Annotated in this window: 40 protein-coding genes, 2 tRNA genes and 1 other annotated feature (1 of these 43 running past the window's edge); of the genes, 12 read left to right on the top strand and 30 right to left on the bottom strand. The window is 67.3% G+C overall.

Features of this window, described 5'->3' with window-relative positions:
* Window positions 1–576: 576 nt before the first annotated feature.
* The 23 genes from NET02_RS13640 to NET02_RS13530 all read right to left on the bottom strand — a co-directional run bounded on the left by NET02_RS13640 (window position 577) and on the right by NET02_RS13530 (window position 19,572).
* On the bottom strand, window positions 577–789 hold the full coding sequence (locus tag NET02_RS13640; protein WP_284057978.1) for a CcmD family protein: 213 nt from the start codon (window positions 787–789) through the stop codon (window positions 577–579).
* 21 nt (window positions 790–810) lie between these two features.
* Window positions 811–1,515, bottom strand: a complete 705-nt coding sequence (ccmC, locus tag NET02_RS13635) for a heme ABC transporter permease CcmC (RefSeq protein WP_284057977.1) — start codon at window positions 1,513–1,515, stop codon at window positions 811–813.
* Between the two features lie 37 nt (window positions 1,516–1,552).
* Window positions 1,553–2,221, bottom strand: coding sequence for a heme exporter protein CcmB (locus NET02_RS13630; RefSeq protein ID WP_284057976.1), 669 nt, complete (start codon window positions 2,219–2,221; stop codon window positions 1,553–1,555).
* Window positions 2,218–2,892, bottom strand: coding sequence for a heme ABC exporter ATP-binding protein CcmA (ccmA, locus tag NET02_RS13625; RefSeq protein WP_284057975.1), 675 nt, complete (start codon window positions 2,890–2,892; stop codon window positions 2,218–2,220). The genes NET02_RS13630 and ccmA overlap by 4 nt, the downstream gene beginning before the upstream one ends.
* Window positions 2,893–2,984: 92 nt before the next feature.
* A complete protein-coding gene (locus NET02_RS13620) occupies window positions 2,985–3,359 on the bottom strand; it encodes a hypothetical protein (RefSeq protein ID WP_284057974.1) in 375 nt (124 codons plus the stop codon).
* Window positions 3,360–3,369: 10 nt separating this feature from the next.
* Window positions 3,370–3,783, bottom strand: coding sequence for a cytochrome c-type biogenesis protein (locus tag NET02_RS13615; protein WP_430981083.1), 414 nt, complete (start codon window positions 3,781–3,783; stop codon window positions 3,370–3,372).
* Window positions 3,784–3,922: 139 nt separating this feature from the next.
* A complete protein-coding gene (locus NET02_RS13610) occupies window positions 3,923–5,911 on the bottom strand; it encodes a heme lyase CcmF/NrfE family subunit (protein WP_284057973.1) in 1,989 nt (662 codons plus the stop codon).
* Window positions 5,912–5,928: 17 nt separating this feature from the next.
* Window positions 5,929–6,372 carry a cytochrome c maturation protein CcmE gene (locus tag NET02_RS13605; RefSeq protein WP_284057972.1) on the bottom strand — a complete coding sequence of 148 codons (444 nt, stop codon included), beginning with the start codon at window positions 6,370–6,372 and terminating at the stop codon, window positions 5,929–5,931.
* Window positions 6,373–6,399: 27 nt separating this feature from the next.
* Window positions 6,400–6,870 (bottom strand): hypothetical protein, encoded by a 471-nt coding sequence (locus tag NET02_RS13600; RefSeq protein WP_284057971.1) that lies wholly within the window; start codon window positions 6,868–6,870, stop codon window positions 6,400–6,402.
* A gap of 119 nt (window positions 6,871–6,989) precedes the next feature.
* Entirely contained in the window at window positions 6,990–7,583 is a 594-nt protein-coding gene (locus tag NET02_RS13595; protein ID WP_284057970.1) for a TlpA family protein disulfide reductase, read from the bottom strand.
* A 124-nt stretch (window positions 7,584–7,707) separates the two neighbouring features.
* A complete protein-coding gene (gene murA / locus NET02_RS13590; RefSeq protein ID WP_284057969.1) occupies window positions 7,708–8,985 on the bottom strand; it encodes a UDP-N-acetylglucosamine 1-carboxyvinyltransferase in 1,278 nt (425 codons plus the stop codon).
* 42 nt (window positions 8,986–9,027) lie between these two features.
* On the bottom strand, window positions 9,028–9,486 hold the full coding sequence (locus tag NET02_RS13585; RefSeq protein WP_284057968.1) for a F0F1 ATP synthase subunit epsilon: 459 nt from the start codon (window positions 9,484–9,486) through the stop codon (window positions 9,028–9,030).
* A gap of 21 nt (window positions 9,487–9,507) precedes the next feature.
* On the bottom strand, window positions 9,508–10,920 hold the full coding sequence (gene atpD, locus NET02_RS13580; protein ID WP_284057967.1) for a F0F1 ATP synthase subunit beta: 1,413 nt from the start codon (window positions 10,918–10,920) through the stop codon (window positions 9,508–9,510).
* Between the two features lie 50 nt (window positions 10,921–10,970).
* Complete coding sequence (locus NET02_RS13575; protein ID WP_284057966.1) at window positions 10,971–11,864, bottom strand: F0F1 ATP synthase subunit gamma; 894 nt, start codon at window positions 11,862–11,864, stop codon at window positions 10,971–10,973.
* Window positions 11,865–11,889: 25 nt separating this feature from the next.
* Window positions 11,890–13,422, bottom strand: a complete 1,533-nt coding sequence (gene atpA, locus NET02_RS13570; RefSeq protein ID WP_284057965.1) for a F0F1 ATP synthase subunit alpha — start codon at window positions 13,420–13,422, stop codon at window positions 11,890–11,892.
* Between the two features lie 43 nt (window positions 13,423–13,465).
* On the bottom strand, window positions 13,466–14,014 hold the full coding sequence (gene atpH, locus NET02_RS13565; RefSeq protein ID WP_284057964.1) for an ATP synthase F1 subunit delta: 549 nt from the start codon (window positions 14,012–14,014) through the stop codon (window positions 13,466–13,468).
* Window positions 14,015–14,035: 21 nt separating this feature from the next.
* Window positions 14,036–14,545, bottom strand: coding sequence for a F0F1 ATP synthase subunit B (gene atpF, locus NET02_RS13560; RefSeq protein WP_284057963.1), 510 nt, complete (start codon window positions 14,543–14,545; stop codon window positions 14,036–14,038).
* A 223-nt stretch (window positions 14,546–14,768) separates the two neighbouring features.
* Window positions 14,769–15,014, bottom strand: a complete 246-nt coding sequence (atpE, locus tag NET02_RS13555; RefSeq protein WP_284057962.1) for an ATP synthase F0 subunit C — start codon at window positions 15,012–15,014, stop codon at window positions 14,769–14,771.
* A gap of 106 nt (window positions 15,015–15,120) precedes the next feature.
* Entirely contained in the window at window positions 15,121–16,008 is an 888-nt protein-coding gene (atpB, locus tag NET02_RS13550) for a F0F1 ATP synthase subunit A (protein ID WP_284057961.1), read from the bottom strand.
* Window positions 16,009–16,044: 36 nt separating this feature from the next.
* Window positions 16,045–16,335: an AtpZ/AtpI family protein gene (locus tag NET02_RS13545; protein ID WP_284057960.1), complete on the bottom strand. Its 291-nt coding sequence runs from the start codon at window positions 16,333–16,335 to the stop codon at window positions 16,045–16,047.
* A gap of 57 nt (window positions 16,336–16,392) precedes the next feature.
* Window positions 16,393–18,051 carry a CTP synthase gene (gene pyrG / locus NET02_RS13540; RefSeq protein ID WP_284057959.1) on the bottom strand — a complete coding sequence of 553 codons (1,659 nt, stop codon included), beginning with the start codon at window positions 18,049–18,051 and terminating at the stop codon, window positions 16,393–16,395.
* Window positions 18,052–18,088: 37 nt separating this feature from the next.
* Window positions 18,089–18,730: an MBL fold metallo-hydrolase gene (locus NET02_RS13535; RefSeq protein WP_284057958.1), complete on the bottom strand. Its 642-nt coding sequence runs from the start codon at window positions 18,728–18,730 to the stop codon at window positions 18,089–18,091.
* 185 nt (window positions 18,731–18,915) lie between these two features.
* The gene (locus NET02_RS13530; protein ID WP_284057957.1) at window positions 18,916–19,572 is read right to left on the bottom strand and encodes a regulatory protein RecX; all 657 of its coding nucleotides are present in this window, start codon (window positions 19,570–19,572) and stop codon (window positions 18,916–18,918) included.
* Between the two features lie 87 nt (window positions 19,573–19,659).
* Between NET02_RS13530 and NET02_RS13525 the strand changes: the two genes are divergently transcribed.
* On the top strand, window positions 19,660–20,304 hold the full coding sequence (locus tag NET02_RS13525) for a YdcF family protein (protein WP_284057956.1): 645 nt from the start codon (window positions 19,660–19,662) through the stop codon (window positions 20,302–20,304).
* Here the strand turns inward: NET02_RS13525 and NET02_RS13520 are convergent.
* The 3 genes from NET02_RS13520 to NET02_RS13510 all read right to left on the bottom strand — a co-directional run bounded on the left by NET02_RS13520 (window position 20,283) and on the right by NET02_RS13510 (window position 25,163).
* A complete protein-coding gene (locus NET02_RS13520; protein ID WP_284057955.1) occupies window positions 20,283–21,431 on the bottom strand; it encodes an aminotransferase class I/II-fold pyridoxal phosphate-dependent enzyme in 1,149 nt (382 codons plus the stop codon). The genes NET02_RS13525 and NET02_RS13520 overlap by 22 nt on opposite strands.
* A gap of 99 nt (window positions 21,432–21,530) precedes the next feature.
* A complete protein-coding gene (locus NET02_RS13515; RefSeq protein ID WP_284057954.1) occupies window positions 21,531–22,298 on the bottom strand; it encodes a carbon-nitrogen hydrolase family protein in 768 nt (255 codons plus the stop codon).
* Between the two features lie 63 nt (window positions 22,299–22,361).
* Entirely contained in the window at window positions 22,362–25,163 is a 2,802-nt protein-coding gene (locus NET02_RS13510; RefSeq protein ID WP_284057953.1) for a leucine--tRNA ligase, read from the bottom strand.
* Window positions 25,164–25,447: 284 nt separating this feature from the next.
* Window positions 25,448–25,673, bottom strand: a binding site (T-box leader).
* A gap of 163 nt (window positions 25,674–25,836) precedes the next feature.
* On the opposite strand from NET02_RS13510, the gene trmD reads away from it, so the two are divergent.
* The 10 genes from trmD to pckA all read left to right on the top strand — a co-directional run bounded on the left by trmD (window position 25,837) and on the right by pckA (window position 33,597).
* Window positions 25,837–26,607, top strand: a complete 771-nt coding sequence (trmD, locus tag NET02_RS13505) for a tRNA (guanosine(37)-N1)-methyltransferase TrmD (RefSeq protein ID WP_284057952.1) — start codon at window positions 25,837–25,839, stop codon at window positions 26,605–26,607.
* Between the two features lie 72 nt (window positions 26,608–26,679).
* Entirely contained in the window at window positions 26,680–26,937 is a 258-nt protein-coding gene (locus NET02_RS13500) for a GlsB/YeaQ/YmgE family stress response membrane protein (RefSeq protein WP_347711045.1), read from the top strand.
* A gap of 31 nt (window positions 26,938–26,968) precedes the next feature.
* Entirely contained in the window at window positions 26,969–27,757 is a 789-nt protein-coding gene (locus NET02_RS13495; RefSeq protein ID WP_284057950.1) for an ABC transporter ATP-binding protein, read from the top strand.
* 149 nt (window positions 27,758–27,906) lie between these two features.
* A tRNA-Leu gene (locus NET02_RS13490) sits at window positions 27,907–27,993 on the top strand.
* 400 nt (window positions 27,994–28,393) lie between these two features.
* Window positions 28,394–28,465, top strand: a tRNA-His gene (locus tag NET02_RS13485).
* Window positions 28,466–28,760: 295 nt separating this feature from the next.
* On the top strand, window positions 28,761–29,348 hold the full coding sequence (locus NET02_RS13480; RefSeq protein WP_284057949.1) for a tetratricopeptide repeat protein: 588 nt from the start codon (window positions 28,761–28,763) through the stop codon (window positions 29,346–29,348).
* Window positions 29,349–29,416: 68 nt separating this feature from the next.
* Window positions 29,417–29,620 (top strand): Trm112 family protein, encoded by a 204-nt coding sequence (locus tag NET02_RS13475; RefSeq protein WP_284057948.1) that lies wholly within the window; start codon window positions 29,417–29,419, stop codon window positions 29,618–29,620.
* 83 nt (window positions 29,621–29,703) lie between these two features.
* Complete coding sequence (gene ruvB / locus NET02_RS13470; RefSeq protein WP_284057947.1) at window positions 29,704–30,756, top strand: Holliday junction branch migration DNA helicase RuvB; 1,053 nt, start codon at window positions 29,704–29,706, stop codon at window positions 30,754–30,756.
* Window positions 30,757–30,773: 17 nt separating this feature from the next.
* Complete coding sequence (queA, locus tag NET02_RS13465) at window positions 30,774–31,820, top strand: tRNA preQ1(34) S-adenosylmethionine ribosyltransferase-isomerase QueA (RefSeq protein ID WP_347711044.1); 1,047 nt, start codon at window positions 30,774–30,776, stop codon at window positions 31,818–31,820.
* A 181-nt stretch (window positions 31,821–32,001) separates the two neighbouring features.
* Window positions 32,002–33,597, top strand: a complete 1,596-nt coding sequence (gene pckA / locus NET02_RS13460) for a phosphoenolpyruvate carboxykinase (ATP) (RefSeq protein ID WP_284057945.1) — start codon at window positions 32,002–32,004, stop codon at window positions 33,595–33,597.
* Window positions 33,598–33,633: 36 nt separating this feature from the next.
* Here pckA and NET02_RS13455 read toward each other — a convergent pair whose 3' ends face one another.
* The 4 genes from NET02_RS13455 to NET02_RS13440 form a co-directional block, all read right to left on the bottom strand.
* Entirely contained in the window at window positions 33,634–34,824 is a 1,191-nt protein-coding gene (locus tag NET02_RS13455) for an aminotransferase class V-fold PLP-dependent enzyme (RefSeq protein WP_284057944.1), read from the bottom strand.
* 129 nt (window positions 34,825–34,953) lie between these two features.
* Entirely contained in the window at window positions 34,954–36,162 is a 1,209-nt protein-coding gene (recF, locus tag NET02_RS13450) for a DNA replication/repair protein RecF (protein WP_284057943.1), read from the bottom strand.
* A gap of 458 nt (window positions 36,163–36,620) precedes the next feature.
* Window positions 36,621–37,763: a DNA polymerase III subunit beta gene (dnaN, locus tag NET02_RS13445; RefSeq protein ID WP_284057942.1), complete on the bottom strand. Its 1,143-nt coding sequence runs from the start codon at window positions 37,761–37,763 to the stop codon at window positions 36,621–36,623.
* A gap of 137 nt (window positions 37,764–37,900) precedes the next feature.
* Window positions 37,901–39,109: a DUF362 domain-containing protein gene (locus NET02_RS13440; RefSeq protein ID WP_284057941.1), complete on the bottom strand. Its 1,209-nt coding sequence runs from the start codon at window positions 39,107–39,109 to the stop codon at window positions 37,901–37,903.
* Window positions 39,110–39,348: 239 nt separating this feature from the next.
* On the opposite strand from NET02_RS13440, the gene NET02_RS13435 reads away from it, so the two are divergent.
* On the top strand, window positions 39,349–40,498 hold the 5' portion of the coding sequence (locus tag NET02_RS13435) for a D-alanyl-D-alanine carboxypeptidase family protein (RefSeq protein ID WP_284057940.1). It continues 626 nt past the right edge of the window; only the first 1,150 of its 1,776 coding nucleotides appear in the window; its start codon is at window positions 39,349–39,351; its stop codon lies beyond the right edge, outside the window.

The following is a 40,498-nucleotide window of genomic DNA, read 5'->3' as shown; positions in this document are numbered from 1 at the left end:
CGCCCCGGCCGGGACGACGGCGCCCGCCAGCGCCCCGGCCACCAGGCCCAGCGAGAGCAGCCAGGCGAGTCGTCGCGCGCGCACCGGTGTGCCTCCTCTCGTCCCACCGCGACCGGCCGCAGGCGCCGGCCCGACCGGTGTGCCGGGGCCGGCGCGTCGCTGGCGGCTGCCTTCGGAGGCGGAGGCGGGGGGCGGGCGGAAGGGAGCGCGCCGCGACAGGTCTATGCTACCGAGAGGCAGGCTGGGTGGCCAGAGGGGAGGGGCGTCCGTTCGCGGAGGCGGGGCTCGGGTCGGTCGGGGCACCCCCCGTGGTTGCCCGATGCCCGTCGTTGCCCCGTACGAGGGCAGGCACGGGGGCCTGCCCCTACGGGTGGTTGCTTGGGCGGGGCGCCCCCATGTGGTCGCCCGGTGATTGCCCGATGGCCGGGAGCGGCCCGGCGAGGGGCGAGCACGGAGGCCTGTCCCGACGGACTGTCGCCTGATCGGGCCGAGCCGTAGAAGTGAGGGTCGCCGGATCACGTTACGGGTAAGCCGTGACCGGCGCTGCGCACTTCGATCCGATCAGCAGGCGGTCGATCAGGAAGGTTCTTCGGAGGCGGCTACCCGCGAGGAGTCGGGCGCTCCCGGTGCCAAGCCGCTCGCCGCGACAGACTCCCGCTGCTCACGCCGCAGCGCCTCGACCTCCTCCCGCACATTCTCTACCTGTCGCCGAAGCGACAGCAAGTAGCCACCCATGATCAGCCAGGTGACGAAGAATGCCGCGAAGAGATACACCAGGTTGTCCTGCATCTCGATGATCCTCCCGCTCGGTCAAACGCCGTGCTGGAGCCGCACTTCCGCGAGCTCGTCCTTCATCCGCTCTACGCGGTACTTCTCGATCAGCAGGAAGACATACAGGGCCATGAAGGCCACCAGGGCAACGATCAGCGTATAGAGCATCGTATCAGGCATCGCCGGCCCCTCGGCGCGCACCACGATCGGCTCCGGGTGGAGCGTCCGCCACCAGCGCACGGACATGTGGATGATCGGCACATCGACGAACCCGACGATCCCGAGCACCGCGGCGTAGCGCGCGCCGCGTTCCGGGTCGCTGACGTAGGCACGCAGCATGAAGTAGGCCAAATAGATGAACCAGAGGATCAACGTGGTCGTCAAGCGCGCGTCCCAGGTCCACCAGGTGCCCCATATCGGGCGGCCCCAGATCGAGCCCGTCAACAGTACGATGGTCGTGAACACGAAACCGAGCTCGGCCGCTGAGCGGGCCAAACGATCCCAGCGCGGGTGGCGCCGGGCGAGGTAGGCGATACTACTGACGAAGATGATGAAGAACGAGAGGTATGCCAGCCATGCCGCCGGCAGATGGATGTAGAAGATCCGCTGCGCGGCTCCCTGCACCCGGTCGCTCGGCGCGTACAGGAAGATCATCCCGACCGAGATCGCGACCAGGACGACCGAGAGCCAGCCGAGGGCACGGCTCCATGTTTCGGCTGACCGTCGAGTGGCGACGCTGGCCATGTACCGCTACTCCTTCCCGCTCCGTCGATGAGCGATGCTATTCCTCCACGGCATGCCCGAAGACGACATACGAGATCCCGAGAAACAGCACGTCGAATCCCAGCAGCAGGCTGATCCAGGGTCCCACCTCGGCCTGGCGATCGGTCAGCAGCAGCGTGGTGGCGCGCACCGCGCTGATAACGATCGGGAGCGAGAGGGGGAAGAGCAACACCGGGAGCATCACCTCGCGCGCCCGCGTCGTGGCCGCCATCACCGAGAACAGCGTGCCCAGCGTGCCGAACCCCACCGTGCCCAGGCAGACGACGAGCAAGACCATCGGGTGCAGCACCGGCAGGGAGAAGAGCGCGGCGAAGACGGCCAGCGCCAGGGCCTCGACGATCCCGATGAACAGCAGCGCGCTCGCCAGCTTGCCGAGGAAGATCGTACCGCGGTCAACCGGGCTCAGCAGCACGCCTTCCCAGGCTCCCTGCTGGCGGTCGATCGCCGCTGCGCGCCCCATCCCGAGCAGGCCGGCGAAGATGATCGCGACCCAGAGCGCGCCCGAGCCGCTGGCGGCTCGATCCGCGCCGGTCAGGTCGAAGGCGAAGTTGAAGGTAACCAGCGTCAGCAAGGCGAAGACGGCCATCCCGGTAACCTGCTCGCGCGCCCGCAGCTCCAGCAAGAGATCTTTCCTAACGATGGCGTAGATCTGCCGCGCGGCGGTCACGCTCGCCTCCGGAGCTGTCGTTCGAGCTCGTCGACCAGATCCCCGCTGGCCGGTCGCTCCCAGAGCAGCCGCCCGCGGTCGAGGAACAGCACGCGTGAGGCCACCTGGCAGCCGAACTCGACGGCGTGGGTCGTCAACACGACCGCGCCACCGAGTCTCACCTGCTCGCCGATGATGCTGGCGAGTCGATCGCGTCCTTCGCGGTCCAGACCGGTATCCGGCTCATCGAGAAGAAGTACCCGCGGCCGGTGCAGGATCGCTCGGGCAATCGCGAGCCGTTGCTGCAGGCCACGCGAGAGCGCGCGGACACGCTCCTCCGTCCGGTCGCCGAGCCCGAGCAGGTCGAGCACCTGCCGGATCCGGTCTCCCGCGTCGCGCAGCCCGTACAGCCGCGCGTAGAAGTCCAGGTTCTCCCAGACGGTCAGGTCGTCGTACAGATACGTCTGGTGCCCGACGACACCGACGAGCCGTCGCATCTCGCTCGCCTGAGCGGGCATCTCGAGGCCGCAGCAGCGTACCCGCCCGGCTGTGGGGCGCGCCAGTGTCGAAAGCACCCGGAGGAGCGTCGACTTTCCGGCCCCGTTCGGCCCGAAGATACCGACGCACTCGCTAGGGTCGACTCGCAGCGAGACGTCGTGCAGCGCCAGGCGATTTCCGTACCGCTTGGTCAAGCCAGTGGCCTCGACCGCTGGGGCAGCCAGGGCGGCGGCCGTGGGACCTGGGGGAGTCTCTGTCCGGGCTACATCGGGACCGGCTACGGCCATCATGAGGATGTGCTCACCGATCCTGGGAGCGGGCGAACTTCCCGCGCCAGCTCGCGCAGGTGAGCGATCTCGTGCTCCACCTCCAGGTCGAGCTGTTCCTCGAGCGCTTCGAGCTGGCTCAAGACGACCGCCGCTTCGCGGAGAAAAACGAGCCGCGCCATCTGGTAGTCTTCTTCGCTGAGCTTCCCGGTCTCGCGATCGATCTGGAGATCGCGCAACGCCTGTAGCAGCGCATCGCGCTGTGCCAGCAAATCGAGGAACACAGCGGGGATTCCGCTGGTATCTCGCCGGCGCCTGGCAGCAAGCAGCGGCTGGAGCACCAGGGCGAAAACGATGACTGCGAGAAGTGCGAGGACGAGATAGCTTGCGATCATGGTCGCTCCGTCACTCCGCCTCCGAGAGCAGCCGCTCTTCGAGCCTGCGCAGATCCTCGGTGTCGAGGTCGGAATCCTGACGTTGGGCTGCGGCAGCTCGTCGCGACAGATAGGCATAGAGCACGGCCGCGCCGAAGACGAGCCCGACGACTGGCCCCCACCAGAGCGCCCAGGTGAACCCCTGCTTCGGCGGCTCCCTCAAGATCCCGATCCCGTAGCGCTCGACGAAGTAGGCCTTGATCTGGTCCGGAGATTCGCCAGCATCGAGCTTCTGCTGGATCACTTGCCGCATCTGCCGGGCGAGCTGCGAGTTCGAATCCCGGACGCTCTGCCCCTCGCACACCGGGCAGTTCAGCTCGTTGGCGATCGCCAGCGCCTCAGGCGAGAGCGGCTCTTCCGCCCAGACCGGGAGCGGTATCGACACGGCGAATAGCACGGCGAGCGCGAGGACCAGAACCGCGATGCCTCTGCCTCGCGCAGCCGGTCGCGCCCAGACGGCGTGTCGGCTAGGCCCCCGTCGATCGAGGACCGGCATACGCTGGCCTGGCGCGGTCGGCCACAGCTCACGCCTCACTCGGAACCACCCCCCGGACGAGCCTGCCGGCGCGCTGGCGGGCCAGAGCCGGCTGCGGCCAGAACAACGTCAGTGTAGCGAGAATGTAGACAGCCCCGCCGATCCAGATCCAGATGACCAGCGGGTTGATGTAGACGCGCAGGCTCGCGGTGCCGTCATCCTCCCACCGGTCCAGCACCACGTAGACATCGTCCAGGCCGATCGTGGCGATGCCCATGCGCGCGGTGGGCTGATCTTCGTAGTTCCGATAGAAGTACCGGTAGCTCTCGACCGAGTCTCGGAGCACACCGCCGCGGTAGATGTCGACCTTCGCCGCGACCACCTCGGCATCGGCGGTCTGCCGATCGTCGAGCCCACGATAGACGATCGTGTAGGGCCCGATCGTTCCGGTCTCTCCAGGTCGGACCAGGAACTGTCGTTCAACCTGGAAGAAGTTCGAGGCAATCACCCCGATGGCCATGACGAGCACCGCGAGGTGCACCAGGTAGCCGCCGTACCGGCGGTTGTTCCGGCGCAGGAGCTGGCCGAGGGCCGCCAGGTAGCTCTCCCGGTTCGCGCGACGCCGTGCCCGAGCGGCCCGGAGATACTCTAGAAGCGTGACCAGCGTGGTGAAGGCCACCGCGGCGAACGCGGCCGCGGCCAGCGGCCTCCCGAGCCAGACGAGCAGCCCGCTGGCGGTCACTAGCCCGGCGAGCAGGGGCCAGCGCAGGTTTCGCAGCAAGAGGCGAGGATCGGTGCGGCGCCACGCCAGCATCGGCCCGACCCCCATCAGCACCAGGAGGACGAGCAGCAGCGGGCCGTTCACCTGGTTGTAGAACGGCGGGCCGACCGTCAGCTTGGTGCTCCAGAACAGCTCGCTGAACAGCGGGAAGACGGTGCCCCAGAAGGTCGCGAAGGCCAGCGCGGCGAAGAGCAGGTTGTTGAGCAGGAACCCCGACTCGCGCGAGGTCATCGACTCGATGACCCGGTCGCTCTGCAGCGCCGGCAGCCGGTAGATCAGCAGGCCGATGCCAACGACGGCCACCGCTGCCAGGTAGAGCAGGAACCACGGGCCGACCTTGGACACTGCGAAGGCGTGAACCGAGGACAGGAGCCCGCTGCGCACCACGAACGTCCCGAAGACGGAGAGGATAAACGAGGCCAGGAGGAGCGAGAGGTTCCAGACCTTGAGCATGCCCCGGCGCTCTTGCACGATGACTGAATGGAGAAAGGCGGTCGAGGTCAGCCAGGGCAAGAGCGCCACGTTTTCGACCGGATCCCAGCCCCAGTACCCGCCCCAGCCGAGGACGTGGTAGGCCCACCACGCGCCGGCCAGCAGGCCGCAGCCGAGCACGCCCCAGGCCACCAGCGTCCAGCGGCGAATAGACCGCAGCCACTCAGCGCCTAGCCGGCCCGTGATCAGCGCGGCCATCGCGAAAGCGAAGGGCACGGTGAAGCTCGCGTAGCCGGCCAGCAGAAGTGGCGGGTGTACCATCATGCCAGGATCGCGCAGGAGCGGGTTCAGTCCCGCGCCGTCGATCGGCGTGACCGGCAACAGCTCGAACGGATTCGCGACGAAGGTGAGGATGAACAGGAGTAGCGCCATCACCGAGAGGATGGTCGCGGTCACGTACGGGATCAGCGCCCGGTCGCTCCGGCGATGGATGTAGAGCGCCAGCGACCCGAGGATGCCGACGATCATCACCCAGTACAGCAGGCTACCCTCCTGCCCGCCGTAGAAGGCCGCCAGCACGTAGTGGGTCGGCATGTCGCGGCTCGAACGGCCAGCAACGTACGCCAGCCGGAAGTCATGCGTGAGAAACGCGCTCACCAGAGCGATAACGGCGGTCGCGACGAGGAGCGTTACGCCCCAGGTGGCGCGTACCGCGCTGGTCACCAGTTCCGGGACATGGCGCCGCGCTCCGAGGAGGCTGGCCGCAAGCCCGTACACGGCGAGCATGAGCGCGATGATTAGAGCGCCCGAGCCCAGTTCTGACACTGGCTCTCTCCCTCGAGCTACTGCCCCGGTGTCGACTCGAAGCGAGAGGGGCACTGCGTCAACAAGGTGTCAGCGTGGATCGGCTGGCTCGAGCGAAACGTCCCTTCGACGATCACATGACGCCCATCGGCGAAGATGTCCGGCAACACGCCCTCGTAGACGACGGCGAGCCGGCTCGTGCCGTCGGTGATCTCGAAGTGGATCGGCTCGCCGGGGCCGCCCATCCTGATCGAGCCAGGCACCACGTCGCCTCCGACCCGTACTCGCTTGCCCTCGACCTCTGCGGCCCGCTGCTGGAGCTCGCTCACCGTGACGAAGTAGGAGGCAGCGGTACTCTGGAGCCCGGTGTACATCAGATAGCCGACCGCGCCGGCGATCGCCAGCGCTGCCACCAGAAGCCGCAAGTCGAACCAGCGCCGCCGGCTCTTCTCCACCGGCTGTGCCAAGGCTGTCCCGCTCAACTCGTCTCCCCTCTCATGCCGTGCACCTCAGCGGAAACCGGCGCCCGGATCAGGCGGATACAGCACTGAGAGCAGCACCCCGAGCACGTAGGCAACCGTGCCGAGGACCAGGATCGCCCAACCGGAGCCGAATGCCCAGCGGACCGAGCGAGCCGTGCCAGCGCGCCGCGGGCGAACCGACCAGGCGAGCCACAACGCCAGCCCACCGGCTACCACTTTCGTCGCCAGCAGCGCCACGTAGCTGAGCGTACCCTGCCCATCCGACAGCCGGTCGAACATGAGCGCCACGCCTGAGCCTACCAGCAACGCCGTCGCCGCCATCGACCACCGGCGGAACCCTTCCTGCGCTCGTTGGGCCACCTCCAGCGCCTGCGGTCCTGATCCCCGGCGCAACGGTCGCACCGCGAGCATGTAGTACAGCCCACCGCCCAGCCAGATCACCGCCGCGAGGGCGTGCACCACCCGCAGGACGATCCGCGCGATAGCCGCAACCTCCACCGTTCGCTCGCACCGCTCTCACCAACACCGTCCACTCAGCTCCTGTCGTGGCACCCCGCGAGGGTAGCCAGCGTTCGAGCACCGCAGGTACGCGCTGCCTGCTCGTCCGGCGGCGGGGCTCACGAGCCGCCCCCGAGCGCGCGGACGATCGACTCCAGATGGTCCACCGACTGGACCGGGCCGGTGTACTTGCCCAGCAGCCGGCCATCGGGCCCGACGACGTAGGTCTCCGGCACCCCGGACACCCCGTACTCGATGGAGACACGCCCGTCGACATCCAGGGCGTTGGGGTAGGTCAGGCCAAACTCTGCGAGAAAGGCACGCGCGTCGGGTTCCTTGTCCCAGACATCGATTCCGAGCAAGACGACGTCGCCTCCGGCATGACGCGCGGCGAACTGCTGGAGGATCGGCGCTTCCTCCCGGCACGGGGGACACCAGGACGCCCAGAAGTTGATGACCACCGTCTTGCCCCGGTACTGAGCGAGAGACATCGATTGGCCATCGAACGTCGCGAGCGTGAAGCCGGTGGCCGGCCGCGGCTCGAAGCGGATCAGCTTGCCAGCGGTATTGACCCGCCCGCCGACCCCCAGCTCGGAAGAGGCCCGCGGAGAGGCGACGGCATAGGTGAGAATCCCCAGGAGGGCCAGCACCGCGGCGCTCACGATGAGGGGGAGTATCCGGCTGCGCACGCCTGGCGTCGCCAGCGACTCCACGCTCGCTCCTCCCATCGCCGGCTCAGCCACGCGGCCTGTGCGTGGCTTTCCAAGTATTCATCACCAGGCCACGCCCGCAAAGTCAGGAAAATCACCACGCCGAGACGCGCCCTGCGCCCGGTCTTTAGCCCTCGTATGCGATGTCTGCTCCCAGGGCTCGGAACTTCCCCACGATGTCCTCGTAGCCCCGGCGCAGGTGGTGCGCGTCGACGATGCGCGTCTCTCCCTCCGCAACCAGCCCCGCGAGCACGAGGCAGGCACCGCTGCGGATGTCCAGGGCCCGAACTTCAGCGCCGCGCAGCCGCGAAGGGCCGTCGATGAGGGCCTCCTGCTTGCCCACGACGGTGATCTGGGCGCCCATCTTCCGGAGTTCGTCCGCATAGCGCAAGCGATCGCTGAACACGCGCTCGAAGATGCGGCTGCGGCCGTGCGCCTGCGTCATCAGCACGGCGAAGGCCGCCTGGAGATCGGTCGGGAAGCCGGGGAACGGTAGCGCCTGGATCTCGGTCGCGACCAGCCGCTCCGGCCCGCGCACCAGCATCGAGTGCTCGCTCCACCATACCTCGGCGCCCGCCTCGCGCAGCTTGTACGTGAGCGGAAGCATATCTGGCTCGGAGACGTGATCGAGCACGACCTCCCCACGAGTGATCGCCGCGCCGATGGCGAGCGTCCCCGCCTCGAGGCGATCCGGGAGGATCGAGGCCCGGTAGCCGCGCAGCCGATCGACCCCTTGCACCCGGATCTTCGGTGTCCCCACGCCGGAGATGCGCGCTCCCATATCGGACAGGATCGCGCCGAGATTGACGATTTCGGGCTCCGCCGCAGCGTTGACGATGGTCGTAGAACCCTGGGCCAGGGTCGCCGCCATCAAGACGTTGTAGGTACCGGTGTTGCTCGGATAGTCCATGTAGATCTCAGCCCCGCGCAGGCGGCTAGCTCGCATATCGTAGCCGTCGTCTCGCTCCTCGATGGTCGCTCCCATCTTGCGGAACCCGCGCAGGTCGACATCGACGGGCCGCGTCCCGAGCTGGCACCCCCCAGGCGGAGAAGAGCGCGCGCGCCCGAAGCGCGCGAGCAGCGGCCCGGTCACGAGGAAGGACGCGCGCATCCGCGCGACCAGGTGCTCGGGGGCCTCGAATTCGCGGATGCCGGCAGCGCAGATGCGGACGCGGTGGTTCTGCTGGTCGAACTCCACGTCGGCCCCCAGCCACCGGAGGAGCTCGACCATGACTAGGACGTCCTCGAGCACCGGCACGTTCTCGAGGATGCACTCTTCCTCGGTGAGGAGCGCGGCCGCCATCGCCGGCAACGCCGCGTTCTTGGCGCCGTCGATGGAGACTCGCCCGACGAGCCGGTTGCCTCCCCGGACGACGATCGTCTGGGCTGCGGTCGTCACGACCACGGCTCGCTCCTCTCTCAGCCGGCGGAGCTCAGCCAGGCCAGCCTACCCCTGGCCTTCGATCGGCCCGGAGGCGCCGGAACCCATACCCTGCCGTGCCCGGCGCTTGCGCGCCACCTGGAGCCGGATCAGCGACCGGCGGAAGGCCGCCTCGGCCCGGGCCCGGTCGATCTCGGCTGTCCGCTGCTGCAGGCGTGCCTGTGCCCGCTGGCGCGCCTCCTCCGCGCGCGCGAGGTCGATCTCCTCGGCCCGCTCGGCCGTGTCGGCCAGCACGCGCACCACGTTATTGGCGACTTCGATGAAGCCACCGAACACCGCCAGCGACTGCTCGTCGTTGCCTTTGCGGATGCGCATCTCGCCCATCGACAGCAGCGAGATCAGCGGCGCATGCCGGGGCAGGATGCCGAGCGCCCCCTCAGCACCGGGCGCAATGACCATATCGACGTCGTCGGCCTCGTAGACGACGCGCTCGCCGGTGATGACTTCCACTTTCAACTTTGCCATGCAGTCTACTCCGGACCGGCGTCAAGCCTGCCGGGCCATCTCCTCGGCGCGCTCGACCGCCTCGTCGATCGTCCCCACCATGTAGAACGCCTGCTCGGGCAGCGAGTCGTGCTTGCCCTCCAGGATCTCCTTGAAGCCGCGCACTGTCTCGTGCCGCGGGACATACCGCCCCGGACGCCCGGTAAACGCCTCGGCTACGAACATCGGCTGGGAGAGGAAGCGCTGGATCTTGCGGGCTCGCGCCACCGTCAGCTTGTCTTCTTCGCTCAGCTCCTCGACGCCGAGGATGGCGATGATGTCTTGCAGGTCACGGTAGCGCTGGAGCACGCGCTGCACCTCCCGAGCCACCTCGTAGTGCTCCTGGCCGACGATGTTCGGGTCGAGGATGCGCGAGGTCGAAGCCAGCGGGTCGACCGCCGGATAGAGCCCCTGCTCCGCGATCGAGCGCTCCAGCGCGATGGTGGCGTCGAGGTGCGCGAACGTGGTTGCCGGAGCCGGATCGGTGTAGTCGTCGGCGGGGACGTAGATGGCCTGCACCGAGGTGATCGAGCCCCGCTTGGTCGAGGTGATGCGCTCCTGAAGCTGGCCCATGTCAGTGCCCAGCGTCGGCTGGTAACCCACCGCGCTCGGCATGCGGCCCAGGAGCACCGACACCTCGGAGCCGGCCTGCACGAAGCGGAAGATGTTATCGATGAAGAGAAGGACGTCGCGGCCCTCGTCACGGAAGTACTCGGCCATGGTCAGGCCGGTCAGCCCGACGCGGAGCCGGGCTCCGGGCGGCTCGTTCATCTGCCCGAAGACCAGCACCGTTTTGTCGATGACGCCCGACTCGTGCATCTCGCCCCAGAGCTGGGTGCCCTCGCGCGTCCGCTCACCGACGCCGCAGAAGACCGAGTAGCCACCGTGCTCGGCCGCGATGTTGCGGATCAGCTCCATGATGATGACGGTCTTGCCCACGCCAGCGCCGCCGAATACGCCGGTCTTCCCACCCTTGGTGAAGGGCGCGACCAGGTCGATCACCTTCAACCCGGTCTCGAAGACCTCGACCTGGGTGGATTGCTCCTCGAAGGACGGGGCTGGCCGGTGGATCGGGTAGCGCTCGGCGTCTTCGGGCACCGGGCCCTGCTCGTCGATCGGCTGTCCGACGACGTTGAAGATGCGACCCAGCGTCGGTGGCCCCACCGGCACCTTGATCGGCTCGCCGGTGTCGATGACCGGCATGCCTCGCCGCAAGCCGTCCGTCGTCGACATGGCGACGGCGCGCACCCAATCGTTGCCCAGGTGCTGCTGCACCTCGAGGACCAGAGGCTCCTGGCCCTCCCGCTCGACGATCAGGGCGTTGTAGATCTCCGGGAGCTGATCGGGCGGGAACTCCACGTCGACCACGACGCCCTGAATCTGGACGATCTTCCCGGTTGCGACTGCGACTGTCATTGGCTCGCTGCCTCTCCGAACGGTCACGAATCCTTCGACGTTCCGCGAACTCAGGCCTGGACCGAACCCAGCGCGTTCGCACCCGCGGCGATCTCGCTGACCTCGCGCGTAATCTGCGCCTGGCGCGCCTTGTTGTAGGTCAGGGTAAGCTCATCGACCAGGTCGAGCGCGTTCTGCGTCGCGTTGCGCATCGCCACCATGCGGGCGCTGTGCTCGCTCGCCACCGCCTCCAGCAGGGCCCGGTAGAGCTGCACCTCGATGAACCGCGGGAGCAGCGCCTGAAGCACTGCAGCGGGGCTAGGCTCGAAGATGTAGTCGGCGATCTCCCCAACTTCCTCGGGAGGCTCGATCGGCAGGAGCTGGAGTACCCGCGGCTCCTGGCGCAACGTGTTGATGAAGTGCATATAGATGACGAAGACCGCGTCGACCTTCCCGTTGATGAAGTCTGTGGTGGCAATCTCCGCGATCGGCCGGATCGCCTCGATCGTCGGGTTGTCGGAGAGCCTCGTGAACTCGGCCACCATCGGCCAGCCGTACCGCACGAGCCAGTCACGACCCTTGCGCCCGACCGCCACGATGTCGAAGTTCTCCAGCGGCTCTGGGCGCTCGTGCGTCATGAACTCGACGGCCCGGCGGATCAGGTTGGTGTTGAGCGCGCCGGCCAACCCGCGATCGGAGGTGATCAGGATGACCTGCACGCGCCGGATCGGCCGCTTGGCCAGCAGGGGAAAGGTACGGATCTCCTCGGCCGGGCTGGTCATCGCCGCCAGGTCGCCGATCATCAGCCGGATACGTTCGGCATACGGCCGGGCCGAGACGACCTGCTGCTGGGCGCGCCGCATCTTCGATGCGGCGACCATCTCCATGGCCCGGGTAATCTGGGCCGTGTTGCGAATGCTGCGAATGCGCCGCCGGATTTCACGGGGCGTTACCGCTTGCGGCACCGTTCAACTCCCCTTATCCGCACGCCTACACCAGCACCCGCTCTGCCGGCGGAGTCCAGATCGCTCGCTTGAACTCCTGCACGATCGAGCGCATCTGCTCCACCAGATCGTCCTTCAGCTCGCGCTCCTCGGCGATCCGGCGCAGAACCTCCGGGTGGCTGGTCCGCAGGTAGTCGAGATACTGGCGCTCGAACTCGCGCACGTGCTCCACCAGGACATCGTCGAGGTAGCCGTTGGTCGCCACCCAGATAATCGCCACCTGCTCCTCGACCGGCATCGGCTGGTACTGGGGCTGCTTGAGCACCTCGGTCAGCCGGAGGCCGCGGTCGATCTGTCGCTTCGTGGCCGGGTCGAGGTCAGATCCGAACTGGGCAAACGCGGCCAGTGCCCGGAACTGGGCCAGCTCCAGGCGCAGCCGACCAGCCACCTGGCGCATGGCGCGAATCTGGGCCGCGCCTCCCACTCGCGAGACGGACAGGCCGACGTTGATGGCGGGCCGGATACCGGCGTAGAAGAGATCCGGCTCCAGATAGATCTGGCCGTCGGTGATCGAGATCACGTTGGTCGGAATGTACGCCGAGACGTCATTGGCCTGGGTCTCGACGATCGGCAGCGCGGTCAGGCTGCCGCCCCCGAGGTCATTGTGAAGCCGCGCCGCCCGCTCGAGCAAGCGGGAGTGCAGGTAGAAGATATCGCCTGGGTACGCCTCGCGGCCGGGCGGGCGCCGCATCAACAGGGAAACCTGCCGATACGCCCACGCGTGCTTGCTCAAGTCGTCGTACACGATCAGCGCGTCCCCGCCGCTCTCCATGATCTCTTCACCCATCGCGCAGCCGGCATAGGGTGCAATGTACTGGAGCGGCGCCGGGTCGGACGCTGTCGCCGCGACCACGATGGTGTGATCCATGGCACCCTCGCGCTCGAGCACAGCCACCGTCTGCGCCACCTGGGCTCGCTTCTGCCCGATGGCGACGTAGATGCAGATGACGCCGGTGCCCTTCTGGTTGATGATGGTGTCGAGCGCGATCGCCGTCTTTCCCGTCTGGCGGTCACCGATGATCAGCTCGCGCTGCCCCCGGCCGATCGGGATCATGCTGTCGATCGCCTTCAGGCCGGTCTGTAGCGCGGTATCGACGTTCTGGCGCTTCACCACGCCGGGCGCGATCCGCTCGATCGGCCGGAACTTGTCGGCCTGGATCGGCCCCTTGCCGTCGATCGGTTCGCCCAGCGCGTTGACGACACGCCCGATGAGGGCCGGGCCGACGGGCACCGAGGCGATGCGGCCCGTCGCTCGCACCTCGTCGCCCTCCTCGATGCCGGTATAGTCACCCATGATGATGACGCCGACCGAGTCTTCGAGGAGGTTGAAGGCGATCCCCATCACGCCGTTCTCGAACTCGACCAGCTCGCTCGACATGACATCGCGGAGACCGTGCACAGTCGCGATCCCATCGCCGACCTGGACGACGTGGCCGACGTTGGTGACGACCATGCGCGTTCCGTACTGCTCGATCTGCTGCTTGAGGATTTCGGTTATCTCGGTCGGTCGGACGGACATGGCTCCTCCTGATCGTTGCCCGATGCCTCGCTGACCATCCCGCTCACGCCGCCGCCGTGCCGGTAAGCTGGCGGCGCAGCGCCTGGAGCTGAGTCCGGACGCTGGCGTCGATCACCTCATCGCCGATTCGAATGATAATCCCTCCGATCACGTCCGGGTCCACTCGCACGCTGAGCTGCACCTCGCGTCCCAGAGCCTGCCGCAGGCGCTGCTGGAGCCGCTCAATCTCCTCGGGTGCCAGCTCGACGGCCGTGATCGCCTCCGCCCGCACCACGCCCCGCTCCTGCAGGACGAACTCGTGGAACGCTTCGACGACATCCGGCAACTGGTGCAGGCGCCCCCGCTCCAGCAACAGTGTGATCAGGTTGCGAATGTACCGCTGCTCGCCCTCCGCGGGAAACAGCTCGCTCAGGACCTGGGCCTTCGCTTCGAAGGGAATCGCTGGATTGTCGAAGAACTCCAGGAGCGTGTCTTCCTGCAGCGCAGACCGGAAGGCCTGGAGATCGCGCTCCCAGTGCTCGAGCGCATTGTGTGCCTTGGCGATCTCGAACGCGGCCTGGGCATAGCGCTTGGCAACGCCCGCGACAGCCATCGCTGCCTCACCCTCCACTGGCTACTGCGCCTTCGGCAAGCGGCCGTTCCCGACCTCGGCCAGCGTCTCTTCGATCAGAGCCAGATGGCGCTTCCGGTCGAGTTCCTGCCGGATGATCTTGGTCGCGGCCGTGATCGCGAGATCGGCGACATCGCGGCGCAGCTCGTCCCAGGCCCGCTGCCGCTCTGTCTCGATCGCCTCACGGGCCTGAGCGATGATCTGTTCCGCCTGCTCCTGTGCCTGCTCGCGGGCGCGCGCTAGGAACTGGTCGGCACTTTCCCGCGCGCTGGCCAAGATCCTCTGCGCCTCGCGCCGGGCTTCGGCGATGATCTCCTCGTTGCGTGCCTGCGTCTCTGCCAGCTCACGCTTCATCCGGTCGGCGGCCTCGATCCCCTCCCGGATGCGCTCCTGGCGCTGGTCGATCATCCTGGTGATCGGGCCGAGCGCCAGCTTCCAGAAGATCACGATAAAGACGATGAACGCGATGAGCTGGATAAGAAGGTTCGTCCAGGTGACTCCCAGCGCGCCCATGGCTGCTCCCTTACTGCCGTCTGCGCCTTACAGTTGCTGTACTGTATCGAGCCGGCACCCGCCCGGCCAGTCCCACCCGAGCTGGTCCGGAGCGGCACCGTTACCACATAGCATAACCCGACCCAGCAGATTCGGCAGCGCCCACGGGCATCCGGGGCGCTGCCGGGCCGGGTCTCGCACGCTCTCCAGAGCCGTGGCAAGCGAGAGAGCGCCAGGCGCTCTCCTACAAGACGAACGCGATGATCAGCGCCACCACGAAGGCGTAAATCGCGACCGCCTCGGCCAGAGCGGCACCGATGATCATCGTCAGCCGGACAGCGCCCTCCGCCTCCGGATTGCGTCCGATTGCGTCCATCGCGCCTCGGACCGCCAGCCCGATACCGATACCCGGCCCCAGCGCGCCCAGGCCGATGGCCAGCGCAGCCGCCAGGGGAACGACCACCGCCGGATTCGTGACATTGGAGAACACGCCCTTTACCTCCCTTCGCTGGGCACTCCGCTCGCTTCGGCCCAGCCCTCTACCGACCGAACCCGATGCCCTCCCGGGCAACCGTCCACACGCCAAGGAACGACCACTAGTCGCCCGATGCCTTCGCCCTTGCAGGCGCCTGCGCGAGGTCATGCTGCTCGCCGTGTCCCGCATGGCTGTCCGCGGCCGCGAGCGTGATGTAGATCAGCGTGAGCAGCGCGAAAACCAGAGCCTGGATGAAGCCGAAGAGCACTTCCAGGTACAGAAATACGACCGGGATGAGCAATCCCACCACCGAGAACTTGATGGCGTTGGCGATCCCGTACATCACCGTGAGCAGGGCCTCGCCGGCGAAGATGTTGCCGAAGAGTCGGAACGACAGCGAGACGATGCGCGAGAATTCGCTGATCACCTCGATGGGGAAGAGGAACGGCGGGTTCGCCATGTGCTTGAGGCGTCCCCACACGCCGTGCGCCCGGATACCGAGGAACTGGAACGTCACATAGCTGAGCAGGGCCATCGCCAGGGTCATGTTCAGGTCAGCGCTCGGCGAGCGGAACAGCGGCACCAGGACGCGATGCGCCTCGGACGCGCTCTCCCCGCTGGCTCCCGCGGCAGCCGCCAGCTTCGCGCTCTCTGCCGCTTCCTCGTGCCAGATCCCGATGGTGCCCACTCCCGGCAGCAGGCCGGAGTAGTTCGACACGATGATGAAGATGAACAACCCGCCGATCAGGGGGAAGATGCTGCGGCCGAACCGCTTGCCGGCGGTGCTCTCGACCAGGTTGAGGATGAACTCGACGACGATCTCGAACACTGACTGGATACGACCGGGAACGAGCGTGGCCGAGCGCGCGATCAAGGCGCCAGCGATGACCAGAAACGCCATGACGAGCAGCATGGTGATGAACGAGTTCGTGATATTGAGAGCGATCCCTGTACCAGGGATCTCCAGGTGCCACAACGTCTCCGGAGCGACTTCGATGTGAAGCTCCACGGGCTCTCCTACTCGCTACACGCTCCTCGCGACCGGTCAGCGGGCCTCACGATCCTCCCGGGACGCTGGCCGGCGCCGTCTCAGGAGACCCTTCTCCGGCTGGTTGATGACCGCCAGCTCGTAGAGCAGATACCCAGCCGAGGCCAAGCCCAGCACCACGCCGATCAGCGTCAGCACCGGCTCGGTACCGAGCCACTGGTCGAGCAGTACACCCCCACCAATACACAGGATGAGACTGGTCACGACCGAACATCCGAGACCTGTTGCGGCCCCGACGGTCTGCCAGTCCCGCCGCGTGCCGAGTGGGCGCTTGCCCGACCCACTCACGATTGCGCATCCTATCACAAACTGAAAGACCGCGCAACGCGTTGCCCAGAGCCGTACCTAGTCGCGGGCGGGTTCGGCTACGGCCAGCGCGGTCAGCGGCAGTGGTCGCTGGTCTCCCTCTCGCAGCACGTCCTTCGCGACGCCGATGAACCCGTGGAACAGCGGGTGCGGCCGGTTGGGGCGGGATTTGAACTCAGGATGAAACTGCACACCGATGAACCAGGGGTGGTCGCGCAGCTCCATAATCTCCACCAAGCGGCCGTCCGGGGACTGGCCACTGACGACGAAGCCGGCGGCCTCGAACCGCTCGCGGTAGGCGTTGTTCACCTCCCAGCGGTGGCGGTGTCGCTCGTAGACGAGTGGAGTACCGTACGCCTCCGCTGCCCTGGTTCCCGGCACCAGGGCACACGGGTAGCGGCCGAGCCGCATCGTGCCACCCATGTCGACGCCGCGCTGGTCGGGCATCAGGTCGATCACCGGGTGCGGGCTCTCTGGATCGATCTCGGTGCTGTTGGCACCGGACAGCCCCAGCACGTTGCGGGCGAACTCGATGACGGCCATATGCAGCCCGTAGCAGAGCCCGAGGTACGGGATCTCGCGCTCGCGAGCGTAGTTAGCCGCCAAGATCTTCCCTTCGACGCCACGCGGCCCGAACCCGCCCGGTACGACGATGCCGGACACCTGCCGCAAAGCCTCCTCGAGCTCCCGCCGCGATGCCGTCGCCGAGTTGACCCAGACGATCTCGACCTGCACCCCATGGGCCAGGCCAGCATGGGCGAGCGCCTCGCTGACGCTCAGGTAGGCATCGTGCAGCTCGACGTACTTGCCGACCAGCGCGATCCGCACCCGGCGGCGCGGCTCCTTCAGCCGCGCGACCAGGCATCGCCACTCTTCGAGGTCAGGCTCAGTCTCGGGCCACTTGAACTGTTCCATGATGTAGCGGCCCAGGCCTGCCTCCTCGAGCACCAGTGGCACCTCGTAGATCGTCTCTGCCGTGGGCAGCAGGATGACGGCATCTTCGTCGACGTCGCCGAACAGCGCCACCTTGGCCCGCACGTCGTCCCCCACCGGATAATCCGTGCGACAGATGATCACGTCGGGCTGGATGCCGATCGCGCGGAGCTCCTTGACACTGTGCTGGGTGGGCTTGGTCTTCACCTCGCCGGTGCTTCGGATATAGGGGAGGAGCGTCACGTGGATGTAGAGGACGTTCCGCCGACCCTCCTCCCGGCGCATCTGCCGGATCGCCTCCAGGAACGGCTGGCCCTCGATGTCGCCGACGGTGCCACCGACCTCCACGACAACGACGTCCGGCTGGTGTTGTTGTGCCACCAGCCGGATGCGCTCCTTGATCTCGTTGGTGATATGCGGGATGACCTGGACAGTGCCCCCCAGGTAGTCTCCCCGGCGTTCTTTCGCAATGACGGCCGAATAGACCTGCCCGGTGGTCACGTTGGAGGCGCGGCTCAGGTTCTCATCGGTGAAGCGCTCGTAGTGCCCGAGGTCGAGGTCGGTCTCGGCCCCGTCTTCGGTCACGAAGACCTCGCCGTGCTGGTAGGGCGACATGGTGCCCGGATCGACGTTGAGATACGGATCCAGCTTCATCAGGGCGACCCGTAGCCCGCGGCTCTTCAGCAGCCGGCCGATGGCAGCGGTCGCGATCCCCTTCCCCACGGACGACACCACGCCACCGGTGACGAAGATGTACTTGGGCATGACCCGCACCTCCCGGTCGACCCCCACTCGCACCCCGCTACGAGCCGGGCGTCAGCACGATCACGCTCACCGTCTCTCCCAAATCAGCCTTCCTGATCGACAGCGAATCCTGTGGCGTTACGTCGCTCACCCCCATCTGGCGCAAGAAGCGATCCAGCGGATCGCGCTCGTGGTCTCCACGCTCAGTGCGGTACTGGAGCGGGATAACGATGCTCGGCTCCACCTGGCCGATGATTTCGACCGCGCGCTCGGCGTCGATCGTCGGGCCGCCCCCGACCGGGACGAGCAGGATATCGACCATGCTGAGCTGCTCCGCCTGCTCGTCGGTCAGGACATGGCCGATATCGCCGAGGTGGCAGATCACGAGATCCTCGACCTCGAGCAGGTAGCTAGTGTTCTTACCCAATCGCCGGCCACCCTCGTCGTCATGATATGTCCGGATACCGGTGATGAACGTGTCCTTGATCTCGTACTCGCCAGGCCCGGTGATCGCGCGAAACCCCGGTCGCACCAGATCGAGCGCGTTGTGACCCGGATGGGGATGGCTGATGGTGACGATATCTGCCCGCTGGCGCCCCATCGTGTACCCACTGGAGGGCGGCACCGGGTCCATGAGCACGGTGACATCGCGGCCTCGCACTCGCACACACGCGTGGCCGAACCACTTGATCTCCGCCATCGCTCCGGTTCCTATTCGGCGATTGGCTTATGGCCTGTCAGATGGGCGTCGGGAAGTGAGGACTTCCAGCGGCCTGCCTGAGTATACCCGTGTCCGTTCACCCGTGCAACCGTTCTAGTGCACCGCAGAGCCATTCACGGCCCGGCGCAGGCGGCACCGGCGACAGGAGCGCGCCGTGTCCTAGCTCAACCCTCGCCCTCACCCAGATCCTCACCACGATCGAGCGTGTCCAGGACACGGCGGATGACGTCCCAGTCGAACCCGCGCCGCTGGAGCGCGCCGGTGAGCCGGCGGCGGCGGGTCACCGGATCCAGCCCGGCCAGGCGAGAGAGGTGTTTCGACGCGACCGCTCGCGCAGCCGCCTCCTCGTCGAGATCGGCTGCCTCGACCGTTTCGAGCACGGTCTCCGGGTCGATCCCCTTCGAACGGAGCTCGAACTCCAGCAGCCGCCGGCCCCGAGGGCCCGTCACCTGCCGATGCTCCACCCACAGGCGGGCGAACTCCGCATCGTCGAGGTAACGCCAGCCGCGCAGTCGCTCGATCGCAGCCTCGATCGCCGGCTCGCCGAAGCCCTTGCGCTTCAGCCGGTCGCGGGTCTCGCGCTCCGACCTGGGTCGAACCGCGAGGAGCCGGAGGCCCGCCTGTACCGCCCGCTCGACCTCGTCGGCAGCGCGCAGCGCGGCGACCTCGTCGACGCTGAGGCTCCGCCCCACATACAGGTTGTAGCGCGCAGCCAGCACACGGCTCAGCCCGAACGCGAACTCACCATCGAGGTAAACGGAGACCCGCTCGGGATCGCGTGCCTGGTCTTCAAGGGCCGTGATGGTGCCGCCAGAAGACATAACACCCCACCCGCTTCTTACAGAAGTATGCACCTGGTCACCCCTCGCTGGCATAGTTAGTGCGCTGCAGGGGGAGGCGAGAGCAGGATGACGCTCGCTCCAACAGCGCGACGGAGGCAGGCACGGACACTCGGCCAGCAGTTCGTCAGGCTCGTTACGATCTCGTTCACGCTCGGAGGTCTTGCCGGCGCACTGGCGCTCACGACCGTCGCCGTCGCGATCTACCACGATGCGCGCACGGATGAGCGCACTCCATCCGACGGCATCCTGGTACTCGGAGCCGCGCAGATCAACGGCCGCCCGACTCGAGCCTTCCGAGCCCGATTGGATCACGCCTTCGAGCTCTACCAACAGGGATACGCGCCTGCTGTCGTGCTGGTCGGCGGGACAGCGAGCCCGCTCGAGCCGACCGAAGCTGAAGTCGGCGCGGCCTACCTGGCAGAGCGGGGCATCCCCCGGTCGTCGCTGATCGTCGTCCCGGAGGGTCGCGACACCTGGCACAGCCTGGAAGCAGCGCGACCGGCAATGGAGCAGGCCGGGCTCCGCCAGCTTCTCGTGGTGAGCGACGGCTTTCACCTGTTCCGCGCCAAGCGCATGGTCGAAGACCTGGGCTTCCAGGCTCTCGGCTCACCAGCGCCGAACAGCCCGATCCGCCCCGGCAGCCCACTCGAGCTTACCTATATGATCCGGGAGCTGGTGGCCTACCTGGCTTATCTGGCCGGCCTCCGCTGAGTGGCGAGGTCTTCCAGGAAGGTTGCGGCCACCCGCAGCCCTTCGGCAAAGTGACCTGGTTCAGCTCCGAGCCCGATCCGCAGATGCCCTTCGAAGCCGAACGCCGAACCGGGCGCAAGCATGACGCTCGCCTCGGCCGCAAGGCGGTCCGCCAGCTCACGCGACGGCACGTCCAGGTGGTAACGCAGCAGCCCGAGCAACCCGCCGCGCGGTGGCACCCAGTCGATGAGCCCCTCGCGCTCCTCGATCCACCGCTCCAGAGTAGCGAGATTTCGCGCAGCGATCGCGTGGGCCCGGGCGATCAGCCGATCTCGGTGGCGCAACGCGACCGTCGCAAGGAAGTCGCTCAATTTGCCGGGGCTGAGCGTGATGTAGTCTCGCAGGCCCCAGCAGGCGGTCGCGATCTCGACCGGAGCCACGAGCCAGCCGATCCGCAGACCAGGCAGCCCGAACGGCTTCGAGAGCGTGCCAACGCTGATGGCGCGTGGCCCCAGGTCGCGGGCCGGGCCGGCCAGCGGCTCGCGTCCCGGCAACTCCAGCCAGCGGTAGGCCTCGTCGCTCAACAGCCACGCGCCGGCCTGCTCGGCGATCGCGTAGATCTGCTCCAGCTCAGCCTGGCTCAGCGTCGCGCCGGTCGGGTTGTGAGGAGTATTGACCACGATCAGCCGAGTACGAGGGGTGACCAGCCGTCTCAGCTCGTCCAGATCGAAGCGGAAGCCGTTCTCGCGGCGGAGCTGCCAGAGACTGACCTCCGCGCCGACGGCTTCGGGCACGCTGTAGAGCTGCTGGTAGGCGGGATAGACGGCGACCACGTGGTCGCCCGGCCGGAGCAGCACATTACAGAGTAGAAAGTTCGCCTCGATGGCGCCGGTAGTGACCAACACGTCATCCGGGCTCGCCTCGCGGTAGAGACCGGCGATCAGCTCGCGCAGCTCAGCCGTTCCACGCGCCTCGCTGTAGCCCAGCCTGGTGGCGAGCATTCCCCGCAGCGCCGCTTCGGGGTCAGGCTCGAGGGCGAGCAGCTCCTCGACCGCCTGCGGCTGTATGCCGCTCTCGGCCAGGTCGTACCGCACCCGGGTCTCCCAAGTCGTCATCCAGCGCTCGAGGGCGAACGGTTGGATCTCCACCTGGCTTCTCCTCTCCGGCCGCCCACGACAGTTGCGACCGTGCTCGCGCTCCATCCTGCTGGCTCAGTCCCAATCCAGACGCCTGCAGCTCGCCCGCGGCTACGAGAGATAGCGCGGGTAGGTGCGTCGCGCTACTGCGGTGGCTTCCAGATCGATCTCAACGGTTGCGAACGGTTGCACGGTGCTCGTCTCGGCCAGGACTTCGCCTTCAGGGTCGATGACCCAGCCCCGGCCCCCGAAGCGAAACGCCGGGTCGAGCGCTGCATCTCCAGCACGGTTGGAGGAGAGCACGTAGGCGCCGGACACGATAGCCGCCATGCGCGCCGCCACCAACCAGCGGTCGTGTCCCCCAGTGGCGCGGGGGACGGCGATGAGCTGCGCTCCCTGCCGGCCGTAGTGCCGCGCCCGCTCGGGGAACATCGCGTCGCTGCAGACGAGGAACCCGATAGCCACCCCCTCGACGCTCGCCACGGCGAACGCATCCGGCCCCGGGTCGAACCAGCGAGCCTCGAAAAAGCCCTCGTGATCCGGCAGGAAGCGCTTCTCGTGCACCGGCTGGTAACCCTCGCCTGTCGTCCAGGCGAAGGCCTGATTGAGCCGCGCGCCGCCGCGCTCCACCGGTCGAGAGCCCAGGACAATCGCAGCGCCCAGTTCGCCGAGCCGCCCCAGCAATTCCTGGTGCGCGACCACCGCAGCTTGCCAGACCTCTGGCCGGAACTGTGGTATCCCACAGAACCAGGCTACGGCTGGCATCTCCGGGAGCAGCACCAGATCGCTCTGCTCCTCCCGGACATGCTGGACGAGCTGACTCCAGGCCCGGGCGAAGCCCTCAGCGCCGTCAGGGAGCTCGCAGACCGTAACGCGCACGCGACGGGTCCTCTCTCAGGCACACGAGTGCCCGGGCAGCTACCGGCCCGGGCACTCGCCCGCCTACCCGACTACCAGGTTAACCAGTTTGCCGGGGACGTACACCGCGCGCCGCACCGGCTTGCCGTCAAGGTACGGCTGGACTCGCTCGCTCGACTTGGCCAACTCGATGGCCGCCTCCTCGCTGATATCAGCAGGAACCAGGATACGGTCGCGCACGCGGCCGTTGACCTGGACCACCAGCTCGATCATCTCCTCGGCCGCCAGCTCAGGGTCGAAGGCCGGCCAGGCCTGCTGGTGGACGCTATACGGCTTGCCCAGGCGCTCCCAAAGCTCCTCTGCGATGTGCGGCGCGCCCGGCGCCAGCAGCAACACGAGCGTCTCGATCGCTTCCCGCCAGGCCGGCGTCCGGGCTGTGGCTGAATCCTTCAGCCGGAACAGCTCGTTGACGAACTCCATCATCCGGGCAATAGCGGTGTTGAAGCCGAAGTGCTCGAAGTCCTCGGTGACGGCCTTGATCGTCCGGTGCATGAACCGGCGCAGCCTGACCGCCTCCTCGTCGTCCGGACGATCCGGTGATATCTCCGCGGTGTCGATGACGACCGTCCAGACCCGGTTCAGGAAGCGCTGGATGCCGGTGACGCCGCGCGAGCTCCACGGACCGCCCTGTTCCCAGGGACCGACGAACATCAGGTACAGTCGCACCGTGTCGGCGCCCATCTGCGCGACCAGCTCGTCCGGGTCCACGACGTTCCCTCGGCTCTTGGACATCTTCTCCCCGTCCTCACCCAGGATCACGCCGTGGTTGAACAGCCGAGCGAACGGCTCGCGGTGGTTGACCAAGCCTAGGTCAGCCAGGGCCTTCGTCCAGAAGCGGGAGTACAGGAGATGCAGGATGGCGTGCTCGATCCCGCCGGTGTACTGGTCGACCGGCGTCCAGTACTCGACCTTGGCCCGGTCGAACGGCTGCTCCTGGTCGTGCGGGCTCAGATAGCGATACCAGTACCAAGAGGAGTCGACGAAGGTGTCCATCGTATCGGTCTCGCGCCGGGCTGGCCCGCCGCACTGCGGACACGTAGCGCTGACGAACGCCTCGTGGGTGACCAACGGCGACTGGCCGGTCGGCATGAACTCGGCGTCCTCGGGCAGCACCACCGGCAACTGGTCTTCCGGCACCGGCACCATCCCGCAGCGGTCGCAGTAGATGATCGGAATCGGCGTGCCCCAGTAGCGCTGGCGCGAGATCAGCCAGTCTCGCAGCCGGTAGGTCACCTCCCTCTTGCCCAGGCCCTGCTCCTCCAGCCAGCGGACGGTGCGGGCGATCGCCTCCTCGCCCGGCGTGCCGGTCAGCGGGCCGGAGTTGATCATCCGCCCGTAGGTGTCGTAGAACAGCACCTCGCGGTAGAAGTCGACATCCCACAGCATCTCGGCGACCGTCCGCGCCGGTCGGACGCCTGGGTCCAGTGCCTGGCAACGGGCCAGTGCCCGTCGCTCGTCCGCCAGCGTGCCGACCTCGATCACCTCGCCGCCGCCGATGACGATCTGCCAGCCACTGCCGCCGACGACCGAGGTCCAGGAGCCAGGCAGCAGGTGCGCCTGCGCCAGGGCGACGTAGCGCTCCCGGTCGCGGTCGTCCAGCGTCACGTACAGGCTGCCCTCGCGCTCCTCGAAGGCGAACCCGGCTTCCCGCAGCGCCGCCGGCAGGGTGTCACGGTAGCTGCCGCGCCGTACCAGACTCCGAGCCTGCTCGCCCGGCCCCGCGATCACCGGGATGACCGGTAGGCCGAACTTCAGCGCGAACTCGAAGTCGCGCTCGTCGTGCGCTGGTACGGCCATGATCGCGCCGGTGCCGTAGCCCATCAGCACGTAGTCGGCGATCCAGATCGGGATCCGCTCGCCGTTGACCGGGTTGAACGCGTAGGCGCCGATGAACACGCCGGTCTTCTCGCGCTCGGTCGACGTCCGCTCGATATCGCTCTCGCGGCGCGCCTGCTGCACGTAGGCCTCCACCTCGGCCCGGCGCTCGGGCGTTGTCAGCTTCTCGACCAGCGGGTGCTCCGGCGCCAGCACCATGAAGGTCGCGCCCCACAGCGTGTCGGGACGGGTGGTGAATACCTCGATCGGATCGCCGGACTCGGCCCGGAAGACGACGCGGGCACCCTCCGAGCGGCCGATCCAGTTGCGCTGCATGGTCACGACCTGCTCGGGCCACTCGATGCCCTCGAAGTTCAGCAACTCCTCGGCATAGGCCGTGATCCGCAGGAACCACTGTTCCAGATCACGACGATAGACCTCGGCGCCACAGCGCTCGCATCGGCCGTCGATCACCTGCTCGTTGGCCAGCACCGTCTGGTCGTTCGGGCACCACCAGACCGGCGCCAGGGCCCGGTAGGCCAGGCCACGCTTGTAGAACTGCAGGAAGAACCACTGGTTCCAGCGGTAGTACTCCGGCAGGCAGGTGATGATCTCCTTGCTCCAGTCGAACATCGCGCCCATCGAGCGCAGTTGCTCCTTCATCCGCGCGATGTTCTGCATCGTCCAGGTATACGGATGGATGCCGTGCCGGATAGCCGCGTTCTCCGCGGGCAGACCGAACGCGTCGAACCCGAAGGGGAACAGCACGTTGTAGCCGCGCATCCGGCGGTAGCGGGCCGCCGCGTCGGCCGGCGCGTAGGAGAACCAGTGGCCGATGTGCAGGTTGCCGGAGGGATACGGGAACATCACCAGGTGATACCACTTGGGGCGGGTGGGGTCTTCGGTCACGTTCCGGTAGATCCCGGTCTCCTCCCAAGCGCGCTGCCACTTCGGCTCGATCACCTGCGGCCGGTAGCTCTCGGTTCGGCGCCTCTTCGCTGTCGTCGCCATGACGAACCTCCGTCGCTCTCCCATGCCTCGATACAGTCAAGACGGCTATTCCGTGTCGCGCACCGATGGAGGTGCTTCCACAAGGGATCGGCCTCCCAGCAGCGGGAGGCCGACCACAACGTTTCCTCCTCAGCGGCTACCCGAGACACGGCCTCCCGCTGCTCGCTGCAGCCCCTCTCCGGGGCCGACTAAGCGAGCCACCGAGCCGCTGGCCGGTTGCCCATCGGCGATTGGTTGGCCGCGTCGCCCACATGTTCGCCTCGAGAATCGAGACGGCCCGTCCACGAAGGGACGGGCCGTGCCGTGGTACCACCCTACTTGGCGTCGCACCGGATACGGTCCGACGCCCACTCTCTGCGCGATAACGGGCACAACCCGGCGCCGGCTACTCGACCACTTCACCGGCGCGGCTCTGGGACGAGTTCGCGCGCTGGAACCAGACCGGGCTCTCACCACACCCCGGCTCGCTGACCGGCCAGGCGCGCTACTGCTTCCCTTCGGCGCCTTCATGCAGGAATCTAGCAGAATGTCTGCCCGGCTGTCAAGCGAGCGGGCGTTCAGGAGGTATCGCTCCTGGCCGGTCTGACCAGACTCGTCTCGCCGATTCCGCGCCTCGCAGAACCACACAGCATCGGAGCAGCTTCTGGTAGGCTCTAGAGCGGAGGTGAAGCCGGTGCGGTTCGATGTCTTCACGATCTTCCCAGGCATCTTCGCCGGCCCGCTCAACGAGAGCATCCTCAAGCGCGCGCAGGAGCAGGGGCTGGTCTCGATCCATCTCCACAATATCCGCGACTGGGCGACTGACCGCCATCGCTCGGTGGACGACGAGCCATACGGCGGCGGCCCGGGCATGGTCATGATGGCCCCGCCGATCGTGCACGCAGTAGAGGCGATCCTCGGGCCGGAGCTCGAGCAGACGCCAGTCATCCTGCTCACGCCTTCGGGCGAGGTGTTCAACCAGGACATCGCCCGCGAGCTGGCCCAGTACCCCCGGCTGGCCCTGATCTGCGGCCGCTACGAAGGGATCGACGACCGGGTACGCGTCATCCTCCGGGCGCGCGAGCTGTCGATCGGCGACTACGTGCTGACGGGCGGAGAGCTGGCGGCGGCGGTGATCATCGACGTCGTGTCCCGCCTGGTACCCGGAGTGATCGACCCGGAGTCGTTGGCCGAGGAGTCGCACACCTCGGGCCTGCTCGAGTACCCCCAGTACACGCGGCCGCCGGTGTTTCGGGGCCTGGGCGTGCCCGACATCCTGCTCAGCGGCAACCACGCCCGCATCGCCGAGTGGCGTCGCCAGCAGGCGCTCTGCCGAACCCGGGCGCGGCGGCCCGACCTGCTCGCCAGGGCGCAGCTAACGGAGAAAGACCGTCGCTTGCTCGAGGGCTGCCCACCAGACCCGTTCGCGCCGTGGACACCGCCGGAAGAGCCGGCGAGTACTTAGAGCAGTCGTCAGAGCACGCGAAAATGTTCGAGGGAGAACAGTTGAAAGGAGAAGATGGTGTCGCCGCTGCCGATGAATCCAGGCTCACTGCTGAGCTGGCTGCTGGTGGGCCTGCTGGCGGGCTGGCTAGCCGGCCTGTTGACGCGCGGCCGAGGCTTCGGCTGTCTGGGAAACATCGCTGTCGGGTTGCTCGGAGCTGTCGTCGGCGGTTACCTGTTCACCTTGCTCGGCGTCCGCGGCCCCACCGGGTTCATCGGGAGCGTCGTGATCGCCTGTGTCGGCGCCGCCGCGCTCTTGGTCGTGCTCAATCTCGTGGCGCGGCCGCGGTAGGACTGATTCGGGTGCGCGGGGGCATCCCAGGGTGAGCGAACCGATACCGGACACGGGACGGATGAGCAACACAGCGCGAGAAGCGCTCGTCATCGTTAGAGACCTGGTCAAGATCTACCGGCAGGGCCGGCGAGAAGTCCCGGCGCTGCGCGGTCTCTCGCTCGACATCGCCCGAGGCGAGTGGGTGGCGATCGTCGGGCCGTCCGGGTGCGGCAAGTCGACGCTGCTCAACCTGATCGCTGGGATCGACCGGCCGACGTCCGGCTCCGTCCAGGTCGCCGGACAGGAGATCAGTGCGCTCGGCGAAGAGGCGCTGGCCCGCTGGAGACGCTACAACGTCGGGATCGTCTTCCAGTTCTTCCAGCTCATGCCGACGCTCACCGCGGTCGAGAACGTCGAGCTCCCGCTGGTGCTGGCCCGGCGTCCTCAGGGTAGGAAGCGGGCCATGGAGCTGCTGGAGCGACTCGGGATCGCTCACCTCGCGAACCATCTCCCGAGCGAGCTCTCCGGCGGGGAGCAGCAGCGGGTGGCGATCGCCCGGGCGCTAGCCAACGACCCTGCGCTGCTGCTCGCCGACGAGCCAACCGGCAACCTCGACTCCGAGTCTGGCCAGCAGGTGATGCGGCTCTTCCACGAGCTGTGGCAAGCTGGCCACACTGTGATCCTCGTGACCCACGATCCGGTCATCGCCTCGTGGGCCGGGCGCACGGTCGAGCTGCGCGACGGCCAGGTCGCGCGCGATTCGCTGATCGCTCCCGCAGCTCCGGCGGCGCAACTGGACTCCGTGGCGGCACTGGGCAAACCGCGCCGCGCTCGATAGCCCGAAGACAGGTCGTGCCGTCCGTCCGGAACCTGTGCCCCCGCGAGCCGAACCGCGCGGCGGAGAGATCGCTCCTCTTGTCGCTCCTCACCGTGGCGTGCTATACTGTCACTCGCGGACAAGCCGGGCGAGAGCGACCGGCATAATAGGCCGAAGTGGCGGAACTGGCAGACGCGCTACGTTCAGGGCGTAGTGGGCGTGAGCCCGTGGGAGTTCAAATCTCCCCTTCGGCACCACCGGTCCGGGAGCGCCATGGCGCTCCCGTGAGGTGATGTTGGGCAGGGCGGTCGCTGGCCTGATGGCCAGAGGAAAGTCCGAGCTGCACAGAGCGAGGGTGCCTGGCGCAAGCCAGGGCAGCGCAGACCGGTGGCGCTGACAGTCCAGATCGGCACGTCGGCTTCGGCCGGCGTGAGAGCAACAGAGACGATGACCGGACCCGAGTGGTCCGGGGTGAAAAGGGCAATCCTCCCCGCAGCAATCTCCGATCGGGCCGCTCGCAGGTGGCTCGCCGAGGCCCGAGGATGAGAGCAGCCGCGGAGGTGACGAAGCGGCCGTCCGCGGGAGACCGCGGGCGAGAGAGATGACCGCCGCGAACAGAACTCGGCTTACTCGCCCAACGTCACCTATTTTTGTGCGGTGCCTCTAGCTCAATGGCAGAGCGCTGGTCTGTGGAACCAGTGGTTGCGGGTTCGAATCCCGTGAGGCACCCCGGCAACACCCCGGCACAGGCCGGGGTGTCTGCTCTCCCGCAGGGTGTCACCGGGAACGATCCTCCGCCGCGCTGAGCCGCCTCGACGCCAGCCGGCACGCCCCATCGACGATCACCTAGGCAGTCATCGTATTGCCTCCGCGGCACTCCACGACTCTCGGCCCGCACCCGAGTGCTCTGGCCCCAGTTGGCCACCGGAGGAGCAGCGCGTGGCGGCCGCCGCCGCGCCCTCTGGCCATGCGCGCACCCGGCGGGCCACACTTACCGGAAACTGGTCTGGAGGGAGCGAGACGGATGGCGAGGCGGACGCCGAGGCAGCACGACGCCGAGCGGCAGCCCTGGTTGGCTCGGGCCGCCGCGCTCAGCGTCTCGGCACTCTTGTTGCTCGGTCTCCTGGCGGGAGCCGTGTCGCAGTGCGGCTCGCCTTCCTCCTCGACTGAGGAGCCCCTGGCCATCGAGATCACGGTTACACCCGGCGCCGAGGAGGCGCGGCTACGCCAGCGTCTCGCGGAGAACCCCGAGGATGTCGGCGCGATGATCGCTCTGGCCGACCTGCTGAGCAATACCGGTCGCGGTATCGAGGCTGTCGAGCTCTACGAGCAGGCGATCCAGCTTCGACCGGACGATGCCACGCTGCGCGTCGCCCTGGGCCGCACGCTCCTCAACTACGGCTATTACGCCGATGCCGAGATCCAGCTCCAGCGGGCCCACGAGCTCGACGCGAGCGACCCCGCCGCGCTGTACTTCCTGGGACAGGTCTACGAGTCCCGCTCGCCCCCGGATACCCAGCAGGCCCGCGCGATGTACGAGCAGGTCGTCGAGATAGCCCCGGATTCCCCCTATGGACGGCTAGCGCGCCAGCGACTCGATGCCCTCCAGTGAGCGGCGGCAGGCTGGTAAGATGGACACCGCTGGGTGTCGTGGATCGCGGCGACCGAGAGGACGACAGGATGTCACACCCGGGTGATCCCTCGCCGATCAGCCTGGAACTGTTGGAAATCCTCGCCTGCCCTGCCTGCAAGTCGCCCGTCGAGCTGAAGGGGGATCGACTCGTCTGCCAGGGCTGCGGGCGGCGCTACCGGATCGAAGACGGCATCCCGATCATGCTTATCGACGAGGCAGAACTACCGGACCCCTCCGGTTCAGCCGGCTGAAGGCTCGGCAATCATCGAACACCTGTTCGCCATCGCGTATACTTGTCCAGGCATCCACCCTCGATGGTGACGGGGGAGAGCTGATGGGAGCGCGGATGGTATCCGGCTGGCGCCGGGAAGATGACCAACCGATCGAGGCAACGCTGCGGCCGCGCCGGCTCAGCGAGTACATCGGCCAGGACAAGGTGAAGGAGAGCCTGGCCATCGCCATCCGCGCCGCCCAGGAGCGCGGCGAGCCGCTGGATCACCTGCTCTTCTACGGCCCGCCCGGTCTCGGCAAGACGACGCTGGCCGGCATCATCGCGGCCGAGATGGGCGTGAGTCTCCGGGTCACGACCGGGCCAGCGATCGAGCGTGCCGGTGATCTGGTGTCGATCCTCACCAACCTGAGTCCAGGCGACGTGCTGTTCATCGACGAGATCCACCGGCTCAACCGGCTGGTCGAAGAAGTCCTCTACCCGGCCATGGAGGACTTCGTCGTCGACATCGTGATCGGGAAGGGGCCGGCCGCCCGGAGCATGCGGCTGAGCCTGCCGCGCTTCACCTTGGTCGGCGCGACGACCCGGCTGGCGCTGCTCACCTCACCGCTGCGCGACCGCTTCGGTTCCACGTACCGGCTGGACTTCTACGACCAGGCAGCCATGATCCAGATCTTGAACCGCGCCGCCAGAATCCTCGACATCGCGCTCCTGCCGGAAGGGGCTGAGGAGATCGCCCGACGCTCTCGCGGGACTCCACGAGTCGGCTTGCGTCTCCTCAAGCGTGTGCGCGACTTCGCCCAGGTGCGCGCTGACGGGGTGATCACCGGCGAGGTCGCGCAGACGGCGCTCGCCATGCTGGCCATCGACGAGCTGGGCCTCGACGAGGTAGACCGGCTCATCCTTCGCGCTATCATCGAGAAGTTCGACGGTGGGCCGGTCGGCGTCCAGACGCTCGCGGCGGCAACCAGCGAGGAGGTCGATACGATCGAGAGCGTTTACGAGCCGTATCTGCTCCAGCTCGGCTTCCTGCAGCGGACGCCACGCGGCCGCGTCGCCACCCGTCGAGCGTACGAGCACCTCGGCATCCCCTTCCCGGTCGAGCGGGTGCCGATCCAGGCATCGTTCCTGGCCGAAGAGGAGGACAGCGAGCTCTGAGCGCCGACATGACCGCGATGGAAGAACCGCTTCGCCTCTCCGAGTACGACTACGAGCTTCCCCCCGAGCTGATCGCCCAGGAGCCGATCGAGCCGCGCGATGCGGCCCGGCTTCTGGTGCTCGATCGCCACACCGGCCGCATCGAGCACCGTATCTTCCGCGAGATCGGGGACTACCTCCAGCCCGGTGATCTGCTCGTCGTCAACGACTCCCGCGTGCTGCCGGCCCGGCTCTTCGGGCGTCGCGCTACCGGAGGGCAGGTCGAACTCCTGCTCCTCCAAGCCCGCAGCGACGGGCACTGGGAGGCGCTGGCCCGGCCAGCACGTCGCCTCCGGCCTGGCGAGGTCATCGCAATCTTGCCCCGGGAAAGCGAGCACGCCCAGCCCGCCCCGGCCACAATCGTCGAGCGGCTGGAGGAGGGCCGCGTCCTGGTACAGCTCCCGCCTGAGGTGCTCGACGCGCTCGACCGCTACGGGCACATGCCGCTGCCGCCGTATATCCGCCGCGCGCTGCGCGATCCCGAGCGGTACCAGACCGTCTATGCCCGCGAGCTCGGCTCGGTCGCTGCCCCCACTGCCGGATTGCACTTCACCCCGGAGCTGCTCGAACGCCTCCAGCGCTCGGGAGTGGGTCTAGCACGCGTGACGCTCCACGTCGGCCTGGGAACGTTCAAGCCGGTACAGGTGGAGGATGCGCGCCAGCACCGGATGCACGCGGAGTGGTACCACGTCCCGGCTGAGACGCTTGCCGCGATCCGCTCGACCAGAGAACAGGGGCGCCGGGTCGTCGCCGTCGGGACGACCTCAGCGCGCACGCTGGAATCGATCCCCGACCGGCTGGACGAGAGCGGAGAGCTCACCGGCTGGACAGACCTCTATATCGTGCCTGGCCACCGCTGGCGAGTCGTCGACGCCTTGATCACGAACTTCCATCTGCCACGCAGCACGCTACTGCTACTCGTCTCCAGCTTCGCGGGTCGCGAGCTGATCTTCCGGGCCTACCGGGAAGCAGTCGAGCGAGGCTATCGCTTCTACAGCTTCGGCGACGCTATGCTCATTCTCTAGGAAAAGACGTCTAGCGAAGAAGTCCAGGTTCGGGTAGGCTGTGCAGCGAGCAGCCCACGCCGGCCCACCTCGCCTCCAGGGCTGGTTCTTTCGGTCGTCAGCGTCGACGGCCATCCTCACGGCGTCAACGACGACGCGTCGAGAGCGCAAGCGAAACCCGGGACAGGAGGGGATACAGCGCATGGCGACCATAACGGAGAAGACCGCACCTTCGAAGCTCATCGACTCCGCGTTTCGAGACCTCGGAGAGCTGCACCGTAATCTCTCCACCGCCGTCCTCTACGAGCATGCCCTGCGCCGCGGCGAGGCAACGCTCTCGGCCGACGGGCCGCTGGTATGCCTCACCGGCAAGCGAACGGGCCGTTCTCCGAAGGACAAGTTCATCGTGCACGAGCACTCCTCGGTCGACGAGGTCTGGTGGGAGGGTAACCAGCCGTTCGATCCCGGTCGGTTCGAGCAGTTGCTGCATCGCGTTGCCGCCTACCTCCAGGGACGCGACCTCTACGTACAGGATCTCTTTGTCTGTGCCGACCCGCGTTATCGGCGGGTCGTCCGCGTGGTCACCGAAATGGCCTGGCATAGCCTCTTCGCGCGAAACCTGTTCATCCGGCCCAAACCGGGAACGCGACTCCCGGCCCCGGATCTCACGGTAATCTGCGTGCCTGGCTTCCGGGCCGTTCCGGAGATCGACGGCACCAGATCCGAGACCTTCATCATTCTCAATTTCGCCCGCCGGATGGTGCTGATCGGCGGAACCGGCTACGCGGGCGAGATCAAGAAGTCGGTCTTCACCGCGCTTAACTTCTACCTGCCTCGCCAGGGAATCCTCACGATGCATTGCTCAGCCAACGTCGGTTCCCGAGAGGACACCGCGCTGTTCTTCGGTCTCTCCGGCACTGGCAAGACGACGCTCTCCACCGACCCCGAGCGCCCACTGGTCGGAGACGACGAGCACGCCTGGACTGATCAAGGTATCTTCAATCTCGAAGGCGGTTGCTACGCGAAGACTATCCGCATCTCCGCCGAGCACGAGCCAGTCATCTACGCCGCATCGAAGCGCTTCGGGACTGTGCTCGAGAACGTCGTCATCGATCCGGTGACCCGCGAGATCGATTTCGACGACGACTCGCTGACCGAGAACACGCGCGCGGCGTATCCGATCGACTTCGTGCACCCGCACGTCGAGTCGGGCGTCGCCGGTCACCCGAAGACGATCTTCTTCCTGACCGCTGACGCCTTCGGTGTGCTGCCGCCGATCAGCCAGCTCAGTGTCGAGCAAGCGATGCACTACTTCCTCTCTGGCTACACCGCCAAGGTTGCCGGTACCGAGGTCGGGCTGACCGCGCCGCAGGCGACGTTCAGCACCTGTTTCGGCGCCCCGTTCCTGGCCCTGCCTCCCTCGGTGTACGCCGAGCAGCTCGGCCAGCGCATCCGCGCGCACGGCGCGCGCGTCTGGCTGGTCAACACCGGCTGGACTGGTGGCCCGTACGGGGTCGGCCACCGCATCCCGATCGGCTATACCCGGGCCATGGTACACGCCGCGCTCGATGGCTCGCTCGACGAGGTGCCGATGTCGCCAGACCCGATCTTCGGCGTGCTCGTACCCGAGCGCTGCCCGGAAGTACCTGACCGGGTGCTCCAGCCCCGCGCCACCTGGCAGGATCCCGACGCCTACGACGCCCAGGCGCGGAAGCTCGCGGCGATGTTTCAGGAGAATTTCGCTCGTTTCGCTGGGTCGGTCGACCGCGAGATCGTCGAGGCAGGGCCACGGCCGTAGCACGCCCGCGGGCAGGGGTTCGGGCCGGAGTACTTGTCACCGGCGGAGAGCACGCAGCGCCGCCAGCAGGCGGTCGAGATCCTCCGGGCCGGTGAAATAGGCACAGGAGACACGCACTGCGTCAGGCACCTGGACGCGCCGCTGGATGATGCGATAGTCCTCCCACAGTCTCCGGCTCAGCTCCTCGCCTGTCCATCCCTCGACGCCAAAGGTGACCAGGCCGGAGCTGTCCTCCCAGGGCCGAGGCGAGTAGAGGGTGACTCCCGGCTCCGCGGCCAGCGCTTCTTTGAAGATCCCGCTCATGGCCGCCATGTGTCGCTCGATCGCCTCCCAGCCGAGCGCGTCCAGATACTCGACGGCCGCACTCAGAGCAACGTAGTCGTGAAAGTTGCGCGTGCCGTACTCGAAGCGCCTTGCGCTGGCGACGAAGGACCACGGCGCCGAAGCCGGTTCCTCACCGAGGAACCGGCGGTCGAAGGGCGGGGATGCCGCCCCCTCGCCGATCAGCGGCGGCTCGACGAGGTCGAGACGGTCGCGACGGACGTAGAGGAAGCCGGTACCCTTCGGCCCGCAGAGCCACTTGTGGCCGTTGCCCGTGGCGAAGTCGCTGCCGATCCGCTGGACATCGACCGGGAACTGGCCTACCGACTGCGCGCAGTCGATCAGGGTCAGGATGCCTCGCTCGCGGCAGCAGGCACAGATCGCCTCGACCGGCAGGCGCGCTCCGGTCTCGCACGAGACGTGACTGACCACGACCAGCTTCGTAGCGGGGCGCAGGGCCTGCAGGAACCGGCTGAGCGTCTCTTCGGGGTCGGGCGAGACCGGGAAGAACGCGAGGCGACCACGTCCACGGCGCTGGGCTAGCGCCCAGGGCAGGAGCACCGCCGGATGCTCCTGGTCGGTCGTCAGTACAGGGTCGTCTGGCCCGAGCGGCAAGCTCGCGGCGATGAGCGCCACGCCGTCGGTGGCGTTGCGCGTGAGCGCGATCTCGTCTGGCTGGGCTCCGATCAGACGGGCAACAGTGGCCCGCGCCCGCTCGTACCCTTGGCGCGCCGCGCCCTCTGCCGCGTGGCCGCCCCGTTCGTACTGCGTCACCGCCGCGACGTGCGCCGCCAGGACGGGTTCAGCCATGATGCCCACGGTGCCGGTGTTGAGGTAGGTGACCTCCTCGAGGATCGGCAAAGCGCTTCGGACAGTCGACACGACGTAGCTGCTCGGGCTGGACATCCCTGCTCCCTTCCCACGGGCCATTCGACTCGCTGTCGGGTACCACTCTTGCGCCGGCGCGTCAAGAGCGTGCGGCGTCGCCGCCTACCGCAGGTCGTCTCGCCGCTCCGAAGACTGCCCGCGCGGCTGTCAGGGCTCGACCAGCAGGCACACCTGGCCGTCGCGAAGTTCCGACATCGGCAACTCGGCCAGCGCCGGATGTTCGAGCAGCCGCCGGTCGGTCGCGGTCACGAACCGCTGGGCCGGCACGCCGCTGAGGGACTGGAGCAGGCGATCCTGGTGCTCCTGGTCGAGCTCGGAGAGCACGTCGTCGAGCAGGAGTACCGGCAACTCGCCGGTCGCGCCGCAGAACGCATCGATCTCGGCCAGCTTCGTGGCGACGACGGCCAGCCGCTGCATGCCACGCGAGCCGAAGGCGGCGAGCTCCTCGCCAGCCAGCGTGTAGACCAGGTCGTCGCGGTGAGGGCCGATCAGCGTCATGCCCCGCCGGAGCTCGTCGTCGCGTATGCCGTGCAGCGCGGACTGGAAGCGCTGGTTTATCCTGGCCTGGGCATCGGGCAGGCTGTCGAGGACGACCCGGTCCCGAAGCGGATCGGGCAAGGGCACCGTGCTCTGGTACTCGAGCGACAGCGGCAGGTCGCTGACCGCCAGACTCCGGAAGTGCCCGTTGAGGGCGCCCGCCAGGCGGTGGACGTAGCGCAGCCTGGCGACCAGCACGTAAGAGCCGTGGATCACGAGCTGTTCATCCCAGTACGCGAGCTGCTCCTCGATCGCGCGACGATCCCGCGACGGCTCGGCCGCGATCTGCTTGAGGAGGCTATTGCGCTGCTCCAGCAGCCGGACGTACCGGCTGAGCGACCGGAGGTAGGCCTGGTCGATCTGCGAGAGCGAGATATCGAGGTAGCGACGGCGGACACTCGGAGAGCCCAGTATCAGCTCGAGGTCTTCGGGGGAAAAAAGCACGACCCGGAGGGTACCCACGACATCGATCGCCCGGCGTGGTAGACCGTCCTGCCTGATCCGCTTGCGGGCACTGTTCCGCTCCGGCTCGACCGTGATCGTCATCTCGATCGTGGTGTGGAGGTGATCGTAGAGGACTTCACCGACCAGCCGCGCGTAGGGAGGCAGCCCGTAGTCGCGCCCGCTGTCGCGATGGATGAGTTGCCGCTCCGTAGCGGTGCGGAAGGAGCGAGTCGTCGCGAGGAGGTAGATCGCCTCGAGGAGCGAGGTCTTGCCAGCGGCGTTCGAGCCGACGAGCCGGAGCCCCGAGGGGGGCAACGGCAGATCGAGGTGATGAAAGCAACGGAACTCCTCGAGCTCGATCCTACGGAGATACATCGCGCAGTCGCTCTCCTACGGCTCGCGAGCGCGGCGTCTTCAGAGAGCAATGGTATCGCGCCGGGCGGGACTCCGGCCGTGCAGCCATCCGTCGTAGTCCCTTCTGCCGGGTAATGGCCTGCCGAGGCAGGCTGCTGCGGGACAGTCACGTGTGGTCTCAGAGTGACGGGCTGAGGCCCGCGCTCGCCGCAGAAACCCGGCTCACAGACAGCTCGCCTGCACGGCTGCCCCGCTCACGGCGATACCGTAGAGCAGCCTCGCTGAGCCCGGCACTTCAGTGCTTGGCGTCGCCCGCACCCAGGCCGCGCACGAGCGTGAACAGAGAGACAGGAGGCGCAGGCAGCCTCGTCCAGGACGCGAGGGCCGTACTCGAGCGGGTGGCAGAGTGCCTTCAGGGATGCGTCAGGCATGACGGGCCGTTCAGCCGCCTGCCGACGGGCCGGGCGCGCTGAGGCGAGCTAGATGTTGCCGATCACCATCGGCATGATCACATGCGTGAACGTTGTGTCGCCGACGGGCCGGAACACGCCGGCTGCGTTGGGGCTGGTCATCTCCAGGGCCACCTCAGCCGACTTCATGACCGAGAGCACATCGGACAAGTACCGGCCATTGAAAGCGATCTGCGCCTTGGGGCCCTCTACTCGCGCCGAGAGGAGATCCTCATTGTCGCCCGCCTCGGCCGCCTGGGCCGAGACGATGACCGCCCCGGGATCCAGCTCGCTATCGCCGGGCAGGAGCTGGAGACGCACGACCTCGTTGTTGGACTGCGCGAAGATCTTGGCGCGCCGGGCCGCGGCCAGGAACGCCTCCCGAGAGACGACCACACGCGTGTTGTAGGTCTTGGGGATGATCTGGCGGAACTCCGGGAAGTGGCCATCGATCAACCGGCTGAGGAATTCGACTGGCCCCGAGCGGGCCAGAAGCTGGCTACGAGTGGGCGTGACCAGCAGGTCGATCGTCCCCTCCGCGTCGGCCATGCTGCGGGCGAGCTCCTGCAATGCTCTCGCGGGCACGATGATCGAGAGATCCTCAGCGACCGGCTCGTCGAGCTCCGCTGAGCGCACCGACAGCCGAAAACCGTCGGCGGCTGCCATCGTGAGCGTCGAGCCCTGGAACTCGACCAGTACTCCGGCCAGCACCGGCCGGCTATCGTCCGTGGCTGCGGCGAAGGCGACCTGGCCGATCATCTCGCGGAGCAGTCCACTCTCGATCCGAGCAGTGGGCGTCTGCTCGCCGATCTCGGGGAGCGTCGGGAAGTCCTCAGCCGGGATGCCCTTGATGTTCGCTTTCGAGTAGCTACAACTCACCGCCAGGGTGAGCGAGCCTGGCTCGATCCGCAGGGTCACCTCGTCACTGGGCAAGCTACTGATGAATTCAGTCAGCAAGTCCGCCCGGACGGTGAGCTGGCCGGCCTCGGCCACGCGGGCCGGGAGCGAAGCGGCGATCGCGATCTCCAGATTGGTCGCGGCCAGGCGCAGTTGGCCCTCCTGGGCCGAGAGGAGCACGTTGCTGAGCACGGGCAGCGTGGACTTGCGTGCCACGGCCCGCGAAACGTGCGCGAGCGCCCGATGGAGTTCACCCTGTTGACAGGTGACCTGCACAGCCGCCTGCTCCCTTCAGTGTCCGTACACTCCCCACGTGCCATTATAGCACAGCGCTGGATGGGCTCAGCGGGAGGTCCGCCCCGGCCGCGAGGTCCAGCGACCTCGCCGGCGGCCCGAGCCCGCCGGCCAAAGGCTCAGGCGCTACGGAGCCGCCGCCCCAGCGCCACGGCGGAGAGGAGCAGTCCGGCCAGGCCAGCGACGGCCAGCACAGTCGCTTTCGGTTCCGGCCCTGGCAGGACCACTTTGCCATCGTCGTAGCTCAGGAAAAGCTGCCCCCACTTGCTCTCCAGCGCCTGCTTTACCCGCCGGCGGCCGTGCACCGGATACCAGTACACGTTGTGATAGAAGTTCGAGGCGAAATACGACCAGGGCACGAGCGGCGAGCGCAGCAACAGGTTCTCGAACGGCTTCAGCGGTCCGTGGTAGATCAGCTTTTGGCCCTTACTAGCAAATGTGTCTCCGGCGACGAACCCCCAGTTCTCGTTCGAGATATCGATGCCGACTACCTCGATCTCCCGCGGGTCGCCGATGCCGAGCCCGCGCTCGTGCGCCAGGCGGATGAAGGGGATCGAGAGCGGATCGAACCCCTGGAGCTTCGCGCTGATGGCATCGATCGCCACCTGATCGGCGCTGGCGAGGATGATGTCCTTCTCGTGCGGGCGCATGGCGCGCGGCCCCGGGCCGTCGCCAGCGAAGGTGCCATCCATCACCGCGAAGATGCCCGGGTGAATCTCCTGCTGGATAGTCAGCAAGTCGACCAGCGTCTCGTGGATGACCGCATGCGTCCAGTGCCGCCGCTCGTTCAAGAGCCCGCCGAACGCGTTCTTCATCGCGCCGGTGATGGTGGTGAAGACATGCGTCTTGACGGTCGGCAGGTGGATGATGTTGCGGCCGAGGAAGAGCTTAGGGATCTTGATCCCCTCGGGGAAGATCTGCGGCAGCACCATCAACTCGCGCTTCGGCTCGTAGACGACCCACTCGACATCCGGTTCGTAGAGATGGATGTTCTCCACCCCGTACTTGTCCACTACATACTTGTGCTTGTTGTTGCGCTCGCCCCGGTACGCATCCACGACGACCGTGCGATTGTGGGCAGCGATGAGACGGCCGTATCCGTCTGCCTTGAGGCGGCGGATCACGCCTTCGAGCTGCCAAGGCGTCGTCGAGCAGCCGGGATACCAGGTGTCCCAGGTGATGTTGACCTTCAAGATCGTGTCGCGATCTTTGGGGAGCGCCGCCTCGTAGCCGGCCATCTGCATCACCCGGCCGATATCGCCCAGCACCGTCTCCGGCGTCGTCCTCAGGACCGCGACCTTTCCCTTGCCGGGGAAATCGATGCTCATTGCTAGCCTCCATTCACTGTGGCAGGGGTAGCGACCGCTCGACACGCCGACCTCCAGGAGCGCGCGGCCGCGTCTCGATGCTACCACCGGCGCTACGCGCTAGCCACGCGACCGCGACGAGTCATATGTTCTATTGTACGTACGCCGTTGACCTGCTAGGATGGTGACTCGACGGCACCGGTTCGTGTAGCCTGCGCAGCCAGGGGTCGCCTCCTGGCTGCCTAGTGAGGATGGACGATGTGACTGGTGGGGGGGCATATCGTCGGGCACTCGCGCTGATCGCGGTCATCACACTGGCTACGGTCGCAGCCGGACTCGAACCGATGCCTCTTCGGGCAGCAGACCTGGCTATCGCGGCACAATCCGCCATCGTCATCGACGCCGACACTGGCACCGTCCTCTACGCGAAGAGTCCCGACCAGCCCTGGGCCCCAGCGAGCCTGACCAAGATCGCGGTCGCGCTGGTCGCCCTCGAGAGCGCTCCGCTCGACGAGGTTCTGACGGTCGACCAGTACGACCTCGTCGGAGAGGCCTCGATGGGGCTGGCAGCCGGTGACGAGCTGACACTGGAGACAGCGCTCTACGGGCTGCTATTGCCGTCGGGCAACGATGCCGCCATGACCATTGCTCGCAACCTCGGCTCCTTGCCCGGGGACTCGCCGCAGGAGTCGGTCGACCGCTTCATGCGGCGCACCAACCTGATGCTCGAACGGATGGGCCTCCACGATACGCATTTTCTCAACCCCCACGGACTGGATCAACCCGGGCATCGCTCAACCGCCCGCGACCTCGCACTGCTCACCCGGGAGGCGCTGCGGAATCCGACCTTTCGCCAGATCATCGGGAGCCCGATCTATCAGGACGAGCACTATGCCCTGCAGCAATCGAACCGGCTGCTCGGCTCGTACCCCGGGCTCATCGGTGGCAAGACAGGCATCACGGACGGTTGTGGCTACTGCCTGATGCAGGCGGCCGAGCGGGACGGCCATACGATTATCGCGGTGTTACTGGGAAGCACCGCTGAGTCCTGGTACCAGGATGCCGAGACCCTGCTGGACTACGGGTTCGCGCAGCTCGCCCGCGGAAGCGCAATGCAGCCGGCGTCGACAGCCGCCCAGGCAGCTCCGCTCGAGACGACGGACGCTGCGGTGACTGGGGATGCAGCGCTCACCCAGGCTGCCACCTCGACAGGGACGGCACCGGCTTCGACCGCCGCTGCACCGTCGCAGCAGCCGGCAACCGGGCTGACGGTGCGCCGGGAGGCACCGGACGTCGCGGTGATCCGCCCGGCGGCGAACACCGAGGAACCGCCTGAGACCTGGCGCTGGCCGGTGTCGGCGCTGCTGGCGATGGGAGCGGCCCTCGCGCTGGTGACCACCTATCCGACTG

The organism is Thermalbibacter longus (assembly GCF_023806485.1).
In the GTDB taxonomy this organism is placed as follows: Bacteria; Chloroflexota; Chloroflexia; order Thermomicrobiales; family Thermomicrobiaceae; genus Thermalbibacter; species Thermalbibacter longus.
Note: the sequence above shows the minus strand (reverse complement) of the source record. Positions and strands in the feature narration are given on the sequence as shown.

Coding starts and splice junctions, on each gene's coding strand:
- NET02_RS13480 (WP_284057949.1), top strand. CDS start 28,761: ATGGCGAGGCGGACGCCGAGGCAGCACGACGCCGAGCGGCAGCCCTGG.
- NET02_RS13440 (WP_284057941.1), bottom strand. CDS start 39,109: ATGAGCATCGATTTCCCCGGCAAGGGAAAGGTCGCGGTCCTGAGGACG.
- atpF (WP_284057963.1), bottom strand. CDS start 14,545: ATGGGCGCGCTGGGAGTCACCTGGACGAACCTTCTTATCCAGCTCATC.
- NET02_RS13620 (WP_284057974.1), bottom strand. CDS start 3,359: ATGATCGCAAGCTATCTCGTCCTCGCACTTCTCGCAGTCATCGTTTTC.
- NET02_RS13525 (WP_284057956.1), top strand. CDS start 19,660: ATGACGCTCGCTCCAACAGCGCGACGGAGGCAGGCACGGACACTCGGC.
- NET02_RS13530 (WP_284057957.1), bottom strand. CDS start 19,572: ATGTCTTCTGGCGGCACCATCACGGCCCTTGAAGACCAGGCACGCGAT.
- NET02_RS13640 (WP_284057978.1), bottom strand. CDS start 789: ATGCAGGACAACCTGGTGTATCTCTTCGCGGCATTCTTCGTCACCTGG.
- NET02_RS13500 (WP_347711045.1), top strand. CDS start 26,680: ATGAATCCAGGCTCACTGCTGAGCTGGCTGCTGGTGGGCCTGCTGGCG.
- atpA (WP_284057965.1), bottom strand. CDS start 13,422: ATGTCCGTCCGACCGACCGAGATAACCGAAATCCTCAAGCAGCAGATC.
- pyrG (WP_284057959.1), bottom strand. CDS start 18,051: ATGCCCAAGTACATCTTCGTCACCGGTGGCGTGGTGTCGTCCGTGGGG.
- NET02_RS13510 (WP_284057953.1), bottom strand. CDS start 25,163: ATGGCGACGACAGCGAAGAGGCGCCGAACCGAGAGCTACCGGCCGCAG.
- atpH (WP_284057964.1), bottom strand. CDS start 14,014: ATGGCTGTCGCGGGCGTTGCCAAGCGCTATGCCCAGGCCGCGTTCGAG.
- NET02_RS13585 (WP_284057968.1), bottom strand. CDS start 9,486: ATGGCAAAGTTGAAAGTGGAAGTCATCACCGGCGAGCGCGTCGTCTAC.
- ruvB (WP_284057947.1), top strand. CDS start 29,704: ATGGGAGCGCGGATGGTATCCGGCTGGCGCCGGGAAGATGACCAACCG.
- NET02_RS13535 (WP_284057958.1), bottom strand. CDS start 18,730: ATGGCGGAGATCAAGTGGTTCGGCCACGCGTGTGTGCGAGTGCGAGGC.
- pckA (WP_284057945.1), top strand. CDS start 32,002: ATGGCGACCATAACGGAGAAGACCGCACCTTCGAAGCTCATCGACTCC.
- atpD (WP_284057967.1), bottom strand. CDS start 10,920: ATGACAGTCGCAGTCGCAACCGGGAAGATCGTCCAGATTCAGGGCGTC.
- recF (WP_284057943.1), bottom strand. CDS start 36,162: ATGTATCTCCGTAGGATCGAGCTCGAGGAGTTCCGTTGCTTTCATCAC.
- NET02_RS13475 (WP_284057948.1), top strand. CDS start 29,417: ATGTCACACCCGGGTGATCCCTCGCCGATCAGCCTGGAACTGTTGGAA.
- queA (WP_347711044.1), top strand. CDS start 30,774: ATGGAAGAACCGCTTCGCCTCTCCGAGTACGACTACGAGCTTCCCCCC.
- NET02_RS13455 (WP_284057944.1), bottom strand. CDS start 34,824: ATGTCCAGCCCGAGCAGCTACGTCGTGTCGACTGTCCGAAGCGCTTTG.
- ccmC (WP_284057977.1), bottom strand. CDS start 1,515: ATGGCCAGCGTCGCCACTCGACGGTCAGCCGAAACATGGAGCCGTGCC.